General features: G+C 67.9%; 50 protein-coding genes and 2 pseudogenes (2 of these 52 only partly in view). 15 read left to right on the top strand and 37 right to left on the bottom strand.

What is annotated here, in order from left to right; translation table 11 throughout:
- The 3 genes from A1D30_RS26655 to cysC form a co-directional block, all read right to left on the bottom strand.
- Window positions 1-827 carry the 5' portion of a DUF4347 domain-containing protein gene (locus A1D30_RS26655; protein WP_063461491.1) on the bottom strand. Its footprint begins 5188 nt before the window's first position, so the window shows 827 of its 6015 coding nt (coding positions 1-827); the start codon lies at window positions 825-827; its stop codon lies beyond the left edge, outside the window.
- A 70-nt stretch (window positions 828-897) separates the two neighbouring features.
- Window positions 898-1758, bottom strand: a complete 861-nt coding sequence (locus tag A1D30_RS14835) for a sulfotransferase (RefSeq protein ID WP_063461490.1) — start codon at window positions 1756-1758, stop codon at window positions 898-900.
- Between the two features lie 27 nt (window positions 1759-1785).
- Window positions 1786-2304 carry an adenylyl-sulfate kinase gene (gene cysC, locus A1D30_RS14830; protein WP_063461489.1) on the bottom strand — a complete coding sequence of 173 codons (519 nt, stop codon included), beginning with the start codon at window positions 2302-2304 and terminating at the stop codon, window positions 1786-1788.
- A 395-nt stretch (window positions 2305-2699) separates the two neighbouring features.
- Between cysC and A1D30_RS14825 the strand changes: the two genes are divergently transcribed.
- The 4 genes from A1D30_RS14825 (at window position 2700) to A1D30_RS25535 (ending at window position 6450) form a co-directional block, all read left to right on the top strand.
- Window positions 2700-5045, top strand: a complete 2346-nt coding sequence (locus tag A1D30_RS14825; protein ID WP_063461488.1) for an NADP-dependent malic enzyme — start codon at window positions 2700-2702, stop codon at window positions 5043-5045.
- Between the two features lie 243 nt (window positions 5046-5288).
- Window positions 5289-5696, top strand: coding sequence for a ribonuclease (locus tag A1D30_RS14820; protein WP_063461578.1), 408 nt, complete (start codon window positions 5289-5291; stop codon window positions 5694-5696).
- A 140-nt stretch (window positions 5697-5836) separates the two neighbouring features.
- The gene (locus A1D30_RS14815; protein WP_063461487.1) at window positions 5837-6262 is read left to right on the top strand and encodes a barstar family protein; all 426 of its coding nucleotides are present in this window, start codon (window positions 5837-5839) and stop codon (window positions 6260-6262) included.
- Window positions 6241-6450 (top strand): hypothetical protein, encoded by a 210-nt coding sequence (locus A1D30_RS25535; protein ID WP_094289781.1) that lies wholly within the window; start codon window positions 6241-6243, stop codon window positions 6448-6450. The genes A1D30_RS14815 and A1D30_RS25535 overlap by 22 nt, the downstream gene beginning before the upstream one ends.
- Before the next feature lie 233 nt (window positions 6451-6683).
- On the opposite strand, the gene rsmA is transcribed toward A1D30_RS25535, so the two are convergent.
- The 3 genes from rsmA to A1D30_RS14800 form a co-directional block, all read right to left on the bottom strand.
- Window positions 6684-7463, bottom strand: a complete 780-nt coding sequence (rsmA, locus tag A1D30_RS14810) for a 16S rRNA (adenine(1518)-N(6)/adenine(1519)-N(6))-dimethyltransferase RsmA (protein WP_063461486.1) — start codon at window positions 7461-7463, stop codon at window positions 6684-6686.
- 68 nt (window positions 7464-7531) lie between these two features.
- Window positions 7532-8959, bottom strand: a complete 1428-nt coding sequence (locus tag A1D30_RS14805; RefSeq protein ID WP_063461485.1) for a peptidylprolyl isomerase — start codon at window positions 8957-8959, stop codon at window positions 7532-7534.
- 4 nt (window positions 8960-8963) lie between these two features.
- Window positions 8964-11324 carry an LPS-assembly protein LptD gene (locus tag A1D30_RS14800; RefSeq protein ID WP_199865995.1) on the bottom strand — a complete coding sequence of 787 codons (2361 nt, stop codon included), beginning with the start codon at window positions 11322-11324 and terminating at the stop codon, window positions 8964-8966.
- A 173-nt stretch (window positions 11325-11497) separates the two neighbouring features.
- Here A1D30_RS14800 and A1D30_RS14795 point away from each other — a divergent pair, with 173 nt between their 5' ends.
- From A1D30_RS14795 to A1D30_RS14785, 3 genes are all read left to right on the top strand, one after another.
- The gene (locus A1D30_RS14795) at window positions 11498-12640 is read left to right on the top strand and encodes a phosphotransferase (protein WP_063461484.1); all 1143 of its coding nucleotides are present in this window, start codon (window positions 11498-11500) and stop codon (window positions 12638-12640) included.
- Between the two features lie 92 nt (window positions 12641-12732).
- Complete coding sequence (locus A1D30_RS14790) at window positions 12733-13470, top strand: 16S rRNA (uracil(1498)-N(3))-methyltransferase (protein WP_063461483.1); 738 nt, start codon at window positions 12733-12735, stop codon at window positions 13468-13470.
- A 520-nt stretch (window positions 13471-13990) separates the two neighbouring features.
- Complete coding sequence (locus A1D30_RS14785) at window positions 13991-14722, top strand: diguanylate cyclase (protein ID WP_242421901.1); 732 nt, start codon at window positions 13991-13993, stop codon at window positions 14720-14722.
- A 58-nt stretch (window positions 14723-14780) separates the two neighbouring features.
- On the opposite strand, the gene A1D30_RS14780 is transcribed toward A1D30_RS14785, so the two are convergent.
- Together A1D30_RS14780 and A1D30_RS14775 are read right to left on the bottom strand one after the other, a co-directional pair.
- A complete protein-coding gene (locus A1D30_RS14780) occupies window positions 14781-15341 on the bottom strand; it encodes a DUF3617 domain-containing protein (RefSeq protein ID WP_063461482.1) in 561 nt (186 codons plus the stop codon).
- A 123-nt stretch (window positions 15342-15464) separates the two neighbouring features.
- On the bottom strand, window positions 15465-16763 hold the full coding sequence (locus A1D30_RS14775) for an acyl-CoA dehydrogenase family protein (RefSeq protein ID WP_063461481.1): 1299 nt from the start codon (window positions 16761-16763) through the stop codon (window positions 15465-15467).
- A gap of 198 nt (window positions 16764-16961) precedes the next feature.
- On the opposite strand from A1D30_RS14775, the gene A1D30_RS14770 reads away from it, so the two are divergent.
- Window positions 16962-17696, top strand: a complete 735-nt coding sequence (locus tag A1D30_RS14770) for an SOS response-associated peptidase family protein (protein WP_063461480.1) — start codon at window positions 16962-16964, stop codon at window positions 17694-17696.
- Between the two features lie 84 nt (window positions 17697-17780).
- Here A1D30_RS14770 and A1D30_RS14765 read toward each other — a convergent pair whose 3' ends face one another.
- The 7 genes and pseudogenes from A1D30_RS14765 to A1D30_RS14735 form a co-directional block, all read right to left on the bottom strand.
- Window positions 17781-18395 (bottom strand): alkylhydroperoxidase domain protein, encoded by a 615-nt coding sequence (locus tag A1D30_RS14765; RefSeq protein ID WP_063461479.1) that lies wholly within the window; start codon window positions 18393-18395, stop codon window positions 17781-17783.
- Window positions 18392-19072: a CMD domain protein gene (locus A1D30_RS14760; RefSeq protein WP_063461478.1), complete on the bottom strand. Its 681-nt coding sequence runs from the start codon at window positions 19070-19072 to the stop codon at window positions 18392-18394. The genes A1D30_RS14765 and A1D30_RS14760 overlap by 4 nt, the downstream gene beginning before the upstream one ends.
- A complete protein-coding gene (locus A1D30_RS14755; protein ID WP_063461477.1) occupies window positions 19069-20172 on the bottom strand; it encodes a putative FMN-dependent luciferase-like monooxygenase in 1104 nt (367 codons plus the stop codon). The genes A1D30_RS14760 and A1D30_RS14755 overlap by 4 nt, the downstream gene beginning before the upstream one ends.
- Entirely contained in the window at window positions 20114-21820 is a 1707-nt protein-coding gene (locus A1D30_RS14750; protein WP_063461476.1) for an ABC transporter ATP-binding protein, read from the bottom strand. Before A1D30_RS14750 ends, A1D30_RS14755 begins: the two co-directional genes overlap by 59 nt.
- Entirely contained in the window at window positions 21817-22803 is a 987-nt protein-coding gene (locus A1D30_RS14745) for an ABC transporter permease (RefSeq protein WP_109790955.1), read from the bottom strand. The genes A1D30_RS14750 and A1D30_RS14745 overlap by 4 nt, the downstream gene beginning before the upstream one ends.
- Before the next feature lie 11 nt (window positions 22804-22814).
- Entirely contained in the window at window positions 22815-23756 is a 942-nt protein-coding gene (locus A1D30_RS14740) for an ABC transporter permease (RefSeq protein ID WP_063461575.1), read from the bottom strand.
- A gap of 60 nt (window positions 23757-23816) precedes the next feature.
- A pseudogene (locus A1D30_RS14735) lies at window positions 23817-25474 on the bottom strand (TIGR04028 family ABC transporter substrate-binding protein).
- A 324-nt stretch (window positions 25475-25798) separates the two neighbouring features.
- Here A1D30_RS14735 and A1D30_RS14730 point away from each other — a divergent pair.
- Window positions 25799-26383 (top strand): OsmC family protein, encoded by a 585-nt coding sequence (locus tag A1D30_RS14730; RefSeq protein ID WP_063461475.1) that lies wholly within the window; start codon window positions 25799-25801, stop codon window positions 26381-26383.
- Between the two features lie 26 nt (window positions 26384-26409).
- On the top strand, window positions 26410-27222 hold the full coding sequence (locus A1D30_RS14725) for a VOC family protein (protein ID WP_063461474.1): 813 nt from the start codon (window positions 26410-26412) through the stop codon (window positions 27220-27222).
- Window positions 27223-27338: 116 nt separating this feature from the next.
- On the opposite strand, the gene A1D30_RS14720 is transcribed toward A1D30_RS14725, so the two are convergent.
- The 14 genes and pseudogenes from A1D30_RS14720 to A1D30_RS14655 all read right to left on the bottom strand — a co-directional run bounded on the left by A1D30_RS14720 (window position 27339) and on the right by A1D30_RS14655 (window position 41924).
- The gene (locus A1D30_RS14720; RefSeq protein WP_082836470.1) at window positions 27339-29426 is read right to left on the bottom strand and encodes a family 2A encapsulin nanocompartment cargo protein cysteine desulfurase; all 2088 of its coding nucleotides are present in this window, start codon (window positions 29424-29426) and stop codon (window positions 27339-27341) included.
- Between the two features lie 6 nt (window positions 29427-29432).
- Window positions 29433-30365 carry a family 2A encapsulin nanocompartment shell protein gene (locus tag A1D30_RS14715; RefSeq protein WP_010464819.1) on the bottom strand — a complete coding sequence of 311 codons (933 nt, stop codon included), beginning with the start codon at window positions 30363-30365 and terminating at the stop codon, window positions 29433-29435.
- A 76-nt stretch (window positions 30366-30441) separates the two neighbouring features.
- Window positions 30442-30711, bottom strand: a complete 270-nt coding sequence (locus A1D30_RS14710) for a helix-turn-helix transcriptional regulator (protein ID WP_063461473.1) — start codon at window positions 30709-30711, stop codon at window positions 30442-30444.
- Window positions 30708-31639 (bottom strand): annotated as a pseudogene (gene epsC, locus A1D30_RS14705) (serine O-acetyltransferase EpsC). The gene A1D30_RS14710 and the pseudogene epsC overlap by 4 nt, the downstream one beginning before the upstream one ends.
- 63 nt (window positions 31640-31702) lie before the next feature.
- Window positions 31703-32182, bottom strand: a complete 480-nt coding sequence (locus tag A1D30_RS14700) for a rhodanese-like domain-containing protein (RefSeq protein WP_063461472.1) — start codon at window positions 32180-32182, stop codon at window positions 31703-31705.
- Window positions 32183-32691: 509 nt separating this feature from the next.
- A complete protein-coding gene (locus A1D30_RS14695) occupies window positions 32692-33951 on the bottom strand; it encodes a branched-chain amino acid ABC transporter substrate-binding protein (RefSeq protein ID WP_082836469.1) in 1260 nt (419 codons plus the stop codon).
- Between the two features lie 62 nt (window positions 33952-34013).
- Window positions 34014-35654, bottom strand: a complete 1641-nt coding sequence (locus tag A1D30_RS14690) for a long-chain-fatty-acid--CoA ligase (protein ID WP_063461471.1) — start codon at window positions 35652-35654, stop codon at window positions 34014-34016.
- A gap of 174 nt (window positions 35655-35828) precedes the next feature.
- Window positions 35829-37316: a 4-hydroxy-3-polyprenylbenzoate decarboxylase gene (ubiD, locus tag A1D30_RS14685; protein WP_063461470.1), complete on the bottom strand. Its 1488-nt coding sequence runs from the start codon at window positions 37314-37316 to the stop codon at window positions 35829-35831.
- An 80-nt stretch (window positions 37317-37396) separates the two neighbouring features.
- The gene (locus A1D30_RS14680) at window positions 37397-37981 is read right to left on the bottom strand and encodes a UbiX family flavin prenyltransferase (protein WP_063461469.1); all 585 of its coding nucleotides are present in this window, start codon (window positions 37979-37981) and stop codon (window positions 37397-37399) included.
- Complete coding sequence (locus A1D30_RS14675; RefSeq protein WP_063461468.1) at window positions 37974-38387, bottom strand: putative zinc-binding protein; 414 nt, start codon at window positions 38385-38387, stop codon at window positions 37974-37976. The genes A1D30_RS14680 and A1D30_RS14675 overlap by 8 nt, the downstream gene beginning before the upstream one ends.
- On the bottom strand, window positions 38384-38941 hold the full coding sequence (locus A1D30_RS14670; protein WP_063461467.1) for an SCP2 sterol-binding domain-containing protein: 558 nt from the start codon (window positions 38939-38941) through the stop codon (window positions 38384-38386). Before A1D30_RS14670 ends, A1D30_RS14675 begins: the two co-directional genes overlap by 4 nt.
- Window positions 38942-39080: 139 nt before the next feature.
- Complete coding sequence (locus A1D30_RS14665) at window positions 39081-39701, bottom strand: hemolysin III family protein (protein WP_063461466.1); 621 nt, start codon at window positions 39699-39701, stop codon at window positions 39081-39083.
- An 8-nt stretch (window positions 39702-39709) separates the two neighbouring features.
- The gene (locus tag A1D30_RS14660; protein WP_063461572.1) at window positions 39710-40669 is read right to left on the bottom strand and encodes a U32 family peptidase; all 960 of its coding nucleotides are present in this window, start codon (window positions 40667-40669) and stop codon (window positions 39710-39712) included.
- 193 nt (window positions 40670-40862) lie between these two features.
- A complete protein-coding gene (locus A1D30_RS14655) occupies window positions 40863-41924 on the bottom strand; it encodes a peptidase U32 family protein (protein ID WP_063461465.1) in 1062 nt (353 codons plus the stop codon).
- Window positions 41925-42089: 165 nt separating this feature from the next.
- On the opposite strand from A1D30_RS14655, the gene A1D30_RS14650 reads away from it, so the two are divergent.
- A complete protein-coding gene (locus tag A1D30_RS14650) occupies window positions 42090-43271 on the top strand; it encodes an MFS transporter (protein WP_063461464.1) in 1182 nt (393 codons plus the stop codon).
- On the opposite strand, the gene A1D30_RS14645 is transcribed toward A1D30_RS14650, so the two are convergent.
- The gene (locus tag A1D30_RS14645; protein WP_063461463.1) at window positions 43258-44172 is read right to left on the bottom strand and encodes a LysR substrate-binding domain-containing protein; all 915 of its coding nucleotides are present in this window, start codon (window positions 44170-44172) and stop codon (window positions 43258-43260) included. The two genes, A1D30_RS14650 and A1D30_RS14645, sit on opposite strands and share 14 nt — an antisense overlap.
- Window positions 44173-44341: 169 nt before the next feature.
- Between A1D30_RS14645 and A1D30_RS14640 the strand changes: the two genes are divergently transcribed.
- Entirely contained in the window at window positions 44342-45703 is a 1362-nt protein-coding gene (locus A1D30_RS14640; RefSeq protein WP_082836468.1) for a M20/M25/M40 family metallo-hydrolase, read from the top strand.
- A 212-nt stretch (window positions 45704-45915) separates the two neighbouring features.
- The gene (locus A1D30_RS14635) at window positions 45916-46395 is read left to right on the top strand and encodes a YidB family protein (protein ID WP_063461462.1); all 480 of its coding nucleotides are present in this window, start codon (window positions 45916-45918) and stop codon (window positions 46393-46395) included.
- Between the two features lie 55 nt (window positions 46396-46450).
- Here A1D30_RS14635 and A1D30_RS14630 read toward each other — a convergent pair whose 3' ends face one another.
- The 6 genes from A1D30_RS14630 to otnI form a co-directional block, all read right to left on the bottom strand.
- Complete coding sequence (locus A1D30_RS14630) at window positions 46451-47323, bottom strand: alpha/beta hydrolase (RefSeq protein ID WP_063461461.1); 873 nt, start codon at window positions 47321-47323, stop codon at window positions 46451-46453.
- 132 nt (window positions 47324-47455) lie between these two features.
- Window positions 47456-47980, bottom strand: a complete 525-nt coding sequence (locus A1D30_RS14625; RefSeq protein WP_063461460.1) for a TlpA disulfide reductase family protein — start codon at window positions 47978-47980, stop codon at window positions 47456-47458.
- Window positions 47981-48039: 59 nt separating this feature from the next.
- Window positions 48040-49530: a M20 family metallopeptidase gene (locus A1D30_RS14620; protein WP_063461459.1), complete on the bottom strand. Its 1491-nt coding sequence runs from the start codon at window positions 49528-49530 to the stop codon at window positions 48040-48042.
- 213 nt (window positions 49531-49743) lie between these two features.
- Complete coding sequence (locus tag A1D30_RS14615; protein WP_063461458.1) at window positions 49744-51000, bottom strand: GGDEF domain-containing protein; 1257 nt, start codon at window positions 50998-51000, stop codon at window positions 49744-49746.
- Window positions 51001-51154: 154 nt separating this feature from the next.
- A complete protein-coding gene (locus A1D30_RS14610) occupies window positions 51155-53218 on the bottom strand; it encodes a methyl-accepting chemotaxis protein (protein WP_063461457.1) in 2064 nt (687 codons plus the stop codon).
- A 142-nt stretch (window positions 53219-53360) separates the two neighbouring features.
- On the bottom strand, window positions 53361-54215 hold the full coding sequence (otnI, locus tag A1D30_RS14605) for a 2-oxo-tetronate isomerase (RefSeq protein WP_063461456.1): 855 nt from the start codon (window positions 54213-54215) through the stop codon (window positions 53361-53363).
- 192 nt (window positions 54216-54407) lie between these two features.
- Between otnI and A1D30_RS14600 the strand changes: the two genes are divergently transcribed.
- Window positions 54408-54857 (top strand): MerR family transcriptional regulator, encoded by a 450-nt coding sequence (locus tag A1D30_RS14600; protein WP_063461455.1) that lies wholly within the window; start codon window positions 54408-54410, stop codon window positions 54855-54857.
- Between the two features lie 75 nt (window positions 54858-54932).
- The gene (locus A1D30_RS14595) at window positions 54933-55601 is read left to right on the top strand and encodes an NAD(P)H-dependent oxidoreductase (RefSeq protein WP_063461454.1); all 669 of its coding nucleotides are present in this window, start codon (window positions 54933-54935) and stop codon (window positions 55599-55601) included.
- Here A1D30_RS14595 and A1D30_RS14590 read toward each other — a convergent pair.
- Window positions 55561-56519, bottom strand: partial view of a glycerophosphodiester phosphodiesterase gene (locus tag A1D30_RS14590; protein ID WP_063461453.1) — the 3' portion only. 196 nt of this gene lie beyond the right edge of the window; the window shows 959 of its 1155 coding nt (coding positions 197-1155); the start codon falls outside the window, past its right edge — the gene reads right to left on this strand; its stop codon occupies window positions 55561-55563. The two genes, A1D30_RS14595 and A1D30_RS14590, sit on opposite strands and share 41 nt — an antisense overlap.

The following is a 56519-nucleotide window of genomic DNA, read 5'->3' as shown; positions in this document are numbered from 1 at the left end:
TTGCCGACGATCAGGCCATTGCGGATGGTGATGTTATCCAGCGCGACCTTGGAGTTGGCGCCGCTGGTGTTCACGTCAAGAATCCGAGCCTTGTTGGCCCCGTCGATGGTGAAGCCACCGCCAACGATCTGCAGGGTGTGGCCGTCGGTGACGGTGATGGAAACGGTGTCGATGAAGCCGGTGAAAGTGATGTTGCCGGTGAGGGTGATCACGTCGTCGACGTTATCGGAAACACCCGTGGTAATAGCGGCCTTCAAATCAGCGAGGTTGTTCACCGAGGTGGTCACCAACAGATGATCGTAAGTGTCCAATTGCGGCAGGTTCAATGCACTGCTATTTGCCACTTCACCGGTAGCAACTTCCAAGTCCCAGTCACCACCGCGCACAGCACCTGCTGTGCTGTCGTCTGAGGCCGCCACATCGGCACCTGTCATTTCTGCCAACGATCGCAGGAACTGCGCACCCACATCGCCTGCCCCCACGTCACAGCCGTACAAAAGTAGGTCGCCGTCAGGATGGAGGGCAGCTCCAATCGTCTTCAGCTCGGCTTCGTACTGTTGAAGATTCCCGCTGAACAGGGGGCCGTTGCCCAGCAGCAGCACCCCCTCGTCTCCGTGCGACACCACACTGATGGACGCCAGGCCATGCAGCCCCTCCAGTGCCTTGGCCATCTGCGCCACGCCACTTTCGCTGGGGTCCAGGATGACCACCTTCACTCCGGGCCGGGCGGCGGCCATGATGGCCTGCAAGTCCGGCACCCGGCTGTCAATGAAGAGCACCTCTTGTGCAGGCGATGGGAGGGCGGCGGATGTGTGGTCAGTGGTCATGATTTTTTGGAATAAATTTCGGCTTCTGCGCCTGTCAGCATTGCAAAGTTAGCTATCAATATCGAAGCAATCAATGATTCTCGGTCGAAGCGGAGGGTTTGGCCGTGATCACATTGGCCCTGCTATGGGCCTGGTCCTGCCAGAACGACAGCTTGCTGTATTGCTCGAACAGGTCTGGCGGCAGGATGCTCTCGCGTCGCTGCAGTCCCACCTGCGGGCGCACCTGGTGCAAGCCGTGCAACCCCAGAGCTTCGTCAAACTCGGGGGCGTCGTATTTCACCTGCTCAAAGTTGTGCGCGTACTCGGGCTCGCCCAAGAACTGGTAGATCAAGGGCAGCACCTTTTGGGGCGCCTGCGCCAGCAGGTCGTAGTCCACCAACAACAGTGAACTGGCGTGTTCGCCGTAGAAGGCTTCTTTGAGCGCTGTCCAGGGGTAGCCGACCATGCGGTTGCGCTGGGCAAGCGTATCTACACGGCTGTAGACGGTGTTGCGCTCGGTGTCGTCGTTGAACAGGCGGGTGATCTCGTAGGGGTTGGCGCGGTATCTGCGTTCTATGCTGTCCATCACCCATGCCACGTTGCGCACGCAGGCAATCAGTTTGGCCCCCGGAAAGAGGTCCATGAGGGCAGGCATTTGCGCGCTCCACATGCGGTTGGTGTCAAAGATGACTTCTTTTTCGCCCACCTGGTCTGCGTAGTAGCTGTCAAACAGCCCCCGCGACAGCCGCCTGCGTTGCTCTTTGGTGACCACGGGGCCAAACTCGCTGCCCGCACCCAGTTGGTTGAGCATGCCCTTGAACAAACCGCCGACCGGGCTTGTCATACCCGCGTGGAATCGGGGGTTCTGCAGCAGCAGGGCTGACAACAGGGTGGAGCCCGAGCGGGGCAGGCCTGTGATGAAGTGGTAGCGGGGAGAGGCCAAGAGGGTCATGAATTGGTAGAGGGTGAACGTGGATGCCTAGGCCCGGAGCAGTTGCTGCACGGCAACTTGCAGGTCGGTCTGGCTGGTGTCTATGCGCAACGCGGGAGACCCCGGGGCCTCATAGCCCGCATGTATACCGGTCATCTGTGTCAGCTGGTTCGCCCTTGCCCGTGCATAGAGGCCCTTGGGGTCGCGTTTTTCGCAAACTTCCAGCGGAGTGCTGACGTGGACTTCCTTGCAGCGGTCCACGCCGATCGTGGCGTACGCTGCCGCGCGTGCTGGTGCTGCAGGAGAAACCATCGCAACGACCGCATGGATGGCGTTGGCATTGAGCAGCTGGGCCATGTGCGCCGCCCGGCGAACGTTCTCTGCACGGCTGGCTTCGTCAAATCCCAGGTCTTTGCACAGGCCCGTGCGCAGTTCGTCGCCGTCAATCACGCAGGCGGGCTCTCCGCGCTCACGCAAGGCTGCTGCCAAGGCCTGTGCCAGGGTGGTTTTTCCGGCGCCCGGCAGGCCCGTGAGCCACCAGGTGGTGGCCGTTTCTGGTTTCTTCATAAAAAGGGGCACTCAGCATTCCTGCGGGTTCAGCAGGCATCGCGTTGGGGCACTCAAGGCCCCAGCCTCCATCGATTAACAATGTGGAGACCATGGGTTTTAACCAATGCCCCCTCCGTTGTCACTCTTTATTTCTCTGAAAAATCATGCCCCATACATACAACATGTCGGCATTGATCAATCCTTCAACCAGGGAGATCCAAAGCAGGTGTCCACGTGGAGTGAGGAAAGTCACAACACCTGCACCCACATAAGCAGATTCGCTTACTAGGGTTTTTACCGCCCGCCCCCTACAATCGCAGACCCTTACAAAGCTGACAGCCCGCTGCAGCCCACTGCGGCACGGTTTTTTGCTTCTATCCTGACTGACTGATTGACTGCGCTGGAGACACTGAATGCCCGAGAACACCACGGCCGAGAACAACAACAGCCATTCCGACAAACGCGCCCAGTTGCGCCGTGCCGCTCTCGAATACCACGAGTTTCCCAAGCCGGGCAAGCTGGCGATTGCGGCCACCAAGCAGATGATCAACCAGCACGATCTCGCGCTGGCGTACTCGCCCGGTGTGGCTGCCCCCTGCGAAGAGATCGTCAAGGACCCGGCCAACGCCTTCCGCTACACCGCGCGCGGCAACCTGGTGGCCGTAATCTCCAATGGCACGGCCGTTCTGGGCCTGGGTGACATCGGCGCGCTGGCCTCCAAGCCGGTGATGGAAGGCAAGGCCGTTCTGTTCAAGAAGTTTGCGGGCGTGGATGTGTTCGACATCGAGATCGATGAGAAGGACCCCGCCAAGCTGGTGGAAGTGATCGCTGCGCTGGAGCCGACCTTTGGGGCTGTGAACCTCGAAGACATCAAGGCCCCGGACTGCTTCTATGTGGAGCGCGAGCTGCGCAAGCGCATGAAGATCCCGGTCTTCCACGACGACCAGCACGGCACGGCCATCACGGTGGCGGCCGCCATCGTGAACGCGCTCAAGGTGGCCAACAAGAAGATCGAGGACGTGAAGCTCGTGACGAGCGGCGCGGGTGCAGCGGCGCTGGCCTGCCTGAACCTGCTGCTCAAGGTGGGCGTGCAGCGCAAGAACGTGTTTGTCACCGACTTGGCGGGCGTGGTCTATGAAGGCCGCGAAGAGCTGATGGACGACGACAAGCGCCAGTTCATGCAGAAGACCGACGCGCGCAAGCTGGCCGAGGTGATGGTCGGCGCCGACGTGTTCCTGGGCCTGTCGGCCGGCAACGTGCTCAAGCCCGAGATGGTGGCCACCATGGCCGAGCGCCCGGTGATCTTCGCGCTGGCCAACCCCAACCCCGAGATCACGCCCGAGCTGGCGCACAGCGTGCGCAGCGACATCATCATGGCCACGGGCCGGTCGGACTATCCGAACCAAGTGAACAACGTGCTGTGCTTCCCGTACATCTTCCGGGGTGCGCTGGATTGCGGCGCCACCACCATCACCGATGAGATGGAAATTGCCGCCGTGCACGCAATTGCCGAGCTGGCGCAGGCCGAGCAGAGCGAAGTGGTGGCTGCGGCCTATGTGGGCGAGAAGCTCACCTTCGGCCCCGAGTACCTGATCCCCAAGCCGTTCGACCCGCGCCTGATGATGAAGATCGCGCCCGCTGTGGCCCAGGCGGCCATGGACAGCGGCGTGGCGCAGCGACCCATCGCCGACATGGACGCCTACCGCGAGCGGCTGCAGACCTTTGTGTATGCCTCGGGGACGACGATGAAGCCCATCTTCGACGCGGCCCGCAATGCCGCCAAGAAGCGTGTGGCCTATGCTGAAGGTGAAGAGGAGCGCGTGCTGCGCGCCGCACAGATCGTGGTGGACGAAAAAGTCGCCCGCCCCACGCTGATCGGCCGCCCCGCCATCATCGCCCAGCGCATCGAAAAGTTTGGCCTGCGCCTGAAGGAAGGCGTGGACTACGACGTGGTCAACACCGACTTCGACCACCGCTACAACGACTTCTGGCAGACCTACCACCGCATGACGGAGCGCAAGGGCATCACCCAGCAGGTCGCCAAGATCGAAATGCGCCGCCGCCTGACACTGATCGGTTCGATGATGCTGCACAAGGGCGAGGTGGACGGCCTGATCTGCGGTACCTGGGGCACCACCGCCAACCACCTGCTCTACATCGACCAGGTGATCGGCAAACACGCGGGCGGCGCCGACAGCACCGCGCAGGATGTGCCGGTGTACGCCTGCATGAACGGCCTGATGCTGCCCGGCCGCCAGGTGTTCCTGGTGGACACCCACGTCAACTACGACCCCACGCCGCAGGAGCTGGCGGAGATCACTGCCCTGGCCGCCGAAGAAATGATGCGTTTTGGCATCAAGCCCAAGGCCGCGCTGCTGTCGCACTCCAACTTTGGCACCAGCAACCACCCCAGCGCCGTGAAGATGCGCCAGACGCTGGAGCTGCTGCGCCAGCAGGCGCCCTGGCTGGAAGTGGACGGCGAAATGCATGGCGATGTGGCGCTGGACGGCAAGGCCCGCGCGGCCCTCATGCCCAGCAGTGAACTCACGGGCGATGCCAATCTGCTGGTGTTCCCCAACATTGATGCCGCCAACATTGCCTACAACCTGCTCAAGACCGCAGCCGGTGGCGGCATTGCGATCGGCCCCGTGCTGCTGGGTGCGGCCAAGCCCGTCCATATCCTGACACCCAGCGCCACCGTGCGCCGGATTGTCAATATGACAGCCTTGACCGTGGCCGATGCCAACGTGTCGAGATAAGTCAAAAAGCGGTAGCAAGTGCTAACTTAAAGCACTTAACCAACCCTTCAGCGTCTGCCCAATCTTTGTGCAGACGCTTGCTTTTTGGGGGCCGTTGAGCGACACTAGCGGCTCGAAATTTCGGGTTAACCCGTAGGTTTCTGGACGCTGGACTTATGCAAGCAAGGGGGCATGAAGCGCGTTATCAAAGAACAAGCGATCTGCCTGTTCTCGAATTGCATAAGTCGTGTGAAAGGTTCGTTGATGTTGAAGGCTGTAGCCACCCGGGCGCGCAAAGCAGGGTTTTTGTGTGTTTTGGGTGTTGCGTTCGTGTTGTCCCCGGCAATGGGGCACGCTCGAAACGCCCCGTCTACCGGCGGCGCCATCCCCCCCATCGCATTGGCCGAGTTGCCGCCCCAAGGGCGCGCCACGTATGCGCTGATCCGGGAAGGAGGGCCCTTTCCGTATGACAAGGACGGAACAGTTTTCGGCAACCGCGAGCGGCTGTTGCCCGCCCACAAGCGGGGCTACTACCGTGAGTACACCGTCAGAACACCAGGATCGCGCAACCGGGGAGCCCGGCGCATCGTGTGTGGCGGCAAGCCCCGGGTTCCGGATGCCTGCTACTACACCAGCGATCACTACGCCAGTTTTCGCGAAATCGTCGAGTGACACCCGTTGCGCTGCACGCAGGCCAGAGATACGCTGGCAGCGGTCAGCGCGCCCCCTTGAATCCCCCACCCGCAGGCTGCATTCCGCAGCCCTGCGGAGAGCCAGAAGTTTGTGGACTTTCTAAAGAAAGAGTAGCGGAGATGCAGACGCCACTTCGTAAAGACCTGGAAACGCCACTGCGTGGCGTGCGCACCAACATCGTGCAGTCCATTCGCGCCTTCCGCGTGCAGGACCTGCAGGATGCGGCCACCTCCATGGGTCATCATTTCTTGTATGCCAACCTGGCCCACGCGCAGTCCAAGCAGGATGTGCTGGACCTGATTGCCGCCCAGTTCACCTTCCCGTCGCATTTCGGCAAGAACTTCGACGCGTTGTACGACTGCATGACGGACCCCTTGCACAAATCGGGCCCGCAGCCAGGGTTCATCGTGGTGCTGGAGCAGATCCCCGCCACGGCCAAGTTCGACAAGGAAGCCCGCGAGCAGCTGCTCGACATCTTCCGCGACGCGGCGGACTACTGGGGCGACCGCAAGATCCCGTTCCGGTGTTTCTATTCTTTTCTGTAGCCCGTTCTGCATCCACCAGCCAAGCAGAACGGGCGAACGAGGCTACCGGCGCCCAGGAAGTCAAGGGCATCGAGATCCACGCGGAATCCGCCGAGAAAATGCCGACCGACAAGCTCGTGGACGTCTCCCCCATGGCGCTGCGCATGAGCAGCCCCTTCAACGCCGGTTACTGGCTCAGCGCCGCATAACTCGGTACATCCCCCTGAGCGGCTGCGCCGCTTCCCCCTTCTCTCGGCTTCGCCGGGAAGGGGGACGACACCAGCGCGGCGGGGCGGCCCTTGCGCGGTGTCACTGGCTTGGGGCCGTGCCGGTTGCCAGGGTCGTGGCGAAATGAGGCGCCGAAGCTGCAGGCACGACGCCATCGTATCCACAGCCAAAATGGCGCCTTGCGCGCGCCCATTAAGCGCTAATAGCTATCAATTTAAGAGAAATCCTGCGCCAGTGCCACGTATTCGGCCACGGGCACTTCCTCGGCGCGGCGCTGGGTGTCGAAGGTGCCAGCGAACTGGCGGGCTTCCAGCCAGCGGCCCAGGGTGTGGCGCAGCAGCTTGCGGCGCTGGCTGAAGGCGACCTGCACCAGTTCTTCCAGCACGGGCACCGACAGCGGCGCGGGCTCGGCATGGGGCACCATGCGCACCACGGCGCTGTCCACTCGCGGGGGCGGGTCGAAGCTCTCGGGCGGCACAAAAAGCACGTTCTCCATGGCGTAGCGCCATTGCAGCATCACCGACAGGCGGCCGTAGTCGCCCGTGGCGGGGCTGGCCACCATGCGGTCGATGACCTCCTTTTGCAGCATGAAGTGCTGGTCTTCGATGACCTGCACATGCGCGAGCAGGTGGAACAGGATGGGCGTGGAGATGTTGTAGGGCAGGTTGCCCACCACACGCAGCCGCAGCCCGGGCTGGCCAGCCTTCTCGCGCAGGGTCTGCGCCAGGGCCGTGAAATCCACCTTGAGCACATCGGACTCAATCACGTCGAGCTGGCCATGCAGTCGCAGGCGCAGTGCCAGGTCGCGGTCCAGTTCGATGACGGTGAGGCGCCCCAGGCGCTCCACCAGGGGCTGGGTCAGAGCCGCCAGGCCGGGCCCGATTTCGACCATGGGCTGGCCCGGCTGCGGGGCGATGGCCGAGACGATGCCGTCGATGATGCCGTGGTCGGACAGGAAATGCTGCCCGAAGCGCTTGCGGGGGATGTGTTTCAACGCGGCCTTGCCTGTCTTGTCACGGAAGTGGGGGATGGGTGTGCTGCTGCCAATGCTGCTGCCGATGTTTACTGGGGTGGCTCGCGGTACTCGACATACGCGCGCCCGCGCAGCTCCTGCGCCCAGGTGGCGTAGGCCTCGTCGAGTTTCTTCTCGCGCACGGCACCACGCGCCATCTCGCGCTGTTCGCGCTGGGTGAGCTTGGCCTCGCGGCGCTCCAGCAGCTGGACCAGGTGCACACCAAAACGCGACACCAGCGGCTCGCTGATCTCGCCGGGCTTGAGGGTGTCCAGGGCCTGTTCAAACTCGGGCACATAGCGGCCCGGGCTGGCCCAGCCCAGGTCGCCGCCGTCCTTGGCGCTGCCATCCTGCGAATGTTCGCGCGCCAGCGCCGCAAAGTCGGCCTGGCCCGCGAGCACGCGGCGGCGGTAGTCGGCCAGGCGGGTGGCGGCGGCGGTCTCGGACAGCTGGGGGCCGGTGCGCAGCAGGATGTGGCGGGCGTGGTTCTGCACCACGGTGGCGGGCATGCCCGCCGTGACCCGCTCCACCACCTTGAGCACGTGGAAGCCCGCCGGAGACCGCACGGGGCCCACGATGGAGCCCACGGGCAGGCCCAGCGTGGAGTTCACGAACAGCTCGGGGTAGCGGTCGGCCGGGCGCAGGCCCAGCAGGCCACCCGCGCGCTGCCCCTCGGCGGCGTCCGAAAACTCGCGCGCCACGGCGGCAAAGTCTTCACCGGCCCGCACCTTGTCGGCCGCGCGCTGGGCTCTGGCCTGGCGCTCGGCCACCTGCACGGGGCTGGCGTTCTCAGGCACCAGCACCAGCACATGGCCGAGGTTGATTTCCATCGCGGTGGGGTCCGTGCCTTTTTGCTCCTCGCGCAGGTACTGGTCCACGTCCAGGTCGGTCACCTTCACCCGCGCCTCCACCTCACGTTCGCGCAGGCGTTGCTGCAGCAGCTGGTTGCGCAGCTCTTCGCGGAAGCGTTCGCGGCTCATGCCGTCGCGGCCCAGGCGCGCATACAGCTGCTCCACGGTCATGTCGTTCTGGCGGGCGACGCCCTGTTCGGCCTGCGCCACCGCCATATCGTCCACCTTGATGCCGGATTCGCGCGCCTGCTGGAGCTGCACCTTCTCCACGATGATGCGTTCCAGCACCTCACGCGCGAGCAGGTCGCGCGGGGGCATGGCGCCGCCCTGCTTGGCCAGCTGGGCCTCGGCCCGCGCCAGGCGCGAACGCACTTCGTAGTTGGTCACGGGCTCGGAATTGACCACCGCCACGATGAAGTCGGCCGAGCGGGACGCCGCGCCCGCGCCAGGCGCGGGCAGCGTGATCGACGGCGCCGCCGGTGGGCGTGCCGAGGGCGAAGACGGTGCCGACAAGCCACTCTTGCCGGACGGCGACGCCCCCGAAGGACGCAGCCCCTGCGCCGCAGCGCCCTGCATGCTCATGGAGGCCAGGGTGGCGAGGGCCAGTGCAAAAACTCGGTGGTTCATGGCGTTAGTCGTAGTTGCTGAAACGGCTGGGCGTGGAGACCTGCTCGCGCAGGTTCTGGTAGCGCGGCACGTTGTTCTTGAAGGTTTCCAGCGGGCTGGAGCCCAGACTGAGGCGGGAGAATCCCACAAATTCGATCTGGAACAGCAGGCGGGTGTTGGACGTGGTCACGCTGCTCTGCAGGCGCTCCAGCACCACGCGGCCGATCCAGCAGCAGCTGTCGTACTCGAAGCCCACCACCGTGTCCACCAGTTTGCGGTCCTGCAGGCTGTAGTTCAGGCGGCCCACGCTGTACCAGCGCCCGCCGCCCTGGCCCCGGCCTGCGCCCAGGTCCTTGCCCTTGTCGCCCCACAGATCGTTCAACGGCCATTGCCAGCCGATGTCGATCTGTTCGCTGGTGCCCCGCTGCAGGCGGTAGGCCGCGCTCACGGTGCGGTAGTTGCCGGGGCTGTAGCGCGCGCCGATGGTCGAGCGGATGGAGCGGCCCGTCTTGGGGTTGTATTGCACGGTGGAGTCAAAGCCCCACTGCGGCGTCCAGGTGATGCCCGCGCCCAGCAGCAGGTCGGACAGGCGCTCGCTCACGGGCGCTACGCCCGGCAGGGTGACCTTCTGGTCTGAAAAACGCAGGCGCTGGGCGATGCCAAACCGTGCGGCCTCGGCACCCGTGTTCGGGTCCAGCAGCCGCGTGGTCACGCCCAGGGTGAGCAGGTTGTTGTCCGCCAGCCGGTCGTTGCCGCCAAAGGCGTTCTCGGTGTAGACGGTGGCAAAGTTGAAGTCGTTGGCCGCCGTGTCGTACACCGGCAGGCGGCTCTGGTCGCGGTAGGGCGTGTAGGTGTAGAACGCGCGCGGCTCCAGCGTCTGCAAAAAGGCGCGGCCAAAGTAGGCCGCGTCGCGCTCGAACACCAGGCCGCTGTCCAGGCTGAAGGTGGGCAGGGTGCGGCTGGCCGAGCGGTCGCCGTTCGCCAGCGGGCTGTCGAACTGGTAGGTGGTGGCGTGCAGCTGCAGGCGCGGCGTGATGAAGCCGCCGGGCGACAGGAACGGCCGGCTGATCTGCGCCATGGCGTAGCTGCGGTCGGCGTTGGGCTGGCCCGTGAGGGCGCGCGCGGCCTGGAAACGTGTGGTGTCCAGCTCCACGGTCGCATCGAAACCGCCATCCAGCTGCGACGGGGCATAGCGCCACTGCAGCTGCGGCATGCGGTCGTAGGGCGGCACGATGGGTGCGTTCACGTCCTGCAGCGTCTGCCACTTCAGGGTGCGCACGCGGGCGCTCATGTCGTTGCGGGCCCAGGACAGCGTGGCGTCGCCGGGCAGCAGGCGCTGGCGCAGCGGCTCGGAGGCGCGCCCAAAGTCGCGCCAGTAGTTGTCGTCGCTCACGCGGTTGATGTTCAGGTTCAGGCCCAGGCCACCGATGGCGGTGTCAAACGCACCCTGGTGCTGGCCCGAGAAGCTCCAGCGCAGGCGGTCCCGCAGCCGGTCAGCGGGCATCACGTCCGCGCTGACCTGGCCCGAGTACGTGGGCTCCAGGTAGCGGAACTCGCCGCCCAGGTTGGCGCCGCGTTTGGTCATCAGCGCGGCGCGCAGCGTGGCGTCGCGGTTGGGGGCGATGTTCCAGTAATAGGGCTGGATGTAGGCCACGCCGTCGCGGCTGTCGAGGCCGATGGTGGGCGGCAGCAGGCCCGACTTGCGCTTGTCCGACAGCGGGAAGGTGATGTAGGGGATGGGCAGCACCGAGATGCCCTTGAACTCCAGCACGGCGTTCTCGGCCGTGCCCACTTCTTCTTCGTTGTCCAGGCGCAGCGTACCTGCGCGCAACACCCAGTCGGGCTCCCAGCTTTCTTCGTTGCCGCGCTCGCAGGTGGTGTAGGTGGCGTTGTGCACCACGGCCCGGTAGCGGTCGATGAAGTCCACGCGCGTGGCATCGCCATGCGCCTGTGTGGCCAGGAACTGGTAGCGCGCGTCGCTGAAGAAACCTTCGAACGCATCCACGCGCAGCTCCAGCGCCGTGCCCTCGTAGACATTGCCCGCGCGGTTGATGCGCACCTTGCCGTTGGCCTTGGCCAGGTCTTCGGGCACGTTGTAGTCCAGCCGGTCGGCGTGGATCACGGTGTCGCCCCGGCGCAGCTCGGCGTTGCCCTCAATGAGCGCGTTCAGGTCGGTCTGGCCGCTGATGCGGTCACCCTTCACAAACACGGGCAGCTGGGGGCGCACGGCGTCGGGGATCTTTTCTTGCAGCAGGGGCGAGGTGCGCAGTGCGGGCGGGGCGTCCCAGGCGCTGGGCGCCGGGCCCTGGGCCAGGGCCGCCAGCGGCCAGCTGCAGCAGGCCAGCGCCACACCATAGGCCAGCGCGCGCGGCACCGGGGCGCGCAGGCGCGCTGCCTGTGCCGTGGCAGGCCGGGGCCGCAGGGAAGAGGGGGTCTGCACGGTGGGGGGCTGGCAGCGTGGCACGTGGGGTGGTGGTTCGGGCAGTGGCAGAGGAAGAAGGCCCGCCCCAGGCTCTGCGGGGGCGCGTGCCCAAAGCGGGTTTTAAAATCGGATTATCCATGAGCCACCCCTTCCCCCCATCACCCGCCGGTGCGCCCCTGGGCGCGGCCGCTGCCGCCACCGCCCTGCCCCCCGTGACCTGGCCCGACGCCGCCCGCAAAGCGGCCTTCGACGCCTGGCTGGCGCCCCTGGTCGGCCCCCAGCAATTGCTGCCCGCCACGCTGCGCCCCGCCTCGGCCGACGCGAGCTTTCGCCGCTACCTGCGCATCGACACGGCCGCAGGCGCCAGCTGCATCGTGATGGATGCCCCGCCCGACAAGGAAAACTGCAAGCCCTTTGTGCAGGTGCAGGGCCTGATGGCCGCCGCCGGGCTGAACGTGCCGCAGATCCTGGCGTTTGATGAACCCACCGGCTTCATGCTGCTGTCCGACCTGGGCCACCAGACCGTGATCGAGCGGCTGAACCCTGAAAAACCCCAGGATGCCTACGCCTGGTACCAGCAGGCCACCGATGTGCTGCTGCAGTGGCAAAAGGCTTCGCAGCCCGGCGTGCTGCCCGCCTACGACGAGCCTCTGCTGCGCCGCGAGCTGGCGCTGTTCCCCGACTGGTACCTCGCCAAGCACCGCGCCGTCACCCTGGATGACAAGCAACAGGCCACCTTGAGCAGCGCCTTTGACGCCATCGTGGCGCACAACCTGGCCGCACCCAGCGTGTATGTGCACCGCGACTTCATGACCCGCAACCTGATGGCGCCCCTGGAAGCAGGCGCACCCTTGGGCGTGCTGGACTTCCAGGACGCGGTCTACGGCCCCATCACCTACGACATTGCCAGCCTGCTGCGCGATGCGTTCATCAGCTGGGAAGAGGAATTCATCATCGACATCACCGTGCGCTACTGGGAGAAGGCGCGCAAGGCCGGGCTGCTGGGCGCCAACAGCGCCAGCGGCTGGGGCGATGACTTTGGCGAGTTTTACCGCGCGGTGGAATGGATGGGCCTGCAGCGCCACCTCAAGGTCGCAGGCATCTTTGCGCGCCTGACGCTGCGCGACGGCAAGCCCAAGTACCTGGCCGACGCGCCCCGGTTCATGGCCTACATCCGCGCCACCGCCAACCGCTACCGCCAGCTGGGCCCGCTGCTCAAGATGCTCGACCAGATCGAAGGCACCGAGCCCGTGGTGGGCTTTGCCTACGGCCGCATGTAGGCAGGCAGCACCGCCCAATCGCCAAAATTTCAAGCAAAAACAGCCCTCTGCGCGCGACCATATTGCCCAGACAGCTATTAATAACATAGCAAATGCCCCGTTTCTACTGCCCCGCTCCACTGGCCACGGGCGCCGAGATTGCACTGCCCCCCGGCGCCGCGCGCCATGTGCAGGTGCTGCGCCTGCAGCCCGGCGATGCGCTGACGCTGTTCAACGGCGAAGGCGGCGAGTTCGAGGCCACGGTGCTGAAAATGGGCCGCAGCGATGTGCTGGTGCAGGTGGGCGCCCACCACGCCACCGAGCGCGAGGCGCCGCGCGCCGTGCACCTGCTCGCGGGCATCACCGCCAACGAGCGCATGGACTGGCTCGTGGAAAAAGCCACCGAACTCGGCGTGGCCAGCATCACCCCGCTGGTGGCCGAGCGCAGCGTGCTCAAGCTCAAGGGCGAGCGCGCCGACAAGAAGATCGCCCACTGGCAGGCCGTGGCCGTGGCCGCCTGCGAACAATGTGGCCGCAACCGCGTGCCCGTGGTGCACGATGCCATCGACCTCGCGGGCTGGGCGCGTGCGCAGGCAGGGGCCGCAGCGTCCGACGGGGCCGTGGCAGCGCAGCGCCTGCTGCTGTCGCTGCGCGCAGGCACCTTGCCGCTGCAGCAGGCGGCGGCCCCGGCCGGGCCGGTGCTGTTCCTCTCGGGCCCCGAAGGCGGGCTCAGCAGCGCAGAGGAAGACCTGGCCTTGTTACATGGCTTTGCCCCCGTCACGCTCGGCCCCCGCGTGCTGCGCGCCGAAACCGCGCCGCTGGCAGCCCTGGCAGCGCTGACCCTGCTGTAAGAGCCTGTTCAAAGTCTTTTTAGAGTCGCACAAGTACCTGGCCGGGATGGAATAACAGGCTCCAAGGATGTACGCGCGGGCCCCTGCGGCCTAAAATGCCCGATCGGCCGCGCCCTGCGCGTGGCTCCACCTCTGGCAGGAGCCCCCACCTTGCGCCACCCTTCCCGCTGGCAGCGCCTCAGGGATGTGATTCTCTCCACCGATCCCCGGCGGCGCACGCTGGTGGGGATGGCGCTGCTGGCCCTGCTGCTGATGACCGCCAGCGCGGGCGTGATGCTGCTGGTGGCGCATGCCAGCGCTGCGCTGAACGCCACCGCCGTGCACTGGTGGGCCGCCCTCTCGGTGGGCGGGCTGGCCGTGATGACAGCCTTCATCCGGTCCGGCGCCACGCTGGCGCTGCGCGACCCCTCGCTCACCCTGCCCCAGATGGCCTGGACCATCACCAGCGGCGCCGTGGCCTACGTGCTGGCGGGCGAGGCGCGCGGGCTGGTGCCCAGCGTGCTGGCCATGATCCTGTTCTTTGGCACCTTCGGCCTCACGTGTGGCCGAGGTGATCGGCATCGGTATCTATGCGCTGGTGGCCTTTGGGTGCGCGATCGGCGTGAGTTCGCGCCTGAGCGCCAATGCCTCGGGCTACCTCGACACCGCCTATGCCCTCATGGTCGTCATCGTGCTCGGGGGTTGTATTGCGCTGAACCTGCGCATCCACCGCATCCGCGCCCGGCTGCAGCAGCAGCGCGAGGCGCTGGCGCAGGCGCTGGACATCAACCGCGAGCTGGCCACACGCGACGAGCTGACCGGGCTCATCAACCGCCGCGCCATGCTCGACCTGATGGAGCTGGAACACCGCCGCAGCCTGCGCAGCGGCCGCCCCCTGCTGCTGGCGCAGCTCGACATCGACCACTTCAAGCCCATCAACGACCAGCACGGCCACGCCACCGGCGACCGCGCGCTGCAGGCCTTTGCGGGCACCGTGCGCGCCAACGTGCGCGACACCGATGTGCTGGCCCGCTGGGGTGGCGAGGAGTTTGTGCTGATGCTGTGCGACACCCAGCTGAACGACGCACGCGAGCTGCTCGAACGCGTGCGGCTGGCGGTGGAGGCGCTCGAAATCCCCCACGCCACGGGGACGCTGCGCCTGACCGTGTCGGCAGGCCTGGCCCTGCACCTGCCGGGCGACACCGTGGTGCACACGCTGGAGCGCGCCGACCAGGCGCTCTACACCGCCAAGGCCCTGGGGCGCAACCGCTAGGTGGTGGCGCCCAGCGGCCCACAGCACCCGCCGCGCCCCGCTGCGGGCCAGCCCCCCTTCAACGCACGGGTTTGAGCGCGCCGCAGTCGGCGGCCAGCCACTTGCCGGTTTGCGCCATGTCGAGCTGGTCGGGCTTGCCGTTGCTGGTGGTCTTGACCTTGAACTGGCCCGTGTAGGCCGTGGGGCCGTTGAAGGTCATGGTGCCCTCGCCCGTGGTGGGCGGCTGGCCCTGCGCGCCCTTGCAACTGAAGCGCATGGCCACCGCGTTCGGCCCGGTGCGGGTCACGGTCTGCGTGCAGCCTTCCTGCGGCGGGATGCGGTCCAGGTCGGCCTGCTCGGGGCTGATGCACACCTTCACGGTGGTGGTGCTGCCCCCCGGGCCCATGGCCACGCCCTGCTGCGCCAGCATCTGCTCCATCTGCTTGCGCTGCGCGGGCGTCATGCTGGCCATGGACTTCTGCATCTGCGCCATGGCCGCCTCCATCTCGCCACTCTGGCTTTTCATGGCCACGCTGTGCTCCCACAGGCCGGGGCGCATCTTCTGCACCTGGGCCTGGGCGGGGGCCAGCGCACCGGTCAACAACAGGGCCGTGGTCAAGGCGAGGGCGGGCTGGCGCATGGTGGGGCTTCCAGAGTGGAGACAAGGTGGCCAGTATCTCCAAGCCGCCCCGGGCTGCCAAGTGGGGCTCGGGCGGGGCGACCTCATCCGCCTGCGCAGTGCCCACTGCTCGCACGGAGCCCGTCACGCGCTCAGGTGCGGCGGCGCGCGCAGTTGCTCGGGCGTGGTGAACCAGGCGCCGGACTCCCCCAGCCCCGCGCGCGCCCGGGCCAGCTCGTGCCGCGCCACGGTGCGCAGGTGCACCTCGTCGGGCCCGTCCATCAGCCGCAGCGCGCGGCCCCAGGTCCAGAAGGCTGCCAGCGGCGTGTCGGGCGACAGGCCCATGGCGCCAAAGATCTGCATGGCGCGGTCCACCACGCGCTGCTGCAGGCGCGCGGCCACCAGCTTGATGGCAGCCACCTGGGCACGCACCTGGCGCGCGTCCACCGCATCGCCCTGGTCCAGCAGCCAGGCCGCATGCAGCACCAGCAGCCGCGCCTGGTCGATCTCGATGCGCGACTCGGCCAGCCAGTCCTGCACATTGGCCTGCTCGGCCAGCGGCTTGCCAAACGCCGTGCGCTCCAGCGCGCGCTCGGTGGCCAGGCGCAGCGCCAGCTCGCACTGGCCGATGCTGCGCATGCAGTGGTGCACCCGCCCCGGGCCCAGCCGCGCCTGCGCCATCGCAAAGCCCGCGCCCCAGTCGCCCAGCAGGTGGTCGGCGGGCACCCGCACGCCACGCAGCAAAATCTCGCAATGCCCCTCGGGCGCATGGTGGTGCAGCACGGGGATGTTGCGCACGATCTGCACGCCTGCTGCGTCAGCAGGCACCAGCACCATGCTGTGGCTGCGGTGGCTGCTGTGGCTGCTCGCATACTCAGCATCCGCATTGCGGCACAGCACGATGAGCAGCTGGCAGTGCGGGTGCGCCGCGCCCGTGATGAACCACTTGCGGCCGCTGATCACCAGGTCGCCGCCCTCGCGCCGCACGGTGGTCTGCAGGTTGGTGGGGTCGGACGAGGCCACATCGGGCTCGCTCATCGCAAAGGCCGAACGCATCTGCCCGTGCAGCAGCGGCACCAGCCAGCGCGCGCGCTGCGCGGGCGTGGCAAAGCGGTGCAGCAGCTCGATGTTGCCGGTGTCCGGCGCCTGGCAGTTGAACACCTCGGCCGCCCAGGGCAGGCGGCCCATGGCCTCGGCCAGCGGCGCGTAGTCGAGGTTGGTGAGGCGCGTGCCGGGCTCGTCATCCCGCAGCGTGGGCAAGAACAGGTTCCACAGGCCTTGCTCGCGCGCCAGGGTCTTGAGGTCGTCCAGAAACGGCGGCGGGTAGTCGCCCGCCGCCACGGCCGCATGCCAGGCGGCGTTGTAGGGCAGCAGGTAGCGGTCCATGAAAGCAGTGAGCCGTGCCAGCAGTGCACGGGCCAGGGGTGAGGGTGCGAAGTCCATGCGGCCATTGTCAAAACCGCGCGCCAGCCCGTCACAACACAGGCGACAAGGGGCTTGACGCACATCAGGGCTGCCGCAATGCCCCCGCAGTGCCGAAAGGTTGTTAACTACATTTTTCATAGCTAACAACCGTTACCAGATGCGCGGAAAAGCCGATTTTTATTCATAAACCCAGCCGCCACCCGCTACCATCGCCCCATGGCCACCCACTACGAAACCCTGCACCCCGCCGACAGCTACCGCGAGGCCTTTGCCGTGGCGCCGCCCGACACCCCGCTGGAGCGCCACCTGCGCCTGCGCAAACCCGGGGCCTGCATCGTGCCCGCTGCCAGCGCCACTGCCCTGGGTGCGGCGCCGCCCTCACCGGCGGGCGAGGAGGCCCGCAGCGACAGCGCAGAGCGCATGCTGGTGCCCGCGCAGTGGGGCCTGGTGCCCCACTGGGTCAAGTCGGCATCCGACGCAAAGCTGCGCGCCCCCAAGTTGGCCCACGCCAAGTCCGACCTCGCCTCCACCGGCACTGCGTTCCGCGACGCCTGGCTGAACGGCCAGCGCTGCATCGTGCCGATGCAGGCGTTTTTTGAAGACGACTGGCGCACCGGCAAGGCCGTGCCCACCCGCATCGCCCGCGTGGACGGCAAGCCCATGGGCGTGGCGGGCCTGTGGGCGCGCTGGCAAGGGGCGGACGGCGAGGTGATCGTGAGCTACTGCCTGCTCACCGTGAACGCCAACAACCACGCGCTGCTGCAGCGCTACGGCCCGCCGGGCAGCGAGAAGAACATGCCCGCCATCCTGAACGAAGGCGCCTACGACGCCTGGCTGTCGGCCCGGCCCGACAAGGCCAAGGAGTTCATGCGGCAGTACGCGCCGCAGTGGCTCACGGCCAACCCGGTGGAGAAGAAGGCCGACAAAGTGCCCAAGGGGTGGCTGGATTGAGGGGGCGCTGACCTCCTCCACACCGTTCACGCCGAGCCCGAACGGGTGGAGAACCATCGATGGACCCCTTTTCAGGCCACCGTTTCACGTCGCGGCGACTTCCTGCTGCGGCTCCCCCAGCGACAGCATCAGCCGGTTGGCCCAGTTGAAAAATGCCGCGCCGTGCAGCGCATCCGAGATCGCGAAATCATCGAGCCCCTGGGCGCGCAGGCGCTCGATGTGGGTGCCGTCCAGCGCCGTGGGCGTGGCCGTGAGGGCCACGGACGCTTCGACGATGGCGTTCCAGCGCGGGCCCAGGTCTGCGCCCACGCCCTCGTCCAGCAGGCGCTGCACATCGGCCTCGCGGTGCGAGAAGTGCGAGGCAAACCGCGCATGCACCGACGCGCAGTAGATGCAGCCGTTGGCGCGCGATGTGACCGTGGCCGAGAGCTCGCGCTCCGCCCGGGGCAAGCCGGCGTCGGGGTTGTAAAAGATGTCCTTGTCAGTGCGGGTGCGCGCGCCCAGCGTGTCAGGGTCGCGCGCCAGCAGGCGGAAGTAGGGCGACTTGGCGCGTGCGGCATCCACCAGGCCAGCGTAGTGGCGCTCGGTTAGCTCTTCCTCGGGCAGCGGCGACAGCCAGGGCAGCCATTCGAGCTGCGCCTGGGTGAAGGCCGTGGGTTCGTGGTTGCCGGGGTGGGTGATGACGGCGGGTTCGCTCATGGCTGGGCCTCTGCGGTGCGGGGGGACAACGGTGTGGGGGATGCAGGGTAGGCGGCCAGCGCGCGCAGGCCCACGACCACGCGGATCTGGAACGACAGGAACGCCACCAGCTGCGACAGGATCACGATGTCGGTGGCCGACCAGCCTGCGTCCAGCAGCGCCTGCAAGGCCCCGGGGCTGGCATCGCGCGGGTGGAAGGCCAGCAGGTGCGCGTGCGCCAGGCCCGCCGACAGTCGCGCGCCCAGCACGGTGCGCTGCGACTCGCCCACGGCGTAGACCGGGCCATCGGTGTCCTCGCGGCTCAGGGGGCCGGCAGGGTAGTGGCCATAGGGCCCCTGCGCCGCACCCCGGCTCACCTCGGCCGCAATCGCCTGCGCCAACCCCGCACCCGCGTCCTGCGCCACCAGCGCGGCGGCATAGAAGGCCGCCGCATCGGGCTGCTGGTGCAGGCCCGCGACAAAGGCCGCGACAGCCAGGCGCTCGGCCAGCGTCACCGCGCCGGGCGCGGGGGCCGTGGGCGCAAACAGCGCGCGGTAGCTTTCCTGCGCATGGGTGCGCGCCTGCAGCCGGTGGCGGCGGAGGGTGTCCAGGTGGTCGCCGGGCTCGATGCCCACGAGCAGGTCGATCACATCGGGCAAGGTGTGGCCCGGCAGGGAGGAGGGGTTGGCTTGGCTCATGCAAAGGCCTCGATACGGGTTGCGGAAGTGGGTGTGGCCAAGGATGCGGCCGTGGCGTTGCCGGGCTGCTTGCGCACCCAACCCAGCGCCGGGGCGACATGGGTGGCCGTGAGTTCGATGGAACGCAGGATCTGTGCGTGTGGCGGGTCCACGGAATGCACCTGGAACACGATGTCGGTGGTGCGCGCCAGCGCCGTGTCCGCCCGCAGCGAGGCGATCACGTCGTCGGGTGTGCCCACATGCACGTCGTAAGCGGCGATCAGGGTTTCTAGCGGTGCATCGGGCCCGGGGCGCGGGGCCTGCCCAGGCGACACCGCCGCTGCAAAACGTGAGGCAGAACGGCGCAGGCCCACATCGGCCAGGCGCAGCGCCTCGTTGCGGTCATCGGCCACGAACAGGCTGCGCGAGCCCACGATGCGCGGTGTGCTGCCCGCAGGCAATGCCGCCAGGTAGGCATCGATGATGGGATGCTGCAGGTCCGACAGCGACGCGTTGGGCGCATCGGCCGTGCGCGGCTGGGTGCGCGACAACATGAGCCCGTCGCCCGCCTGCCCCGCACGTTCGCCACCCGCCACCGAAAACGTGGCCTGCCAGATGCGGCCCAGCAGTTGCTCGGCGGCCGGGTACAGCCGGTCGCCGCCGGGCAGCGGGCGCCCGGCCCAGGCCTCGCGCACCACGGCCAGGTGGCGCGCATACACGGCACTGCGGTCTTCGCTGGTGATGCCGAAGGCCGCGAACGATTCGGGTGTGCCGCCCGTGCCCACGCCCAGCTCCAGCCGCCCGCCCGAGAGCAGGTCGAGCACGATGGCGTCCTCGGCCACACGCACCGCGTTTTCCATGGGCAGGGTCACGATGCCCGTGCCCAACCGGATGCGCCGCGTGCGCGCCGCCACATGGGCCAGGAACACGAAGGGCGAGGGCAGGCCCCCTTCGTGCTCGTGGAAATGGTGCTGCGCCACCCAGGCGGAGTCGAAGCCGAAAGCCTCGGCATGGGCGATCTGCTCGGTCACGAGCCGGTAGCGCTCGCCCGCAGGCACATCGTCAAGCAGCCTGCTGAAGAACCCGAGGCGTTTTGCTGGAGAGGTCTGTGAGAGGGTCATGGTGTGGGTTTTTCTTTCCGGGAATGGCGGCAATGAGTTCGCGCGTGTAGTCGCTGCCGGGGCGCAGGAACACGTCTTCCACACGCCCCGCATCCACCTGGCGGCCGCCCTGCAGCACCGAGACGGTGTCTGCGATCTGGCGCACCACGGCGAGGTCGTGCGAGATGAAGAGATAGGTCAGGCCCAGGTCGCGCTGCAGCGTCTCCAGCAGCGCCAGAATCTGCGCCTGGACGGTCACATCGAGGGCCGACACGGCCTCGTCGAGCACCAGCACACGCGGCTGCAGGATGAGGGCGCGCGCAATGGCCACGCGCTGGCGCTGCCCGCCGGACAGGGCACGCGGGCGGCGCTCCAGCACGGTCGGCGGCAGGCCCACACGGGCCAGGATGTCGTGCACGCGGCGCGCGCGCTCGGCAGCAGGCAGCGGATCGAAATTGAGCAGGGGCTCTTCGATGATCTGGAAGATGGTCTGGCGCGGGTCCAGCGAGCTGAACGGGTTCTGGTAGACCAGCTGCACCGTGCGGCGGAACTGCCGCAGCGCCTCGCCGCGCAGGGTGGTGAGGTCCATGCCCTCGATGACGATGTGGCCCGCCGTGGGCTGGCGAAAGCCCACCACGTTGCGGATGGTGGTGGTCTTGCCCGAACCCGACTCGCCCACGATGGCATGCGTGGTGCCACGCCGCACACGGAAGGACACGCCATCCACCGCGCGGAATGGCTCCTTGCGCCCCGCCACTGGAAAATCGTGCACCAGGCCTTCGACCACGATGGCGAAGTCATCGGGCCGCTCGGGCGCATCGTTGGCCACCAGGACACGGGGAGCGCGGAAAGCTGCGCTGGCCAGCGAGGGCGCATCGGCCAGCAGCTTGCGCGTGTAGGCGCTTTGCGGGTTGCGCAGCACGCTGCCCGTGTCGCCCTGCTCCTGGATGCGCCCGCCCTGCAGCACCACCAGCCGGTGGGCGCGGTCGGCCGCCACGCCCAGGTCGTGCGTGACCAGCAGCACGGCGGTGCCAAACTCGGCGCGCAGCCCGTCGATGAGGTCGAGGATGCGCCGCTGCACCGTCACGTCGAGCGCGCTGGTGGGCTCGTCGGCAATGATGAGCGCGGGCTGCAGCGCAATGGCGATGGCTATCAGCACGCGCTGCTTCATGCCGCCCGACAGCTCGTGCGGGTACTGCCGCGCACGCAGCTCGGGCTGCGACAGGCCCACCTTGGCCAGCAGCTCGACCACCCGCTGCGCGATGGCCTGGCGGTCGCCGTAGCGGTGGATCTGCAGGATCTCGCCCACCTGCTCGCCCGCCGTGCGCACGGGGTTGAGCGAGCTGGTCGGGTCCTGCGGGATGAGGCTCACCACGCGGCCGCGCACGGTATCAAAGCGGTCAGCAGACCAGCCCGCGATGTCCGTGCCGTTGAGCCGGATGGCGCCCTGCTCCACCCGGCCGTTGTCGGCCAGCAGGCCGATGATGGACTGCGCGGTGGTGGTCTTGCCCGAGCCGGATTCGCCCACCAGCGCCACGACTTCGCCGGGTGCAATGGAGAACGACACGCCGTGCACCACGCGCTGTTCGTGGTCCTTTTCGCGGTAGGCGATGGCGAGGTTTTCCACCTCCAGCACCGGTGGTGTTGCGGTGACAGGGCTGACCGTCATGCGCGCCCCTTCGTCAAGGCCGCGCTGATGCGGTTGGCCGACAGCACCACGGCCACCACCACCAACCCAGGCACTGTGGTCAGCCACCATGCCGTGGCGATGTAGTTGCGCCCTTCGGCGATCAAGAGACCCCATTCGGGCGTGGGCGGCGGCGCGCCGTAGCCCAGAAACCCCAGCGTAGAGATCGACAGAATGGCAGAGCCGAACTGCAACGCGGCCATGGCGATCACCGAGGTCAGCGAGTTGGGCAGCACGTGGCGCCACAGCACGGCACCGAAACGCCCGCCGCTGCCGAACGCGGCCTCCACATATTCCGAGCGGCGCACGCGCACCACCTCGGACCGCGTGAGCCGCGCAAAGCTGGCCACCGAGGCCACGCCCACAGCCACCGCCGCATTCAGCGTGCCAAAGCCCAGGATGATGATGATGGACAGCGACAGCAGCAGCGGGGGCACCGAGAGCAGCACATCGACGGTGCGCATGATCACGTCCTCCACCCAGCCGCCGATGGAGCCCGCCAGCACGCCCAGCAGCGTGCCCAGCACCAGCCCCACGGCCACAGCCAGGAACGCGCCCGAGAGCGAATGCACCGCGCCGAACACCAGGCGCGCATAGCCGTCGCGGCCCAGCGCATCGGTGCCCAGCCAGTGTGCGGCCGAGGGCGCCTGCAGCTGCTGGCCGGCCACACCCACGGTGGCGCTGTAGCTGGTGAAAACACCGGGGACCACTGCCCACAGCGCCACCAGTGCGATCACACCCCAGGCCAGCCACAGGCTGAGGGGGGCGCTGCGCGCACGCTGAATGGCACGGTGGGCCCACGCACTGTGGCGTGTGCGCGGCGGCGGGGCCGCAGGGAGGAATGCCGTGGGCGTGGGCGCCACCACAGCAGCGGGGGCCACGGCGGCGCGCTCGTAGCGTTGTGGTGCAGGCTGCGCGGCGCCAACAAAGGCGCCCAGGTCGGCGGTCGAAGATGTGGTGGACATGGCAGGCTCCTTCAGGCGCCGAGACGGGTACGAAGACGGGGATCAAAAACCGGGTACAGCAGATCCACCACCAGGTTGATGAACACGAAGGCCGTGGCCGACACCACCACCACGGCCTGCAGCACGGCGGTGTCCTGGTTGCCCACGGCCTGCTGCGTGAGGCTGCCCAGGCCATTCAAGCCGAACACCGCCTCGGTGACCACGGCACCGGCCAGCAGCTCGCCGAACAACACACCCGCGATGGTCAGCGTGGGCAGCACCGCGTTGCGCGCCACGTGTTTCCACAGCACCCATTGGCGCGTGGCGCCCTTGGCACGCGCCACGGCCACGAACGGCTGGGTGAGCACCTCGTCGATGTTGCGGATCAGGATCTGCGCCAGTGGCGCAGCGATGGGGATGGCCAGCGTGAGCGTAGGCAGCACCAGGCCCTGCCACTTGCCGGGGTTGATCACCGGAATCCAGCCCAGGCGGAACGACACCACCTGGATCAGCATGATCCCCAGCCAGAACACCGGCACCGAGATGAACAGCGAGGGCAGCGACTGCAGCGCTGCTCGCAGCCAGCCCCAGCGCGTGAGCTGCGACACAAAGGCCAGCACCACCGCCAGCAGCAGCGCGGCAGCAAAGCCGAGCCCCGCCAGGCGCAGCGTGGGCGGCAGGTTGGTGGCCAGCCCCTGGCTTACCGGCACCCCCGCCTGCACCGAATACCCGAAGTTGCCGCTGAGGAAGCCCAGTAGCGTGTGCTGGTACTGCTGCCACACCGGCGTGTCGGCCCCATAGGCCGCACGGATATCCGCGATCTCCTGCGGCCCCAGTCCAAACTCAGGGTTCAGGAACTTGATCAGGATCGCATCGCCCGGCAACAGCTGCAGCAGCACGAACGACGCCGTGAACGCCGCCCACAGCACCAGCAGGGGCTGGCCGGTGCGATTGGCGAGGTACTTGATGAACATGTCGATCACTCCTTGTGCTGCAGAGGGCGCCGCGCCTGCGAGACTGGCGCCGTCAAAAGGTCAGTGTTTTGCAGCGACCCAGGTGCCGTAGAAACTGGGGCGGCCCACGGCCTCAAAACCAACGCCCTTCACCGAGGGTGCACCGGCAAAAGCCTGCGGCTCTTCAAACACCGGAATCACATACGCCTGGTCGATCAGGTAGTTCTGCACATCGCCCGTGAGCGCCAGGCGCTTGGCGGGGTCGGTCTCGGCCGCGATGGCATCGAGCAGCCCGTTGAGCTTGATGTCCTCAAACGACTTGACCTTGGTGCTCACACCACCCTTTGCAGCAGCACGTTGCGGTTGGTGGGGTAGTAGTTGCTCTTGATCACATCGGGGTCGGCGCGGCCCACCATGCCAGGGGCGACGGGCGTCTTCTCGGGGTCGAGGCTGTCCACGGTACGGCTGCCCGAGTCGCCCGCCAGCACGTTGAGCTTCACACCCACCTTGGCCCACTGCTGCGCCACGAGCTGCAGGGTTTCCTTGTTCTGTGGCTGCGGCAGCGATTCGTATGCAGCCAGCACCAGCTCCTTGCCATCCTTCTCGCGCCGGCCATTGGCATTGAGCTTCCAGCCTGCTTCGTCGAGCAGCTGCCTGGCCTTGGCTTCGTCATAGCCCAGCTTGGTCGACAGGTTCACATAGCCCAAGGCCGTGGACGCGATGACCGAGGTGGCCTGCGGGTAGTTGGTCGAGAACAGGGTCTGCACGATCTCCTTCGTGTTGGTGGCATGCAGCAGCGCCTTGCGCACCTTCACATCGGCCACCAGCGCGTTGTCGGGGCGGAACACCACGCTGTTGTTCACGCCGCGCGTGGAGGGTGCGTAGATGGCGAACTTCTGGTCGAGCACGCGCTTTTCGTCGTAGGCCTGCACCTGGCGGATGAAGCCCGCCTGGCCCGACAGCAGCGCGCCGATGCGCACGCTGTCCTCGGGCGTGACGATGAGCTTGATCTCGTCCAGGCGCGCACGGCCCTGGTGGGCGTGTTTGGCGGGGCCCCATGCGTAGTCCTTGCGGGCGGTGAGCGTGAGCTCCTTGCCCAGCGTCTCGGCCGTCACCACAAAGTGCCCGGAGCCGATGATCTTGGTCGCATCGCCCAGCTCTTCAAACGGCCGTGCCAGCGTGGCCAGCGACACCAGGCCCGAGCCGATGACCGACGTGCCCTGCAGGAAGCCGGGTGAGGGCTTCTTGAAATAGAACTTGACGGTGAGCGGGTCCACCACCTCGCTGCGCTCGTAGTTGTTGATGACCTCGGAGACGGGCAGCTTGAGCTCCTTGTTGCCCAGGCCGTAGGTGTCGTAGTTCTTGGCCACAGCGGCGGCATCCAGCGGGCTGCCGTCCGAGAAGGTCACGCCTTTCTTCAGCCTGAAGGTGTACTCGGTGGCGGTAGGGTTCACCTCCCACGACTCGGCGATCCAGGGCTGGATCTCCAGCGTCTTGGGGTCCTGGTAGGTGAGCTTGTCGGTGATCTGGTTGAGGATGCCGCCGTTCGGATAGAAGCCCCCCGCCGGTGGGTACAGGTTGGTGTGCGCCTGCTGTTCCAGATACACCAGCGTGCCGCCCTGCACGGGTTGGTCGGTGGCCGCACCGGTGGAGGCGGCTGGCTCGCTGGCCTGCTTGGAGCAGCCCGCCACCAGCACGCCCAGCGCCAGCGCTGATACACCCCACACCCTCCATCCCATTGATTTCTTCAGAGAAAACACGTTCGTACCTCGTCGCCGGACCGGCATTGACAGACCATGAAACATCAGCCTCAAAGTGGGCTGATTCATGTGGTTGCATGCTATCGACGCACCATCCGAACGTGCACCTATTACGTAGCATGCATATTCGGAAAACGACGAAGCAGGCTGCAGCATCCGGCCCCGTTGGGCATATCTGAAACCTGCATATGCGAGCGCAGTTTTGTTTGTTTCCAGCACAGGCGTGGCCCCGAACAATCAGTGTGCAACGCTGCCCACCCCACGCCCGATGTCCGGGCGCGGAAGGCGTTGGAAAGAACATCCATGACCCATCCGAATGCCCACCTGAACGACTACCTGGCCGAGAAACGTGCCGCCGTACTGGCCCGCAACGCCGCCATTGATGCGGGCACTGCACAACCAGCCGCCCTGAACGCGCGCGTGAGCGCCGAGGGCCGCAGCGGCGTGCGCCGCATCCGCATCCGCGACCACCAGGTCATCAGCGACAGCCCGCCCGACTTCGCGGGCTACCACCTGGGCCCCAGCTCGCCCGAGCTGCAGCTGGGGGTGCTGGGCAGCTGCGTGACGCACATCTTCCTGATCCAGGCGGCCTTGCGCCAGGTGCCTTTGACGAGCCTGGAGGTGGAGGTCAGCGGCGTGATCGACCCGCGCGGCGGCAAGCCCGGGCACGAGTCCACGCCCATCTGGCCACACCACATTGCCTACACGGTGCACATCGACTCGCCCGCCAGCCGGGCCGACATCGATGCGCTGTTCCAGGCGGTCGAGCAGACCTGCCCCATCCTCAACCTGCTGCGCAATCCACAGCACATCCACGCCGAGGTGAAGCTGGTGAACTCCGCCGCCTCCGCACCCCAACGCGCCACTGCAGACGCGGTGGCGGCCTGAACGCCGAGAAGCCCCCAAGGAACCCCATGGCATTGACACTCGACCACATCGTCATCGCGGTAAAGGATCTGGAGCAGACCATCACCGACTACCGCGCCCTTGGCTTCAACGTGCTGCAGGGCGGCGAGCACCCGGGCCGGCCCACCTACAACGCGCTGGTCGTGTTGGCCGATGGCGCCTACTTTGAACTCATCGCCTGGCGGTCCCCCTCGCCTGGCGACCGCTGGTGGGAACTGCTGAACCAGCATGGCGATGGCATCGTGGACTTTGCACTGCTGCCGCCCGGGACGGCAGCCACTGTGAGCGGTGCGCAGGCCCGGGGCCTGGCCTACAGCGGCCCCCACGACGGAGGCCGCTTGCGACCCGATGGCGAACGCCTGCAATGGCAAACGGCCCGCCCGCCGTCAACCGACCTGCCTTTCTTGTGCGGCGACATCACGCCCCGCGCGCTGCGGGTGCCCGAAGGCGACGCCCGCGTGCACCCCAACGGCGCACGCGGTGTGCTCAGCCTGTCGATTGCAGTGCAAAACCTTGACGCCAGCCTGGCCCGCTACCGCGCCTTGCTGGGCGAGGCACAGGGCACGCACATTGGCACGCCCTTTGTGCTGCCGGGTGCCGCTGCGCGGGTGGCCACCCTTGCCCTGGGCGCCACCACCTTGGTTCTGACGCAGCCGATCCCTGGAGCCGCCCCGCACACCACACAGGCGCACCAACTGGCCAAGCGCGGCCCTGGCCCGTTTGCCGTGGTGCTGGGCACCGGTTCACCGGCCGCACAGCCACACCAGGCATGGCATCGGGAGCAGACCCACGGCGCCGCGATTGAACTGGTGGTTGCCTGACTGCGGCTGGCCCCAGCACATCCGCACCACCATCAAAAAGGGGAAGTGGGCACAACACCCACTTCCCCTTTTTTTGATCGCCAACCGGCTGGCATTGCAACCGGTGTGCGCTCTGGCTAGCGCCGTTGCGCCGCCAGCCTGCGCACCACGGTCGTGAGGCAGTCGATTTCGTCAAACGTGTTGTAGAACGCGAGCGACGGCCGCACCGTGGTCTCCACGCCAAAGCGGCGCAGGATGGGCTGGGCACAGTGGTGACCCGTGCGCACCGCAATGCCCTCCTGGTTGAGCGCCTTGCCCACTTCCTCGGTGGTGTAACCCGCGAGAACGAAGGACATCACGCTGGCCTTGTGCGCCGCCGTGCCGATCAGGCGCACACCCGGGATGGCGCCGAGCTGCTGCATGCCGTACACCAGCAGGTCATGCTCGTACTGCGCAATGTTCTCGATGCCCACGCGGTTCACGTAGTCGATGGCGGCACCCAGGCCCACGGCGTCGGCAATGTTGCCGGTGCCTGCCTCGAACTTGTTGGGGATGGGCTGGAACACCGTCTTCTCGAAGGTCACGTCGGCAATCATGTTGCCGCCGCCCTGCCAGGGGGGCATGTCTTCCAGCACCTCGCGCTTGCCCCAGACCACGCCGATGCCGGTAGGCCCGAAGACCTTGTGGCCCGAGAACACGAAGAAGTCGGCACCGATGTCCTGCACGTCCACCCGCATGTGCGAGATGGACTGCGCGCCATCCACCAGCGCCTTGGCCCCTGCGCGGTGCGCCAGGGCCACGATCTCCTTGACGGGCACCACCGTACCGAGCGCGTTCGACACCTGCGTGACGGACACGATCTTGGTGCGGTCGTTCAGGAGCTTCTGGTATTCATCCAGCAGCACCTGGCCCGTGTCGTCCACCGGGATCACGCGCAGCCTGGCCCCCTTGGCCACCGCGAGCTGCTGCCAGGGCACGATGTTGGCGTGGTGCTCCAGGTGGCTGACGATGATCTCGTCGCCCTCGCCGATGTGCTGCGCGCCCCAGCTTTTGGCCACGAGGTTGATGGCCTCGGTGGTGCCGCGCACAAAAATCACCTCGTTCACATCCGGCGCGTTGATGAAGTTCTTCACGCGCTGGCGGGCGCCTTCGTAGGCGTCCGTGGCACGTGCAGCCAGCTCATGGGCGGCGCGGTGGATGTTGGAGTTTTCGTGCTCGTAGAAGTACGAGATGCGATCAATGACCGCCTTCGGCTTGTGCGTGGTGGCCGCGTTGTCGAACCACACCAGCTGGCGTCCGTTCACGCGCTCGGAGAGCACGGGAAAGTCGCGGCGGATGGCATGCACGTCAAACGGCGGATGCTGCCCCTGCCCCGCCAGCGGCACGGCGGCATGCGGCGCGGGCTTGGCCGGGGTGACATAGCCGCTGGGCAGCACCACCGCGTCGGCAAAGTAAAACTGCGGTGCAGTACCGGGAGACGCCTGCGCCAAAGGTGCGGACGAGGGCGCAGGTGTGCCGCGCAGGTCCACCCCTTGCAGGTTGGCAAACGGCTGGCGGGCCAGTTCGTCGCTGACGCGCGTGGGGCCCAGCGCATTGCCTGGCGTGCCACTGTGGCCACCGGGCGAGGGCTGCCCGTGCTGGGGCGACAGGAAATAGAACGGCGATGCGCTGGCTGCAGGGTGGCTGCCAGCAGATGCACCGCTGGCACCCGCCGCCTCGGGAACACCCAGCACGCCACTGCCAAAGCGGGGCTCGTAGCCGGGCACGGCAGTGACCACGGTGTCGGTCACGCCGTTGGCGGCGGTGGCGTGGGGCAGCAGGGCCGGAGCCCTGTGCGCCAGCGACAACACAGGCGTGGGCGAGGCAGGCGCCAGATTGGCGCCCGGCACCTGCCCTTGCGGGAACGGCGTACCGGGCACGCTGGGCCCGAAGCCCGCTGGACTGGCCAGCGGCGAACCCGCAGGCGCGATGTTGACCGGCGCCTGCACACCGGCCGACCCGGGCGATGCCTGGGCAAAGCTCGGGACGGTGGCCGGTGGTGTCGATGGCAACCCCAGGCCAGCCACCAGGCTTGCCGGGCTGGAAGGGTTGCCGGTGGGCAGCTGGGGCGTCTCGCCCGGCCGGGCCGAGAAGAACGCCGTGGCCATCTGTGCCAGAAGCGCCGGATGGATCGGCGCCTCCGGCGCGTCGGGCACGCCCACAGAAGTGGAAGGGATGTTGCTCACCGCAGATTATTTGTAGGTATCGGGGTAGTCGTGGTACTTGTTGACCTCGACGTCATCCAGCACCGCCAGCGCGTCGCTGGTCAGCACGGCGAGCGAGCAGTACAGCGAGATCAGGTACGACGCAATCGCGTGGTTGTTGATGCCCATGAAACGCACCGACAGGCCCGGGCCCTGCTCGCCCGGCAGGCCCGGCTGGAACAGGCCCACCACGCCCTGGCGCTTGTCGCCCACGCGCAGCAGCAGGATCTTGCTCTTGCCGTCGGCCACGGGCACCTTGTCCGAAGGAATCAGCGGAATGCCGCGCCAGGTGATGAACTGCGAGCCGAACAGGCTCACGGTGGGGGGCGGCGTGCCACGGCGGGTGGCTTCGCGCCCGAACGCGGCAATGGCCAGCGGGTGCGCCAGGAAGAAGGCGGGCTCTTTCCAGACCTTGGTCAGCAGCTCGTCCAGGTCGTCGGGCGTGGGGGCGCCCGTGAGCGGGAAGATGCGCTGCTCTTCCGTCACCTGGGCCAGCAGGCCGTAGTCGGGGTTGTTGATGAGTTCGCTTTCCTGGTTTTCCTTGATCGTTTCGATCGTCAGGCGCAGCTGTTCCTTGATCTGGTCGTGCGGGCTGCTGTACAGGTCGGACACGCGGGTGTGCACGTCGAGCACGGTGCTCACGGCATTGAGGAAATACTCGCGCGGGTTCTCTTCGTAATCCACGAAGGTGCGTGGCAGCTGGTTCTCCGACTCCTTGGCGGTGCAGGCCACCTTGATGGCTTCAGGGTTCTTGACCTTGTTGAGGCGGTAGATGCCCGCTTCCACTGGCGTCCATTGCAGCAGGTGGGTCAGCCAGCGGGGGCTGATGGTCTCCAGCTGGGGGACGGTCTTGGTTGCATTGGCTAGTTGCCGTGCGGCGCTATCGCCGAGTGCGGTCGTGCCGCCCACTGTTGCCGACATAGTGAAACTCCCTGGGGTAAAAAATCAGTGATGAAAAATGGAACGCGCGCAGTGTCCCGTGGCAAGGCGGGTGGCCTCAACAGGCTATAGCCGCCAACTGGATGCCGCGCACCAGCTGGGCCCGCTGGATCGCCTCGCCCCGCACCACCAGGCCCGAGGCCGCCACGCCCAGCGCACCGGCCAGCTTCTCGACGGTGGCGAGCGAGGCGATCACGCTGCCGCGCTCGATCTCGCCCACATAGGAGCGGTTCAGGTCGGAGTGCTCGGCCAGCCGCTCCTGCGACCAGCCCCGGGCCTCGCGCGACTGGCGCACGGCCAGGCCAAAACCCTGGACCAGCGTGCTCACAGCGCAGCCCCCGCCAGCACCGAGGCAAAACGGCCCGACTCCTGCGAACTGGCCTGCGTGACATGGCTGCCAGCGGGCACGTCGTGCGTGAGCCAGACATTGCCGCCAATCACGGCGCCCCGGCCCAGCGTGACGCGGCCCAGGATGGTGGCGCCCGCATAGATGACCACGTCGTCCTGCACCACCGGATGGCGGGGCAGGCCTTTTTGCAGGTGGCCGTCGGCGCCGGCAGGAAACCGCTTGGCACCCAGCGTGACGGCCTGGTACACCCGCACGCGCTCGCCGATCACCGCCGTCTCGCCGATCACCACGCCGGTGCCGTGGTCGATGAAAAAGCCCGCGCCAATCTGCGCGCCAGGATGGATGTCGATGCCCGTTTCACTGTGCGCCAGTTCGGCCACGATGCGGGCCAGCAAGGGCAGGCCCAGCTGGTAGAGCCGGTGCGCCAGGCGGTGGTGGATCATGGCCAGAATGCCGGGGTAGCAGAGCAGCACTTCGTCCACACTGCGCGCTGCCGGGTCGCCCTGGTAGGCGGCCAGCACATCGCTGTCGAGCAGGCGGCGGATGGCGGGCAGCGACTGCGCAAACGCCTGGGCCGACCGGCGCGCCTGCGCTTCCACATCCGCCCCGTCCAGCGCCTGGCGGCGGGCGCTGTAGCGCAGCTCCAGCCCGATCTGCACATGCAGCGCATGCAGGGCGCTGTCCAGCGTGTGGGCGACGTAGAAGTCTTCGCTCTCCTGCCGCAGGTCGTAGGGCCCAGCCGCATGGGGAAGAGCGCGCCCTTGAGCTGGTGCACCACCTGGGCCAGCGCATCGCGCGAGGGGAACTCGCGCTCGCCTGCATCCTGCAGGCGGTTGTGCGCATCGCGCCACTCACGCCGGGCCGCGCTCAGCGATTGCGCGATCTGTTCAATGTCGAAAAGGGCCATGGGGTGTGATGCCGGTTGTGCCGGTCTTTCCAATCTGCAAAGTTCGAGGGTCCAACGCGCTGTTCAGTCCTGCACCCAGGGCAACTGGTGAAAGCGCCAGCCATCGCCGCCGCCCCGGTGCTGCTGGGCATCAATCTCGCCCTCAAAGCCTTCGAGCACGTTGAACACGTGGTGAAACCCGGCAGCCGCTGCCGCCTCTGCCGCCAGCACCGAACGCTTGCCGCTGCGGCACAGCAGCAGCACCACGGCGTCCTTGCCACCGTCCTTGGCCAGCTTGGCTTCCAGCTCGCGCACAAAACGCGGGTTGCGTGTGAGCGCCGTGCCCGTGGCCCAGGCCACATGCTGGCTGCCGGGCACATGGCCCACAAACTTGCGCTCCTCGGCCGAACGCACGTCCACCAGCACGGCCTGGCCCGACTGCACCAGCGCCCACGCCACCGCCGGGCGCACGCCACCAGCGTAGTTCAGCCCCTGCGCAGCGGCATCGGCACGGGCGGCCTCCAGGGCTTCGGGCAGGGCGATCTCAAGGGCTTCGGCGGACATGGACAGGGTCTCCTGGAACGGGGGGAAAGCGGTTTTGGATGGGGATAGCCACCAATTTATGCGGGGGTCCGCAAAAACCAAACGAATAAAAATCGTTTTCTTTACAACCAAATCATCTGATGAGAACGCAGAGAGCGAAAGAAGGGGCACGGGCTGGCCGCAATCTCTGCGGAGAAAGGAGTTGTTTCTTTGCGGCTTGCGCACCAGCAGGGAGCCAGGGGCTTGAAGGCACCACCGGCGGCGCAAGAGGCCCAGGTAGCGCACACCGACACAGGGCCTGCAGCGAAGGGGGCTTGGAGGTGTGGGGCGCCCGTCAGCGGGGGCTGCGGACTGTGTGCCCCGGGCGGCGCGTTGAAGCCATCACGTACAAAGCGCTTGAACGTGTGCAGACCCCGCTCCCAGGCGAGAGGGAACGGGGCCCATGCCGACGACGCCCACCAAAGCGTCGCCAGCTTGCCTGCGCAGCGTGCACGGCGTGCTGCCGAGGGAACGTCTGAGCTACAGGGCGCTCAGGACGGCCGCTTCATCTGGCAGGACGTGGGCTGGGCGCTGATGTAGTTGTCCCACGCCACTTCGGAGCGGAAGCCGTAGCCGGTTTTCTCCGCGTCGTGTTTCACGCCCTTGCTGCCCTGCTTGGCCCAGATGCCCAGGTACAGCGGGGCTTCGAGCTGGTGGTCGGTCTTGCGCATGCGCACCTCGCCCATGGGGCTCTTGTAGGCCATGCCTTCCAGGGCCAGGGCAACCTTCTTGGCGTCGGTCGATTGCGCCTTGCGCATGGCTTCGCGCAGCATGTGCACGCTGTTCCAGTGGGCAGCAAAGATGAACTCGTCGTTGTACTTCTTCTTGTAGTCCAGGTAGATCTTCTCCAGCTCGGGCGTGGGCGCGTTGTGCACCCAGTTCCAGACCACGCCCACCTTGCCTTCGCCCCAGTTGCCCAGCTGCGCCGGGGTGCCGGGGTTGTTGCCGTTCAAGGTGAAGTAGTTGATGTTGAGCCCGTAGTCGCGGGACGACTTGAACAGCAGCGTCAGGTCGCTGCCCCAGTTGGAGGTGATGACCGTGTCGGCCTTGGCGGCGGCCATCTTGGCGACGTAGGGCGCAAAGTCGCGCGTCTGGGCGATGGGCACAAAGTCGTCACCCACGATCTCGATGTCGGGCCGCTTGCGCGCCAGGTATTCCTTGGCGGCCTTGGAGACCTGGCGGCCGTGGGTGTAGTCCTGGTTGAGCAGGTACACGCGCTTCACGTCCTTGCGGCCTTGCAGGTAGGTGGTCAGCGCCTCGATCTTCATCTCGCTCGATGGATAGAAACGAAAGTGCCAGAAGCTGCAGCGCTCGTTGGTGAGCTGCGGGTCCATGGCGGCGTAGTTGAGGTACACCGTCGCGCGCTCGGGGTCGCGCTCGGCGAGCTTGTTGAGCGCATCCACCAGCGCCAGCGCCACGCCCGAACCGCCCCCCTGGGTGATGTAGCGCACGCCCCGGTCGGTGGCGGCTTTCAGCGCGTTCAGGCTCTCCTGCGGTGTGCCCTTGTTGTCGAAGTCCACCACCTCGAACTTGGGCTCGTTGGGCCCGGCCTTGGCATTGACCTGCGCCACCACCTCGCGCAGCTGGTTGAGCGAGCTTTGGCCGGTGAGCGCGAACGGGCCGGACAGCAGGTCGATGAAGCCGATCTTGACCGTCTCGGCCGCCCCGGCGTGCGCCGCCATCACCAGCGCTGCGGCGCATGCGCCGACCTTCAACCATTGGCGCGGCCATTTCCTGGGAACCATGTTCATGTGTGTCTCCGTGGGGTGGGTGGGAAAGAAAGGGAAGCGGTCAATACAAAGTTAAAGCGGTGTCATTCGCCGCCGAACACCGCGCCATGGCTCTGCCGCAGCTCGTTTTTCTGGACCTTGCCGGTGCCGCCCAGCGGCAGGCTGTCCACAAACAGCACGTCATCGGGCAGCCACCACTTGGCGACGCGTTGCGCCAGAAAGTCCAGGATCTGCGCCTTGTCCAGCGACTGGCCGGGCTTGCGCACGATGAACAGCAGCGGGCGCTCATCCCACTTGGGGTGCTTCACACCGATGACCGCCGCCATGGCCACCGCCGGGTGCGCCACCGCAGCGTTCTCCAGGTCGATGGAGCTGATCCACTCGCCGCCCGACTTGATCACGTCCTTGGTGCGGTCACGGATCTGCACCACGCCCTGCGGGTTGATGGTGGCGATGTCGCCCGTGGGGAACCAGCCATCCACCAGTGCCGAACGCTCTGCCTTGTGGTACCGGTCCACGATCCACTGGCCGCGCACCATCAGCTCGCCCTGCGCCACGCCGTCGCGCGGCAGGCTGGCGCCGTTTTCGTCTACCAGCTTGAGTTCGATGCCGAACACCGACTTGCCCTGCTTGGCGACCAGCGCATGGCGGTCCTCCGGTGGCAGTTCAGCATCACCCGCGCCCAGCACGCTCATGGTGGCAATGGCCGTGGTCTCGGTCATGCCCCAGCCGTGGCGCACCTCCACGTCGTACAGGTCGTTGAACTTGGCAATCAGCGCCTTGGGCATGGCCGAGCCGCCCACGCCCGTGCGCCGCATGGTGGTAAAGCGCAGCCCATGCTGCTCCACATGCTGGATCAGGCCCATCCAGATCGTGGGCACGCCCGCGCTGACCGTGACGCGCTCGGTCTCCATCAGCTCGTACAGGCTGGCGGCGTCCAGGCGCGGGCCGGGCAGCACCAGCTTGGCGCCGCCGATCAGGGCCGCATAGGGCAGGCACCAGGCGTTGATGTGGAACATGGGCACCACGGGCAGGATGGTCTCCCGCGCGCTGATGCTGAGCACGCCCGGCATGCAGGCCGACAGGGCGCTGAGCACCAGCGCCCGGTGCGAATACAGCACGCCCTTGGGGTTGCCGGTGGTGCCCGACGTGTAGCACAGCGCCGCGCCGGCCTTTTCATCACACAGGGGCCAGGTAAAGCGGTCGTTCTGGCTGGCTACCAGCGTCTCGTACGCCTCGACCCCGCTGACGCCCTGCATGTCCATCGTGCCCAGCGTGTCGGCATCACACAGCGCCACCCAGTGCCGCACGCGGGGGCACGACGCCGCAATGGCGCGCACCAGCGGCGCGAAGGTGGTGTCGAACAGCACCACCTCGTCGTCGGCGTGGTTGACGATGTAGGCCAGCTGCTCGGGGTGCAGGCGCGGGTTGCAGGTGTGCATAACCATGCCGCTGCCCGACACGGCGTAGTACGCCTCCAGATGGCGGTGGTTGTTCCAGGCCAGCGACCCCACCACGCTGCCGGGGCGCAGGCCCAGTGCCTGCAGTGCGCTGGCCAGCTGCCGGGCGCGCTGGGCCATGTCGGCAAAGCGGTAACGGTGCAGGCGGCCATCGGTGTCGCGTGAAACGATCTGCCGATCGCCGTACTGGTTCTCGCCATGCTCAAGAATGGCCGAAACCAGTAAAGGCCGGTCCATCATGCTGCCGGGCTGGTGCTGCTGCATTGCCGTTGTCTCCTAGGGATGTGCGCCTTGCTGCATCGCGGCATCCGTGGGGTGCCGGTGCAGAGCCTTCTATGTGAGGCTTGCGCATCGTCGCAAACAACGCGGGGCGGGCTTGTCGTCTGCGCGACTGAGGGTGCGCAGTACCACCTTGGTGCGCCGTGGCGCGCGGGGGCCCTATAGGCCCAGTGCAGTGAAAAGCCCGTCCATGCGCGCCTGCACGGCGGCGTCCATGGCCATCGGCCTCCCCCACTCCCGCTGCGTCTCCCCCGGCCATTTGTTCGTGGCATCCATCCCCATCTTGCTGCCCAGGCCGCTCACGGGCGAGGCAAAGTCCAGGTAGTCGATGGGGGTGTGCTCCACCAGCAGGGTGTCGCGGGCAGGGTCCATGCGGGTGGTGATGGCCCAGATCACGTCGGGCCAGGAGCGCACGTCCACGTCGTCGTCCACCACCACGATGAACTTGGTGTACATGAACTGGCGCAGGTGGCTCCACACGCCCATCATCACGCGCCGCGCGTGGCCCGCGTAGGCCTTGCGGATGCTGACCACCGCTAGCCGATAGCTGCAGCCTTCGGGCGGGAGGTAGAAATCCACGATCTCGGGGAACTGCTTTTGCAGCAGCGGGATGAACAGCTCGTTCATCGCCAGGCCGAGCACGGCGGGTTCGTCGGGTGGCTTGCCGGTGTAGGTGCTGTGGTAGATCGCGTCCTTGCGCATCGTGATGCGGTCCACGGTGAGCACGGGGAACTCGGCGCATTCGTTGTAGTAGCCGGTGTGGTCGCCGTAGGGCCCCTCCATCGCGTGCTGCCAGCCGCTGGCGTGGTGGGCGTCGGGCTGGATGTGGCCTTCAAGCACGATCTCGGCGGTGGCGGGTACCTGCAGCGGCACGCCCAGCGCGGGCGTGACTTCGGTGCGTGCGCCGCGCAGCAGGCCCGCAAACTGGTACTCGCTCAAGCTGTCGGGCACGGGCGTGACGGCGCCCAGCAGCGTGGCGGGGTCGGCGCCCAGGGCCACGGCCACGGGGTAGGGCTGGCCGGGATGCTGGGCGCAGTGGTCGGCAAAATCCAGCGCACCGCCGCGGTGGGCCAGCCAGCGCACGATGACCTGGTTGCGCGAGAGCACCTGCTGGCGGTAGATGCCCAGGTTCTGCCGCGCCTTGCGCGGGCCGCGCGTGATGGTGAGGCCCCAGGTGATGAGCGGGGCCACATCGCCGGGCCAACAGTGCTGCACGGGCAGGCGGGCCAGATCCACATCCGGCCCTTCCCACACTTCCTGCTGGCAGGGCGCGCCGCGCGCCACGGTGTGCGGCGCCATGTTCCACAGGGTCTTGAGCAACTGGCCCATGCCCAGCATGTCCTTGAAGCCTTTGGGGGCCTCGGGCTCTTTCAGCGTGGCGAGCAGCTCGCCCAAAGCGCGCACGCCGCGCAGGTCGGGCACGCCCATGGCGCGGGCCACGCGGGCCGGGGTGCCAAACAGGTTGGTGAGCACGGGCATGGGGTGGCCGGTGGGCTGGGTGAACAGCAGCGCCGGGCCGCCCGCGCGCAGCACGCGGTCGCTGAGCGCGGTCATCTCCAGGTGGGGCGAGACGGGCTCCGCCACACGGCGCAGGTCGCCCGTGGCTTCGAGCTGGGCCATGAAGTCGCGCAGGTCGCGGTAGGCCATATCAGTATCTAAAAATTTTGAACAAAAAAGGCCGTCTGCGCGCGTCCATCATGCGCAAATAGCTATCAATACAATAGCAATCAATCCAGCCCCTGCCAGCGCGGCATCAGGCTGTGCTCCACGCCGATCAGGTCCAGCACACGTGCCACGCTGGTGTCCACCACCTCGCCCACGGTCTGCGGGCGCAGGTAGAAGGCGGGCAGCGGCGGGCAGACGATGCCGCCCATCTCGGTCACGGCCACCATGTTGCGCAGGTGGGTGAGGTGCAGGGGCGATTCGCGCACCATCAGCACCAGGCGGCGGCGCTCCTTGAGCGTGACGTCGGCCGCGCGGGTGAGCAGGTTGTCGGCCAGGCCGTGCGCAATGGCGGCCAGCGTGCGCATGGAGCAGGGCGCGACGACCATGGCATGGCATGGGAACGAGCCGCTGGCAATCGCAGCGCCCACGTTGGCCACGTCGTGCACGCGGTGCGCCAGCGCCTCCACGGCAGGGCGGTCCATGTCCAGCTCGTGCTGCAGGTTGCGCCATCCGGCATGGGAGACGACCAGGTGGGTCTCGACGCCGGGCAGGCCTTGCAGCACCTGCAGCAGGCGCGCGCCATACACGGCGCCGCTGGCGCCCGAGATGGCGACGATGATGCGGCGCAAGGGGGTGAACTCAGCCATGCGAGGCCTCCACCACGGCGGGGCGCTGCAAGGGCTGGGCGAGCTGGTCGGCCTCGACCTGCTCCAGCACCAGCGCGGCCTGCACGGGGTCGAAGTCTTCGTGGGCGCGTTTTTTGACGCCGTACTGCTGCAGCTGGTAGTGCCGGTCGGCCGCAATGCCATGGCGCGCGAGTGTGCTCTTCACACACACCAGCGGACAGCCGTCGAGCGCGATGATGGGGCGGCCCGAGCGCACGGTCTTCATCAGGTGCGGCACATCGCCGCCCACCCCGGCGATGCACGACATCTCGGCCACGCCGCGCCGGTCGAGCTGCAGCGCCACGTGGTTGGCCAGCTGCGCGGCGCTGGAGCAGCCGGAGCAGGAGTACACCAGCGGATGGTCGGCGTTGCTGGTGCTGCCGTTCATGGCTGCGCCCCCCGGCCCACGCGCCGCGCCAGCGCGCCCAGCACCGCGCGCGGGGCCAGCCTGCGCAGCGCGCCGCCGGGCTGCAGCCACTGGCGCGGGTCGAGTACAGGGGTGTCCAGCGCGTCCAGCGCATTTTTCACGGCCAGGCCCAGTTCGGTGTCGCCCTCCATGGCCAGGCGGCGGCAGAAGAACAGGGTGTCGGGGTCTTGCTTGCGCTGGGCCAGCCACAAAAAGTCCTGCGCGCTGGCGCGGATGGTGAGGTCGGGCGCCACCGGGGTGGCATGCAGGGGCGCAAAACGCTGCCCGTCCCAGCCAAAGTCGAACGCCACGCGTGCATCGCGCACGGCAATGCGCAGGTGCCGCCCGCGCAGCAGGGCCAGCACATCGGCGGGCAGGTGCGGGGCCAGCACCCGGTTGAGCCCCACGGCCAGTGCGGCCGCGCCCGGCCAGGCGGGCAGGCGCGACAGCACGGCGCCCACGGGCGCGGGCAGGGTGAAGGGTTGCGCGGTGGGCTCAGACGATGGGGCAGCGGAAAAGGGGCTCTCTGCAGTCATGGGAAGAAGCTTTGGGTGGTGGGTGGGCAGGAGTGGCTCATTCCATTTCCAAATCATTCGTGTCTAGGCGCGAAGCCGCAGGCAGTGCGGTAGCACGACAAGGCGAAGCAACAACGACACGGATGATTTGGAAATGGAATCAGGCGACGTAGACCAGCACGGTGGTGAAGTGGCAGGCACTGCCCGCCAGCACAAACAAATGCCACAGCCCGTGGCCGTGGGGAATGCGGTGGTCGGCCGCGTAGAAAACCACGCCCAGCGTGTACGCCGCGCCACCGGCGGCCAGCCAGGCGAAACCGGCAGGCGAGAGCGCGCGCCACAGCGGCACCACAGCCACCAGCGCCAGCCAGCCCATGGCCACGTACAGCACCAGCGACAGGATGCGCGCGCCGCGCGCGAGCCAGATCTCTTGCACCACACCCAGCGCAGCGAGCCCCCACACCACGCCCAGCAGCGACCAGCCCCAGGCGCCGCGCAGCGACACCAGCGCAAACGGCGTGTAGCTGCCCGCGATCAGCAGGTAGATGCTGCAGTGGTCAATCTTTTGCAGCACCGCCTTGGGCCTGCGCGCACGCACGCTGTGGTACGCGGTGGAGGCCGCATACAGCAGCACCAGCATGGCGCCGTAGATGCTGAAGCTCACGATCTTCCACGGGTCGCCCAGGCGCGTGGCCAGCACCACCAGCACGGCGGTGCCGGTGGCAGCCAGGGCGGCGCCCACCAGGTGGGTGAGGCTGTTGAGACGTTCGCCGGGGTACATGGCGGGGGCTAGACAGCGGCGGCCTTGCCTGCCGAGGGCGCGGCCTGCGGCGTGCGGCCAGGCTCCACGCGCCCCTGCTCCAGCCCGGGGCGGCCGTCCCAGAAGCCGTTGCAGGGCGCGTCGGGCAGCAGGGGTTCGGCCTGCTGGGCGCAGCGGGCGGCCAGGGCGGCGTTGGTGGCGTCGTGGCGGGCGGCGTCGAACAGCGCCACCACCTCGGCCATGTGCCGGGCCTGGGGCGACAGGCGCACCAGGTCCACGCCCAGCGCGGTCATCTGCGGCAGCGCGTGCAGCAGCTGGTACACGCGGGCCGACTGCGTCTGGATGCCGTTGAGCACGAGGAAACCTTCGCCATCGCGCGTGCGCAGCGGCAGGCCGTCGGGGTGGCTCTGGCAGACAAAACCGCAGTCGTCCTTGGGCCGGTTGGCGTGGCGCGCGGTGAAGCAGCGGGCCGAGTAGGCCAGCGGCAGGCGCCCGTGCGCAAACACCTCCGTCTGCAGCCCGGCGGGCCGCGCGGCCTGGATGCCCGCCAGGTCGGCCTGCGGCATCTCCACCGGCATCACCCAGCGCGTGGCGCCCAGCTGCGCGATCCAGCCCACGGCGCGCGGGTGGTACAGGTTCAGGTGCGGCCCGGCCACAAAGGGCTGCCCGGCCTGGTGCAGGCAGTGCACGGCGCCCATGTCGTTGGCCTCGACCACAAACCCGGGCTCGTTGGCCACGAGCTTGTGCATGGTGCCCACGTCGGCCGTGGATTCAAGCAGCACCTGGGTGGACAGCACCACCTGCTTGCCCGCCGCGCGCAGCATCTCGCCCAGCGCCAGCCAGTCCGCCAGGCGCAGCTCGTGGCGGCGCGAGCACACGGTCTCGCCCAGGTACACCACATCGAGCGGCGTGCCCGCCAGGGTGTCGTAGAAGTCGAACACCTGGCTGCGCGGCCAGTAGTACTGCAGGGGGCCCAAAGAGAGTTTCATGGGAGCGGTCTCCGGGGTTTTCATCGGGTTGTTTCGGTTTCAAAGAGGCACACCGGCCTGCCATCAGGCGCGGGCCAGGCCAGCGACCGCCGCGCAAGGGCCGCCCCGCCGCGCTGGCGGTGTCCCCCTTCCCGCATCGCGCTAGCGAGGCGAGGGAAGGGGGAAGGCGCGCAGCGCCTCAGGGGGTTGTTCCTCATTTCCAGGGACGGTGGTAGGCCCCCAGCGTGTGCTGCTGGCCTTCGGCCACCTGGTCGAGCTGGGCCATCCAGTGCGTGCGGGGGCGAAAGCGCTGGGGCTGGGCCATGCATTCGTCAATCGCGGCGCGCCATACCTGCGTGACCTGGGCCACATAGGCGGGACTGCGCTGGCGGCCTTCGATCTTGATGGCGCGCACGCCCATCTGCACCAGCTGGGGCAGCAGCTCCAGCGTGTTCAGGCTGGTGGGCTCTTCCAGCGCGTAGTAGCCCTGGTCGTCTTCCACATCAAAGCGGCCTTTGCACAGCGTGGGGTAGCCCGCCTTTTCGCCGGGCGCAAAGCGGTCGATGAGCACGCCGCCCAGGCGCGACTCCATGCTGCCTGCGGTCTCCTGCCAGCGCACGGCCTTGGGGGGCGAGCACACGCCGTGGGTGTTGGGCGATTCGCCCGTGGCGTACGAGGACAGCGCGCAGCGTCCCTCCACCATCACGCACAGGCTGCCAAAGCCGAAGACCTCGATCTCGACCTCGGTGCGCTCGATCACCTGGCGCACCTGCGGCAGCGAGAGCACGCGCGGCAGCACAGCACGCACGATGCCGAACTGCGCACGGTAGAAGTTGATGGCGTCGTGGTTGGTGGCCGAGCCCTGCACCGACAGGTGCAGCCGCAGCCGGGGGTGGTGGTGCACCGCGTGCTGCATGAGGCCGGGGTCGGCCAGGATCACGGCGTCCACACCCAGGTCCACCGCCTGGTCCAGCGCGCTCAGCCACGGTGCTTCGCGCCCGGCCTGGGGGTAGGTGTTGAGCGCCATGAACACCTTGGCGCCACGCGCGTGGGCATAGGCAATGCCCTGCGCGATGGCGGCGGCGTCGAAGTTGAGCCCCGCAAAGTTGCGCGCGTTCGTGGCGTCGCGCAGGCCCAGGTAGACGCAGCTGGCGCCATGGTCCACGGCGGCCTTGAGGGCGGGCAGGCTGCCTGCGGGGCAGACCAGCTCGGGCGCACGGGGGGGCACCACCGGGGCAGGGGCTTCGGCAAAAGAAGATACGGTCACGGAATCCATCGCGGTCCATCGTCCAAACAGGCCCGCACGGTACGGCGGCCAGGGGGTGCGTCCGCTGATCCCGATCAAAGCGGGCGCACAATGGCAGAGTTTTTTGGTCGGAATTGACCCAGATCCGGTCCCCGGCTTGACCCATTTCAAGTGCGCCCTGACGCACCTCAACCCATGAACCGCAACCTCTGGCTGCTGGCCCTGTGCCAAGGCCTGTTCCTCACCAACAACGTCGTTTTCATCGCCATCAACGGTCTGGTGGGCCTGCAGCTGGCCCCGTTTGGCTGGATGGCCACGCTGCCGGTGATGGGTTATGTAGTGGGCGGGGCGCTGTCCACGCCGCTGGTAGCGCACAGCCAGGCGCGGTGGGGGCGCAAGGTGTCGTTCCAGATCGGGCTGGCCGTGGCCGTGGCGTCGGCCGCGCTGTGTGCCTGGGCGGCGTTCAGCGGCAGCTTCTGGCTGCTGTGCTCGGCCACGGTGGTGGCGGGCTACTACAGTGCCAATGGCGGGCTGTACCGCTTTGCTGCGGCCGAACTGGCCCCGCCAGACTACCGTGAAAAGGCCGTATCGCTGGTGCTGGCCGGTGGCCTGCTGGGCGCCGTGGCGGGCCCCAACCTGGCCAGCGCCACGCGCACGCTGTTCCCGGTGCCGTTTGCGGGTGCCTACATCGCACTGATCGGCGTGGCGCTGTTGTCCATGCTGTGCATGTCGGCCATTCGCTTCGAGGCGCAACCCGTGGTGCTGAATGCTGCGGGCCAGCGCGAGCAGGGGCGCCCGCTCACCGAGCTGATGCGCCAGCCCGCCTTCATCGTGGCCATTGTGGGTGCCGCGCTGGGCTACGGCGTGATGAACCTGCTGATGGCCGCCACGCCGCTGGCCATGCAGGTGTGCGGTTTTGACTTCGACGCCTCGGCGCTGGTGCTGGAATGGCACGTGATCGGCATGTTCGCGCCCGGCTTTGTCACCGGCCACCTCATCAAGCGCTTTGGCGTGCTGCCCATCATGGGCGTGGGGGTGCTGCTGAACTTTGCCTGCGTGGCCGTGGCGCTGATGGGCCTGGAGCTGCACCACTTCGGCATTGCGCTGTTCTTCCTCGGCGTGGGCTGGAACTTCCTGTTCACCGGCTCCACCACGCTGGCGATGACGGCCTACCGCCCGGAAGAGAAGGACCGCGCCCAGGCCGCCATCAACTTCTGCGTGTACGCCACGCTGGCGCTGAGCGCGTTTTCGTCGGGCGTGCTGGTCACCACCCAGGGTTGGACGCTGCTCAACGCAGGCTCGCTGCTGCCCATCACCCTCACCGGCCTGGCGCTGGTGTGGCTGGCGCTGCAGCGCCGCCGCACTACGGCGGCGTAACGCCAGCGCCCGAGGCCGCCATCTCGGCCTGCAGCCACTGCGTGAAGGCGGCCACCGTGGGGTCGGGCTCGCGCGCGGGCGGCATGAACAGGCTGTAGCCCCGAGCGCCCGTGTCGGCATGCGGGTGGGCCAGGGCCAGCGTGCCTGCGTCCAGTTCGCGCTGCACAAAATACTGCGGCACCAGGCCCACGCCCAGGTCGGCGCGCACGGCCTCCACCAGCATCGAGAACAGGTCGAACCGGTGGCCGCCCAGCCGGTGCTCGGGCACGCGGGTAATGCCTGCACGCGCAAACCAGTCGTCCCACGCGCCCAGGCGCGAGCTGAGCTGCAGCAGCGGCACCGCGCGGAAGTCGCCCCGCGCCATGGCCCGCCGGTGGCGCGCGCCGGGTGCACACACGGCGACCACCACCTCGCGCATCAGCGGCATGGCCTGGGCGCCGGGCCAGCTCGCGTCGTCGTACTGCACGGCCAGGTCAAACGGCAGCTCGGCCATGTAGGTCTGCGTGGGGAACACCTGCAGGTGCAGGCTGCAGTGGCGGTGCCGGGCCAGAAAGTCGGGCAGGCGCGGCAGCAGCCAGCGCTCGGCAAACACGGGCACACAGCCCACCAGCAGGCGCGTGCCGTCGGGCCGCTGGGCCATGGCTTCGAGCGTGTGGTTCTGCAGCCGCAGCAGGTCGCCCACCACCTGGCCGTGGTAGCGCCGCCCGGCGGGCGTGAGGCGCGAGCCACGCGCGCTGCGCTCGAACAGCAACACGCCCAGCTGGGCCTCCAGGTGGCGGATCTGCTGGCTGACGGCACTGTGCGTGATGCACAGCTCCTCGGCCGCCTGACTCACGCTGTGGTGGCGGGCCACGGCCTCGAAGGCCAGGAGGGCGCGGGTGCTGGGGATGTGGCGGTGCATGGAAGGGGCAGGCAAAGCGGGGGTGTAAGAAAAACTGTCAGCCCGCCAAATTAAAGCAAAGCGGGCGCGGCGCACTCGCGCGACGATGCGGGGCATGCAAGCTCCGCGCCCACGGCGGGGTGCTGCGCCTCTTGCCTCTTCTTTCTTTGGCTCTTCTCTCTCCTGTTTTATGACCACCCCATATTCCCGCCGCCGCCCCCACGCCACCCACGCGCTGTGCGCCATCGCCCTGGCCGCCGCCACCTGGACGGCACCCGCCGCTGCACAAAGCGCGGTGGCCTCGGCACCCGAGCAGCTCAGCCCCGCCGTCGAGGCCGCGTTCACGCGCCTGCTGGCCGCGCCCCGCATCACCCAGCTGATGGACGCGGTGCGCGCCGACCACACCCGCTCCATCGACGACCTGAAGATGCTCACCGAGATCGAGGCGCCGCCCTTCAAGGAGCAAAAGCGCGCAGAGGCCTTCCTGACGCGGCTGCAGGCGCTGGGCCTGACGCACGCGGCCATCGACGCTGAAGGCAATGTGGTGGGCCTGCGCAAGGGCACGGGCAAGGGGCCGAAGCTGGTCATCTCGGCCCACCTGGACACGGTGTTCCCTGCGGGCACCGACGTGAAGGTGAAGGAGCAGGACGGCAAGCTCATGGCCCCCGGCATTTCGGACAACACGCGCAGCCTGGCCGTGCTGCTGTCGTGGCTCAAGGTGCTGAACGAGCAGAAGATCGAGACCGTGGGCGACCTGCTGTTTGTGGGCAATGTGGGCGAGGAAGAGCTGGGCAACCTGCGCGGCATGAAGCACCTGTTTGCCGAGCACCGCGACATCGATGGCATGGTGGCCCTGGAGCCCGCCGCCGACGGCAACGTGCTGGTGCTGGGCACGGGCAGCCACCGCTACGAGGTCACCTTCAAGGGCCCGGGCGGCCACAGCTATGCCGCGTTTGGCCGCGTGCCCAGCGCCATCCACGGCATGGGCCGTGCCATTGCCAAGATCGCCGACATCAAGACCCCCAGCTACCCCAAGACCACCTTCACCGTGGGCACGGTGGGCGGCGGCACTTCGGTGAACACGATTGCGCCCGATGCGCGCATGGCGGTGGACATCCGCTCGGACGCGATGGCACCGCTGCTGGAGACCGAAAAGAAGATCCTCGCCGCCATCGACGAGGCCGTGGCCGAAGAAAACCAGCGCTGGGGCGTGCAGTCGCTCAGCGTGTCGCACAAGCTGATCGGCGACCGCCCGGGCGGTCAGACCGCATCGGACGCGCTCATCGTGCAGGCTGCAGTGCGCGCCAACCGCGCCCATGGCCGCAAGACCATCCTGGGCGGGGCCAGCACCGACGCCAACGTGCCCATGTCGCTGGGCATCCCGGCCATCGTGATGGGCGGCGGCGGCAAGACCGGCGGCTTCCATGCGCTGTCCGAGTGGATCGACCTGACCGACGCCTGGCAGGGCGCGCAGACCTCGCTGATCACCGTGCTGGGCCTGGTGGGTGTGCAGGGGGTGAGCGAGCCGCTGCTGGAAAAACGGAAGAAGTAAAAAGCCCTCCATCCGTTCGGGCTGAGCCCGTCGAAGCCAGGGCACCGCCCCGGCACGGGCAGTGGAAGAAAAGACCGGAAGAATTCACGTTTGTTGACACAGGGCATCGGCCCGGGTGCGTACCATCCGCCCTGGGGCGCCTGCGGGCGGGTTCCTCTCATCCGTCCTTCTTCCTCCCTTCCCCTTTCTTTTTTCTTCCGCAGGAGATCACCATGGGCTTGCTCGATTCCGTCTTGGGTGCCGTCATCAACAACGCGTCGCAGGGCGGCGCACAGGCCTCGGCTGGCGGCGCGGCCGGTGGGCTGGGCGGCCTGCTGGGCCTGGCCGCGCAGAACCCGCAGCTCATCCAGGTGGTGATGTCCCTGATCAGCAACGATGGCCCGGTGGGCGGCTTGCCGGGCCTGATGGCCAAGTTCCAGCAGGCCGGGCTGGGCAATGTGATTGCCTCTTGGCTCAGCAGCGGGCCCAACCAGGCGATCTCGGGCGAGCAGCTGTCGCAGGTGCTGGGCAGCGGGCCGCTGTCACAGATCGCCGCACAGCTGGGTGTGGGCAGCGGCGCCGCCGCAGGCCAGCTGGCCCAGGTGCTGCCGGGCCTGGTGGACCAGCTCAGCCCCCAGGGCCATGCGCCGCAGGGCGGGTTTGGCAATGCCAACGACCTGTTCGGGATGTTGGGCGGTTTGCTTCAAAAATGATAGCTATTAGCGCATGATGGACGCGCGCAAGAGCCCTTTTTTCCTCAAATTTTGATCACTGCGCCAGCGGGCAGCGCCGCACCAGCCACTGGCGCAGCAGGTCGAACACGGGCTCGGCCAGCTCGGGGCTTTCGTTGAACAGCTCGTGGTACAGCGGCTCGAAGCAGTGCGACTGCACCAGGGCCTGGGGCGCGGCGGCGGCAAAGGCGCGGCTGCCTGCGGGGTTCACCAGCTTGTCACCGCCCGCCCAGATCAGCAGCGTGGGCACGCTCCAGTGCGCGGCGCGCGCCACGGTGGCGGGGCCGCCGTCGGCGATGAAGCGCGCCAGGCGCGCGCTGATGCGGTCGTGGCACAGCGGGTCGGCCAGGTAGGCGGCAGGCACGGCCGGGTCGTGCGAGAGGTATTGCGCATCGAGCCCGTTGCCCACGCGCAGGTTGGGCGCAAAACGCGGCAGCGTGGCCAAAAGCAGTTTTTGCACGGCGTTCAGGCCCGGGTCCAGCGCGGGGGATGACAACACCAGCGCATCGATGGGCCGCAGGTGCATGGCCACAAACCGCGCGGCCACCAGGCCGCCCATGCTGTGGCCCAGCAGCACCAGGGGCTGGCCCTGTGGCATGCGGGCGCGGGTGGCGTCCACCAGGTCGGCCAGGTCGTCGAGCAGGCGCAGGTCGCTGGTAAGGCCGCCGCGTGGCCCGGCGGATTCGCCGTGGCCATAGTGGTCGTAGCCGCGCACGGCAAACCCCCAGTCGTTCAGCCTGCGCGCCACAGGGTCGTAACGGCCCACATGCTCACCCAGGCCATGCACCAGCAGCACGGTGCCCCGGCAGGGTTCGCCCTCGGGCAGGGGCCAGTCCTGCACGGCCAGGTTCTCGCCGTCGCTGGCGGTGAAGGAGGTCAGGGTTGAGGGGGTGAGTTCGTCAGCGTTCATGGGCAGCAGGGGCTGTCAGGGGGATGGCATGCAGCATACCCCGCGCCTTCCAACTCTCGAAGGACTCAGTGGCAGCCCCACCACTCCAGCCCACGGCTGTGCCGGTTGCGGTCCCGCCTCATCCCGCCCAGCTCAGGCGAGCGAAGTCCAGAGGTCGTCCCAGTCTGTGGGCTGGAAGTTGCCCTCGCGCCGCAGCACCTGCTGGTGCTGGCGGTTGAGGACGTAGTGGGTGGGGCGGCGGGTGATGGCGCCAAAGCTGTCCTGGTGACCGGCCGCATTGCGCCAGGCAATGGGAAAGCGCTGCTCTGCGGGCACGGACACCTTGAGCAGCTCGATGTACTGCATGAAGTCCGCACTTTTGTCGTCCATGTTCACGCCCAGCAGCACAAAGTCTCGCTGGCGGTTGTTGGCGTAGAACTCGCGCATCAGGCGGAGTTCATTGACACAGAGCGCGCAGCCCGCTGTGAAGAAGCTCACAAGACACACCTTGCCTGCGTAGTCCGCCAGGGCCACAGGCCTGCCGTCACCGTTGGTGCCCGACAGCGTGTGGCGCGGCCCGGGAGGCGTGGCAGCAGGCGCCTGGGCATGGACAAGCGGCGGCATCGCCGTGGCCAGGGTGGTGGCCGTGCAGGCCCTCAGAAAAGCGCGTTTGTCCATGGTGCGGGCCCGCAAAAAAAGGGAGTGAGAAAGCGCCAAAAGCGGCACCGATGCGCCCATCAATCCGCTGCTGCGGTGGCCGCCTGGTGCTGCGCCATGCCCGCAATCACCTGCGCCACGGCGGCGGTGAGCTTCTTGGCATAGGGCACGTGCAAGAACTCGTTGGGGCCGTGCGCGTTGCTCTTGGGGCCCAGCACGCCGCAGACCATCATCTGCGCGGTGGGGAAGCCTTCGCTGAGCATGTTCATGAGCGGGATGGTGCCGCCCTGGCCGATGTAGCCGCAGGGTGCGCCAAAGTGCGCCTGCGAGGCCTCATTGAGTGCCTGCTCGAACCAGGGCGTGGTGGCCGGGGCATTCCAGCCCGTGGCGCCGCTCGTGCCCTGGAAGGTGACCTTGGCCTGGTAGGGCGCGTTGTCTTCGAGCAGCGCTTTCAGCTCTTGCACGGCCTGGCCCGCATCCACCAGGGGCGGCAGGCGCAGGCTGAGCTTGAAGGCGGTGTAGGGGCGCAGCACGTTGCCTGCGTCCTGCAGCGCGGGGAAGCCTTCGGCGCCGGTCACGGAGAGCGTGGGCTCCCACGTGCGCTTGAGCAGGGCCTGCACCGGGTCGGTGGTGGTGGGCAGCGCAAAGGTGGTGGCACCGCCGCAGTCGTAATGCGCCCAGGGGAAGCGCTTGTACACCTCGTCACCCAGGATGGCGGCCGTGGCGCGGGCCTGGCCCAGGCGGTCGGCGGGCACCTCGCAGTGGAAGCTGGCGGGCAGCAGGCGGCCGGTGGCGCTGTCCTCCAGGCGGTCGAGCACCTGCCGCATGATGCGGAACGACGAAGGCACCAGGCCCGAGGCGTCGCCGGAGTGGATGCCTTCGGTGAGGATCTCGACCTTGAGCGTGCCGGTGGCCATGCCGCGCAGGCTGGTGGTGAGCCACAGCTGGTCGTAGTTGCCCGCGCCCGAGTCCAGGCACACCACCAGTGCCACGTTGCCCATGCGGGGCTTCAGGGCCTCGATGTAGGGCAGCAGGTCGCGCGAGCCGCTTTCTTCGCAGGTTTCGATCAGGCCCACGATGCGCGGGTGCGGCACGTTCTGGCGCTTGAGCTCCTGCACGGCGGCGATGCTGGCGTAGACCGCGTAGCCGTCGTCGGCGCCGCCCCGGCCGTAGAGCTTGCCGTCTTCGTACTTGGGCGTCCAGGGGCCGAGGTCGTTGCGCCAGCCGCTGAACTCGGGCTGCTTGTCCAGGTGGCCATACATCAGCACGGTGTCGGTGGCGCCCGCCTGGGTGGCGTCGATTTCAAAGAACAGCACGGGGGTGCGGCCTTCCAGGCGCACCACTTCAAGCTTCAGGCCTTCGACCTTCTGCGATTCAACCCAGGCGGCGGCGTTGCGCACCACGGTGTCGAGCAAGCCCTGTGCGGCCCAGTCGGGCGAGAACATGGGCGATTTGGCGGGGATGGCGATGTAGTCGGTGAGCTGGCGAACAATGTCGTTGTCCCAGGCTTGGCTGACCCGTTCGAGGGCCAGGGCGGGTTGCAGGGCGTGGGCGGGGACTCGGGCGTTCATGGACAGCTCTCCTGGATGGGGGGATGGGAGCCTGGGTGCTGTCCCGTGCGGGTTGCGCCGGGACGGCCAACAGGTTCTTGTGGACCAAAACCAGCATTCCAACACAAGCCCTGCGCACATGCCACCGGGCACGGCCATACACCTGCAAACGGCTCTGTTGCGCCGCAGCATGGCCCCTGCGTTGGCGGGCTGCCCACCGGGGTTCTGGGCTGCTCAGTACCGGGAGACGGGATGGGTCTCGGGGTTGTCCAGGGCGGCGCGCTGTGCAGACGGGCGCCGCAGGCCCGTGGCCACCTCCACGCGGTTGCGGCCGTTCTCCTTGGCCTGGTAGAGCGCGCGGTCGGCGGCAGCGATCAGCATGTCCCAGCTGTCGCCCGACTCCAGGCGGCCGCCAAACACGCCAATGCTCACGGTGACGGCGATGCTCGTGCCGCCGGGCTCGGGGCGGGTGTCGCTGCCCCCTTCGGTACTGCCAATGCGGCACCGCGACTCGGCCACCGCGCGGCACAGCTCGCGCGCCAGCTGTTCGGCGCCCAGCAGCGTGGTGTCGGGCAGCACCACCATGAACTCCTCGCCGCCGTAGCGCCCCACCAGGTCCTGCGCGCGCACCCGCCCACGCAGCACGTCCACCACGCTGCACAGCACCTGGTCGCCTGCGGGGTGGCCGTAGCGGTCGTTCACGCGCTTGAAGTGGTCGATGTCCACCATCATGAGCGCGATGGGCTCGCGGGTGCGCACGGCGCGCGAGACATCGCGGTCGAGAGCGGAGATCAGCGAGCGGCGGTTGGCCACGCCGGTGAGCGGGTCGATGGCGGCCATGATGCGGTTGTTCTCGTCGGCCCGGTCGCGCGCCATGAACACAAAACCCATGGAGCTGATGAGCACCACCGAGAAGGTGGCCAGAAAGGTGAGCGTCTGCAGCGCGCTGGCCTGCAGGATGCCGGAGGCCACGGCCGTGCTGCTGAGCGCCAGCAGGGCCCGGCCGCTGAGCACGGCGGCCTCCAGCGCCAGCCCCGCCACCAGCAGCCACTGCCCGCGCCCCACCGTGGCATCGCGGCGCTCCAGCGCCGTGGCCAGCGCCCACACGGCCTGCAGGCCAATCACCAGGCCCACAAAACTCACACGGGCCGCAAAGTTGTCGATGAAGGCAATCACAAAGCCGGTGACCAGCGCGGGCGGTGCCATCAGCAAAAGCCACCGGGCAGGCTGCCCCTGGAACTGGCGGATCGCCGCGATCATGCCGACAAACACGCAAGACAGCAGCAGGTTGCCCAGCACCACCGACAGAAGGTCGGGCACCAGGCCGCGCAGCATGATGAGGCCGTGCCCGATGGCGTTGACCAGCAGGGCCGCTGCCCAGCGCCCCAGGCCGTCGCGCCGACGCCCCCAACCCACCACCGCCATGGAGGCCGCCATCATCAGCGAGCTGACAATGATCATTGCCAGCATGGTGGGAACGTGGGCAGCCATGGAGCGCGGGGGGCCTGTGGGAGGGGTGGTGGGTCAGCCCAGCATAAACCAAGCTGCGCGGCGCGCGAAACACCAATGTGCCAACCCCCAGGCGCCCTGGCGACAGGCTGGCAGCCGCCGCCCCTGCCGCCCCCCCGGGGACTGAGGGCACGGTTCAGTGCAACTGCGCGGGCTCGCCCCGGCGGCGGCCACCCGTAGAGGCACTGCCCGGCGCCCGCAGGGCCGGGCCGGGGCCGCTGCCCGCCTGTGGTGCGGCCAGGGCCTGCAAGTCTTCATGCCCATCGCCCGCGCCGTGGCCCAGCTTGAACACCTGCACCGCCCCCGCCAGGCGCGTGGCCTGCTCGCGCAGGCTTTGTGCGGCGGCGGCAGATTGCTCCACCAGCGCGGCGTTCTGCTGGGTCATCTGGTCGAGCTGGTTCACGGCGGTGTTGACCTGGCCAATGCCGTCCGACTGCTCGCCCGAGGCGGCCGTGATCTCGCCAATGATGTCGCCCACGCGTTTGACGGAGCCCACGATCTCGTCCATGGTGCTGCCCGCGTTCTGCACCAGGCGCGCGCCCGATTCCACCCGCTCGACCGAGGCGCCGATGAGCGCCTTGATCTCGCGTGCGGCCTCGGCACTGCGCCCGGCGAGGTTGCGCACCTCGCTGGCCACCACGGCAAAGCCCCGGCCCTGTTCGCCCGCACGCGCGGCTTCCACAGCCGCGTTCAGCGCGAGGATGTTGGTCTGGAAAGCAATCGAATCGATGACGCCGATGATGTCGGCGATCTTGCGCGAGCTTTGGTTGATGTCGCCCATGGTGGTGACCACCTCGCCCACCACCTGGCCGCCACGCGCGGCCACCTCGGCGGCGGTGCTGGCCAGCTGGTTGGCCTGGCGCGCAGCGTCGGCCGACTGGCGCACGGTGGCCGTGAGCTGGTCCATGCTCTGCGCGGTCTGGGCCAGGCTGCTGGCCGTGGCCTCGGTGCGGGCCGACAGATCCTGGTTGCCGCTGGCGATCTCGGCGCTGGCCGTGGTGATGCTGTCCACCGCCGTGCGCACCTGCTGCAGCATCTGCGTGTAGCGCTGGCGCATGCCCTCGACCTCTTGCACCAGCGCGCCGATTTCGTCGCGCCGCGTGGTGCGGAAAGCCTCGGTCAGGTCGCCCTGGGCCACCAGCGTGATGGCCTGGGTCAGGTCCTGCAGCGGGCGGCTCACGCCCCGGCGCAGCATCACGAACAGGCCAATGGCCAGCAGCACCACGGCCACAGCCATCAGGCCCCACACGGCCAGCGTCACGCGGCGCTGGCTGGCCATGGCCTCGCCGTCGGCCACCTCGGCCACCACCCACCAGCCACCGCCGGTCTTGCGCACCAGCGCCCAGGGGTCCGTGGCGCCCGCGCCCAGCACGGGGGCGGCCTCGCGCACAAAGCCGTCTTGCGACGCGGCCAGGGCTTCAAAGAAGGGGCGGGCCTGCGGGTAGGCCTCCAGCACGCGCTTGCCACGCGCCGTGGGGTGGTACACAAACACCGCCTTGTCGAGCGAGGTGCCGGGGTTGATCACGTAGGTGCCGCCGTGCTCGAAGAATTTGGTCTGCGTGACCTGCTTTTGCAGCATGGCGTGGAACACGCTGATGTCGTTGCCGATGAACAGCAGCGCAATCACTTTGCCCGAAGCATCTTTGGCGGGCAAGTAGTGGCCCATGTAGGGCTTGCCGCCCGCCACCGTGACGCCGGTGTAGGGCTCGCCCTTGGACACGGTGGCATAGGCCGGGTCGTCCTTGCCCAGCGGCGTGCCCTGCTGGCGCTCGCCCTTGTCGTTCTTGACCGAGGTGGTGATGCGGATGAAGTCGTCGCCCTTCTTGGCGAACACCGTGGCGATGCCGCCGGTTTCGCTGGCGAATTTATCGACCGAACCATAGTCCTCGTTGACCAGCGCGCCGTAGCTGCGCAGCTCGCCCGTGGCTTCGTCGAGCTGCATGGTGGCCTCGAAGTAGCGCTGGAAGCCCTTCATGGTGAGCTGCACCAGCTCGCGGTTGGTGTTGTCGGCCGCGTCCAGCGACTGCGCCACGCTCTGTGCCGTGTCGCCCACGCTGGCCACCACCTGCGCACGCGTGCTGCGCTCGGTCAGCACCGCAATCGCCAGCCCCACCAGCACCAGCACCAGGGCCACCAGCCCGATGGCGGCCAGCGTGACCTGCCGCGCGACAGAACGGTTGTTGGCCAGGGATGCTGCCATGGGGGATGTCTCCTGCGGGTGATTACAAATGCACAAAGCCGGCTGGGCCGGTCTGCTCTGAATCTACGGCCAGAGTCTTGTTACATTTATTCACGCATTCCCTTACGCAATTGCGCGGACTGGAGGCGCGGGGCGATTGCGCCTAGGAACCTGCTGCAGACCCCGCTGTGGCCCCCGCTGTGCACCCCGCCAGTGCCCGGTCCCGCCACGCCAGTCCGGCCGAGGTATCGGCCGCCGGGCGGTATTCACACCCCACCCAGCCGCTGTAGCCCAGCGCGTCCAGCGTCTCGAACAAAAACGGGTAGTGCAGCTCGCCCCGGTCGGGCTCGTGGCGGCCGGGCACGCCCGCGATCTGGACATGCGCCACGCGGCCCGTGGGCAGGTAGCGCTGCAGCTTGGTGGCCACGTCGCCCTCCACGATCTGGCAGTGGTACAGGTCCATCAGCACCTGGAGGTTGTCGGCCTGCACGGCGTCGAGCAGTTCGTGCGCGTGGTCCTGGCGGTTCAAGAAGTAGCGCGGCACATCGCGCAGGTTGATGGGTTCGATCAGCACCTTGCGCCCGGCGCGCGCGGCCTCGGCCGCCGCCCAGCGCAGGTTGCCCGCGCACAGGTCCTTGAGGGATTCGCGCTCCACCCCCGGCGGCACGATGCCCGCGAGCACATGGATGTGCGGGCAGTCCAGCGCCTCGGCATAGCGCAGCGCCTCGTGCACGCCCGCGCGGAACTCGGCCTCGCGCCCGGGCAATGCGGCCGTGCCGCGCGCGCCCTGGTCCCAGGCCGTGGCCATGGCGGCGCGGTCGGTGCCACCGGCCGGGGCGTTCATCAGCACCAGCTGCAGGCCGTGGTCCGCCAGCCGCGCGGCCAGCTCGGCGGGCGCGAAGGCGTAGGGGAACTGGCACTCCACCGCCGTGAACCGGTCGCGCGCGGCGGCGGCAAAGCGGTCCAGGAAGGGCAGCTCGGGGTACATCAGACTCAGGTTGGCGGCGAACTGGGGCATGGCGGGCGGGGGCGCGGGGCGCAAGACAACAAGGAATACAAGGAGAACGCGGCAGCTTATCCTGCACAGCGCGCACACCCTCGCACACCACACCAAAATACAAGCAAAAAAGGCCGTCTGCGCGCGATGGATATGCCTTTATAGCTATATATTTAATAGCATTCCATTCAACCCACAAAACGCCCGCCCACCATGCGCATCGGAGAACTCGCCCACCGCACAGGCACCACGCCCAAGGCCATCCGCCTGTACGAAGCACGCGGCCTGATGGGCGCTGTGGCGCGTGCGGGCAGCTACCGCCACTATGGCGAGGCCGATGTGGCGCGTGTGTTGCTGATCCGCCAGGCGCAGGCGCTGGGTTTTCGGCTGGCAGAGCTGGACGGCCTGCCCCACATCGACACCACCGCAGGTTGGGAGCGCATGGCCCAGCTGGTGGCCCAGCGCCGCGCCGCCGTGGCGCAGGAGCTGGCCCGCCTGGCCGCGCTGGACGCCCAGCTGGCGCTGCTGGAGGCCGAGCTGCACACCTGCGACACGCTGGCCGTGCCCGCCACGCCCCAGGCCTGCGTGGCGCCGAGCGCATTGGTGGCCCCACCGCCGCCACATGCCCCACGGCGTTCACCCGCTCCCCACCGGCATCTTTGACCGGACCGCTTGACTCTGCCCCACGGGGCAAGGTGAGCATGCCGCCATCAACAACTTCTGTGTGATGGAGATTCCGTGGCAAAACAGCACATCCTGGTCATCCTGGGCCACCCCGCCGCCGACAGCCTGTGCGCGGGCATGGCACACGCCTATGCCGAGGGCGCGCGGCAGGCGGGCGCCGAGCTGCGCTTTCTGGACCTGGGGCAGCTCACGTTCAACCCGCTGTTCCAGGGCTATGGCGCGGCGCAGCCACTGGAGCCCGACCTGCTGGCCGCGCAGGCAGACATCACCTGGGCGGACCACCTGGTGTGGGTCTACCCCCTCTGGTGGGGTGCCATGCCTGCGCTGCTCAAGGGGTTCATCGACCGCGTGCTGCTGCCGGGCTACGCGTTCAAGTACCGCCAGGGTTCGTCGCTGTGGGACAAGCTGCTGGCCGGGCGCTCGGCCGAGCTGCTGGTGACCATGGACTCGCCGCCCTGGTACTTCCGCTGGGTCACGCGCATGCCGGGCCACCACCAGATGAAGAAGGCCATCCTGGAGTTCTGCGGCATCCGGCCGGTGCGCGTGCACAGCTTTGGGCCGGTGCGTTCGGCCAGCCCGCACCAGCTGGCGCAGTGGGTGGATGCCGCACGCCAGCTGGGTGCACGGCAGGCCCGGCGCGGGCCACCGGACCGCAGCGCACGGCCGGTGGTGCAGCCCTCGGCTACGGCTTCGGCGACAACGACACCTTCGACGCCGACGTGAAGGCTGACACCGCCGCGCGGCCCACGGCCGGATCGTCGGTGAAAAAGCCATCGATGCCCGCACGCAGATAGGCCGTGATCTCGGCCACGCTGTCGCCGCGCACGGTGCCGTCGGTGGCGGGCGCCTTTTTCAGCCCGGCGGGCAGGAAGGCGTTTTCGGGCCGCAGCGTCCAGATGTGCACGCCCAGGCCTTCGGCGCGGGCGCGCGCCACCAGCGGGGTGGGCTCGCCCGGCACGCCGTCTTTCACCGGCACCACCAGCGTCTTGAACGGGCCGATGGCATTGGCGTAGGTAGCCACCTGCTTGAGGCCTTCGGACGTGATCAGGTCGGCATAGGCGCGCGTGTTGGCCGCGCCCTGGGCCACAAAGTCATAGGGCCGGCCGGATGGCGCGACCAGTTGCACCAGGCGCACGCTGCTGAGCTTGCGGATCGCCTGCAGGTTGCTGACCTCGAACGACTGCACGAACACGGGCGCATCCTTGTGGTTCCAGCCGTTCTTCTCCAGCGCTGCCAGCAGCGGTGCCTCCAGCGGCAAGCCGATGGACTGGAAGTAGGTGGGGTGCTTGGTCTCGGGGTAGATGCCGATGGTGCGGCCCGTCTTCGCGCTCTGGGCCTTGGCCAGGTCGATGACCTCCTGCAGCGTGGGCACCTCGAACTGGCCGTTATAGGCCACGTTGGCCGGGCGCTGCGCGGGGATGCGCTCGCGGGCGCGCAGGGTCTTGAGTTCGGCCAGCGTGAAGTCTTCGGTGAACCAGCCGGTAATCTGCTGGCCGTCGATGGTCTTGGTGGTTTTGCGGCCCGCAAACTCGGGGCGGTCCACCACGTCGGTGGTGGCTTCCTTCACCGAGCCGTCGGCGCCCAGGATGGCCATCGCGTTCTCGTGCCGGGCCACCAGCACGCCGTCCTTGGTGATCACCA

Source organism: Acidovorax sp. GW101-3H11 (genome assembly GCF_001633105.1).
Taxonomy (GTDB): domain Bacteria; phylum Pseudomonadota; class Gammaproteobacteria; order Burkholderiales; family Burkholderiaceae_C; genus Acidovorax.
This window is presented reverse-complemented; position numbering and strand designations above follow the sequence as displayed.

What these genes read in the sequence shown, in the direction of transcription:
- A1D30_RS14745 (WP_109790955.1), bottom strand. Translation starts at nt 22,803, where the DNA reads ATGTCCACCACATCTTCGACCGCCGACCTGGGCGCCTTTGTTGGCGCC.
- A1D30_RS14680 (WP_063461469.1), bottom strand. Translation starts at nt 37,981, where the DNA reads ATGGCTGAGTTCACCCCCTTGCGCCGCATCATCGTCGCCATCTCGGGC.
- A1D30_RS14815 (WP_063461487.1), top strand. Translation starts at nt 5,837, where the DNA reads ATGCAGACGCCACTTCGTAAAGACCTGGAAACGCCACTGCGTGGCGTG.
- A1D30_RS14640 (WP_082836468.1), top strand. Translation starts at nt 44,342, where the DNA reads ATGACCACCCCATATTCCCGCCGCCGCCCCCACGCCACCCACGCGCTG.
- A1D30_RS14755 (WP_063461477.1), bottom strand. Translation starts at nt 20,172, where the DNA reads ATGACCCTCTCACAGACCTCTCCAGCAAAACGCCTCGGGTTCTTCAGC.
- A1D30_RS14820 (WP_063461578.1), top strand. Translation starts at nt 5,289, where the DNA reads ATGTTGAAGGCTGTAGCCACCCGGGCGCGCAAAGCAGGGTTTTTGTGT.
- A1D30_RS14655 (WP_063461465.1), bottom strand. Translation starts at nt 41,924, where the DNA reads ATGGATTCCGTGACCGTATCTTCTTTTGCCGAAGCCCCTGCCCCGGTG.
- otnI (WP_063461456.1), bottom strand. Translation starts at nt 54,215, where the DNA reads ATGCCCCAGTTCGCCGCCAACCTGAGTCTGATGTACCCCGAGCTGCCC.
- A1D30_RS14600 (WP_063461455.1), top strand. Translation starts at nt 54,408, where the DNA reads ATGCGCATCGGAGAACTCGCCCACCGCACAGGCACCACGCCCAAGGCC.
- A1D30_RS14620 (WP_063461459.1), bottom strand. Translation starts at nt 49,530, where the DNA reads ATGAACGCCCGAGTCCCCGCCCACGCCCTGCAACCCGCCCTGGCCCTC.
- A1D30_RS14835 (WP_063461490.1), bottom strand. Translation starts at nt 1,758, where the DNA reads ATGACCCTCTTGGCCTCTCCCCGCTACCACTTCATCACAGGCCTGCCC.
- A1D30_RS14715 (WP_010464819.1), bottom strand. Translation starts at nt 30,365, where the DNA reads ATGTCGGCAACAGTGGGCGGCACGACCGCACTCGGCGATAGCGCCGCA.
- A1D30_RS14770 (WP_063461480.1), top strand. Translation starts at nt 16,962, where the DNA reads ATGGCCACCCACTACGAAACCCTGCACCCCGCCGACAGCTACCGCGAG.
- A1D30_RS14780 (WP_063461482.1), bottom strand. Translation starts at nt 15,341, where the DNA reads ATGCGCCAGCCCGCCCTCGCCTTGACCACGGCCCTGTTGTTGACCGGT.
- A1D30_RS14795 (WP_063461484.1), top strand. Translation starts at nt 11,498, where the DNA reads ATGAGCCACCCCTTCCCCCCATCACCCGCCGGTGCGCCCCTGGGCGCG.
- A1D30_RS14615 (WP_063461458.1), bottom strand. Translation starts at nt 51,000, where the DNA reads ATGGCTGCCCACGTTCCCACCATGCTGGCAATGATCATTGTCAGCTCG.
- A1D30_RS14730 (WP_063461475.1), top strand. Translation starts at nt 25,799, where the DNA reads ATGACCCATCCGAATGCCCACCTGAACGACTACCTGGCCGAGAAACGT.
- A1D30_RS14725 (WP_063461474.1), top strand. Translation starts at nt 26,410, where the DNA reads ATGGCATTGACACTCGACCACATCGTCATCGCGGTAAAGGATCTGGAG.
- A1D30_RS14675 (WP_063461468.1), bottom strand. Translation starts at nt 38,387, where the DNA reads ATGAACGGCAGCACCAGCAACGCCGACCATCCGCTGGTGTACTCCTGC.
- A1D30_RS14695 (WP_082836469.1), bottom strand. Translation starts at nt 33,951, where the DNA reads ATGAACATGGTTCCCAGGAAATGGCCGCGCCAATGGTTGAAGGTCGGC.
- A1D30_RS14765 (WP_063461479.1), bottom strand. Translation starts at nt 18,395, where the DNA reads ATGAGCGAACCCGCCGTCATCACCCACCCCGGCAACCACGAACCCACG.
- A1D30_RS14660 (WP_063461572.1), bottom strand. Translation starts at nt 40,669, where the DNA reads ATGAAACTCTCTTTGGGCCCCCTGCAGTACTACTGGCCGCGCAGCCAG.
- A1D30_RS14790 (WP_063461483.1), top strand. Translation starts at nt 12,733, where the DNA reads ATGCCCCGTTTCTACTGCCCCGCTCCACTGGCCACGGGCGCCGAGATT.
- A1D30_RS14760 (WP_063461478.1), bottom strand. Translation starts at nt 19,072, where the DNA reads ATGAGCCAAGCCAACCCCTCCTCCCTGCCGGGCCACACCTTGCCCGAT.
- A1D30_RS14630 (WP_063461461.1), bottom strand. Translation starts at nt 47,323, where the DNA reads ATGAACGCTGACGAACTCACCCCCTCAACCCTGACCTCCTTCACCGCC.
- A1D30_RS14650 (WP_063461464.1), top strand. Translation starts at nt 42,090, where the DNA reads ATGAACCGCAACCTCTGGCTGCTGGCCCTGTGCCAAGGCCTGTTCCTC.
- cysC (WP_063461489.1), bottom strand. Translation starts at nt 2,304, where the DNA reads ATGAAGAAACCAGAAACGGCCACCACCTGGTGGCTCACGGGCCTGCCG.
- A1D30_RS14635 (WP_063461462.1), top strand. Translation starts at nt 45,916, where the DNA reads ATGGGCTTGCTCGATTCCGTCTTGGGTGCCGTCATCAACAACGCGTCG.
- A1D30_RS14645 (WP_063461463.1), bottom strand. Translation starts at nt 44,172, where the DNA reads ATGCACCGCCACATCCCCAGCACCCGCGCCCTCCTGGCCTTCGAGGCC.
- A1D30_RS14700 (WP_063461472.1), bottom strand. Translation starts at nt 32,182, where the DNA reads ATGTCCGCCGAAGCCCTTGAGATCGCCCTGCCCGAAGCCCTGGAGGCC.
- A1D30_RS14625 (WP_063461460.1), bottom strand. Translation starts at nt 47,980, where the DNA reads ATGGACAAACGCGCTTTTCTGAGGGCCTGCACGGCCACCACCCTGGCC.
- A1D30_RS14775 (WP_063461481.1), bottom strand. Translation starts at nt 16,763, where the DNA reads ATGGACTTCGCACCCTCACCCCTGGCCCGTGCACTGCTGGCACGGCTC.
- A1D30_RS14670 (WP_063461467.1), bottom strand. Translation starts at nt 38,941, where the DNA reads ATGACTGCAGAGAGCCCCTTTTCCGCTGCCCCATCGTCTGAGCCCACC.
- A1D30_RS14740 (WP_063461575.1), bottom strand. Translation starts at nt 23,756, where the DNA reads ATGTTCATCAAGTACCTCGCCAATCGCACCGGCCAGCCCCTGCTGGTG.
- A1D30_RS14805 (WP_063461485.1), bottom strand. Translation starts at nt 8,959, where the DNA reads ATGAACCACCGAGTTTTTGCACTGGCCCTCGCCACCCTGGCCTCCATG.
- A1D30_RS14825 (WP_063461488.1), top strand. Translation starts at nt 2,700, where the DNA reads ATGCCCGAGAACACCACGGCCGAGAACAACAACAGCCATTCCGACAAA.
- A1D30_RS14665 (WP_063461466.1), bottom strand. Translation starts at nt 39,701, where the DNA reads ATGTACCCCGGCGAACGTCTCAACAGCCTCACCCACCTGGTGGGCGCC.
- ubiD (WP_063461470.1), bottom strand. Translation starts at nt 37,316, where the DNA reads ATGGCCTACCGCGACCTGCGCGACTTCATGGCCCAGCTCGAAGCCACG.
- A1D30_RS14690 (WP_063461471.1), bottom strand. Translation starts at nt 35,654, where the DNA reads ATGCAGCAGCACCAGCCCGGCAGCATGATGGACCGGCCTTTACTGGTT.
- A1D30_RS14750 (WP_063461476.1), bottom strand. Translation starts at nt 21,820, where the DNA reads ATGACGGTCAGCCCTGTCACCGCAACACCACCGGTGCTGGAGGTGGAA.
- A1D30_RS14610 (WP_063461457.1), bottom strand. Translation starts at nt 53,218, where the DNA reads ATGGCAGCATCCCTGGCCAACAACCGTTCTGTCGCGCGGCAGGTCACG.